Below are 57,671 nucleotides of genomic sequence, written 5' to 3'. Positions count from 1 at the left end.
AAAGATCTCTTTGCCTGTGCAAAAACGCAAGGAAACGAGCAAGATAAGGCTTCCAACAAATATCAGCAGGACTTGTTTTTCCCCAAATCCTGGCTGGCTGCCAATGCCAAGCCAATCAGCGACTAGAGAAGTAGCAATCATCACAATGCCAATCAATGCCAGTACAATTGGCAACACACCTGAAATCAACTTAAATTCGTTATTACGGGGCATATGTGCTTTCAACTATTGTTTTTCAAAACTTGCGGAAAACTGGTTTCACCATTTTCCCTTTAAGAAGTGACCTCAGATTCTTCGAATCTATCGCCCCCTTTAATATTGCGAATATTTTCTTATAGGCAGAGATAGTATCGTTTATATCTTTTTCCGTATGACTATAGGTTACCACATGATATCCACCACATAGAATACCCTGCTTAATAGCTTCTTGTTGCACTACGCTTTTCAGGAGCAAGCCGTCATAACCATCATTGACAAATGTCATAATGTTTCTTGCAGGATAACCCTGTAGACCAATATGGCTCTGTAATTCATATTCAGTAATAAGCTGAATAATCCCATCTATCAATATCTTGCCGCGCTTTTCTATTGTCTCTAAAACAGGTCTTTCTTCTATTGTCTTTAAGACATCTAAAGCGGCAGTTAAACCAACAACATCTCCTCCAAAGGTGAATGAAAAAAATATCTCATCAAAGATAGTCATAATATCTGCTCTTCCTACTATTGCAGATATCGGAAATCCATTACCCATTGCCTTTCCAAAACAGGCCATATCCGGTGACACACCAAAATAACCGTATGCCCCTTGTTTATGTAAGCGAAAACCTGTCCAGCATTCGTCAAATATCAATAACGCAGCATGAGCATGAACTAATTCTCTTACCTTATAAAGGTATTCTTTATCAGGGAAAATGACTCCTACAGGCTCCATAATCACAGCAGCCACCTTTCCCTTGTATTGCTTCAAAAACCTCTCTAAAGTATTAATGTCATTATATGGAAATGGGACAGTTAAATCGCGAACCGTTTTGGGAACCCCTGCAGAGCGAGTGGTGGTTCCAATATACCAATCCTGCCAGCCATGGTAACCGCAGCAAAGGATTACATCCTTTCCAGTATATGCTCTGGCTGCCCGTATAGCCCCTGCTGTTGCATCGGAGCCGTTTTTACCAAAACGTACCATCTCGGCATATGGGAACCATTGACATAATTTTTCAGCGAGATTCAACTCTTTCATGTGAGGAAGTGAAAAAGCTACTCCGTTATTTAGCTGTTCTTTCACTGCTTCAATAACTGTTGGATAATTATGCCCTAATATTATGGGGCCCAGGGCCATTGGCCAGTCGATGTATTCATTTCCATCTACGTCCCATACATGACCTTTATCTGCCCTGCTGACAAATATGGGAGAGACTCCAAATGGATATTGAGTCCATCCTTTGCTAAACGTCTGGGTACAAGATGGAATAATTTTTTTGGCCTGCTCAAAGAGACGCAATGACTCCGACACATTAAGTGACGTTTCCTCTCCATCTGACATTTTAATAATATCCTCTTCAAGAGACTTTAGATAGCCCTCGTTCCTCTTAGTACCTGAATTAATAGACTCCAACTCTGGATGTTTTTCCAGTAGTTTAAGAACGTCCCCCATGTAGAAGATGCTATCCTCTTTGTAAAGTTTAGTATATATTTCTCGGATGAATTGCAGGTCAGTCTCGTCATCTAATGTCCACCGTTTGTCAGAAAGATTCGGAGAATGGTTTATGTTGCCTATTCTGAACCTTCCCTTCTCGTTTTTCCATATAAAAGGTGTAACATGCTCTCTCTCAGAGGGCAGACGGGCATCTCGCCAGGCTGATTCAAGAGTCTGAAAGGAAAAGACTTCTGTGTCTAGTCCGTCAGGATATGAGGCTTCAGGGTAAGCCGTACTCACGTAGTCGTAACCCCCAACCAAATATTCCTTTATAGCCTGGTTTACTATTACCGGATCTAACATAGGACAATCAGCCGTAATTCTCACTATAGTTTTTATGCCGAAATGTTTTGCCGCTTGATAATATCGGTCGAGAACATCTTCCTCGCTTCCCCTGAAACATTTTATTCTATGCTCCATACAGAATTTTTCTATTATATCATCATCCGGCTTCTTTGAAGTAACAACGATAACGTCATTCACTGACTCTATATCCTTGGCACGGCGTACAACATGCCAGATCACAGGACGATCAACAACCTCAGCCATGACTTTGCCAGGCAGACGAGTAGATCTCATTCGAGCTTGGATCAGAGCAGCAATATGTTGTTTACTGTCATTCATACGCAAGATATAATTCTCTACGAAATAAGATTTAAGAAATAACCAATTATAATGATAATTGATGATCCTTCCAATTATCTCGTTTCTCCATTCAATAGTTTAGAATAGTAATCCATTTTTTGTTTGTTATTGGTCAGGTTTTTATCGTGTCTCCTGTACCTATAAAGAGAAAGATTTACATTGCCTATTGTATATCTTTCTTCAAATCTTCGTCTTAGTTCCACATCTTCCATTGCTTTAAATTTTGGGTCGTAAAGTCCAATGTCAAATAATTTGTCTTTTTTGAACATAATTCCGCAGGCTATTGGTTCTTCTCTGCTGCTTTTTGTTTCCAGAACATTACCTTCATCATCAATCAAGTCATAATCACAGCTTACTGCATCCCAATCCTTATATTGCTTCAAAAACAGGGATTCGATTAGTATGAGATGTTCTCCTATATAATCGTCAGCATCTACATGTACAACATATCTACCGACTGCTCTCTTTATCCCAATATTTCTAGCCGCGGAGAGTCCAGCATTTTCTATAAGGTGTATCGGCCTTATATATCCCATAAAGGAGTCCATAACTTCTTTTGTTTCATCAGTAGAGGCATCATTTATTACCAAAATTTCGTAATTATTCTTTGGGTAAGATTGGTTCATTGCACTTCTAATGGCTCTTCCTAAGTAGCGTGCATAATTATGACATGTAATTACAATGCTGATCTCCATAAAGAAACCTCAGGAAATATCAAACAAACTCTTCTTTTGATTTTAAATAATCCCATAAATTTCCAACGCTTACCCAAACAACACATTCCTCACACACCGGAGGGCAATCCCAAATTCCGTTTAGATGTGCTCTACGGATATTAATTAGAGGTTCCCCATTCCAGATTTCGTGAATGCTTTGGTTATGGATATTCCCAACAACACCAGAATAATTCCAATCTACATTACACATGCTTACTTTCCCATTGCTGTTTACGGCAAGCATATACCAAAGCAATGCACACGGAAATCTATTATCAGTCTGCTCATCTGTTACTTTAATATCAACAGCTCCACTCCAACTGTGAATACCTGTCACCTGTACTTCGTCAGCAATAACAGACCACTTCTCGACAAAAAGTTCAATTTCCTCTTTTTCTATATCATCAAATTCCATAATTTTAACTCGTATTTTAGTTTTACTACCAATATTTTCCCTATATTCAATAGCTCTTTTGATATTATCTTCCAGCTTATCCAGACCTTTTATCCCCTTAAACCGGCAATAGGTTTCTTCCCGAACTGCATCAAAACTGACTGTAATATCATCAATTTCCATCTCAATAATTCCGCGCCCGGTCTTTGAATTGAGCAATATGCCATTAGTATTAAGATGTATTACTTGAGCAGCATCCTTTTGTTTAACATACTCAACCATCTTCGGAAGATCATTATGTAACAAAGGTTCTCCATCTTTATGAAGATTCAACATAATAAGCTTATTGTCCTTAATTTGGTCAATCACTCTTATGTAATCATCCAAACTTAAATAATTAATCCCTTGGGTGTCAACGACTTTATCATGAGGACAATAATAACATTTAGCATTACAAGCATTGGTAGGTTCTATGTTTAAAACCAACGGGAAATCAGCCGTGATTTTCTCTTTGATTACTTCTGGTTTCAGGCATGTCAAACTTCCTTCAACATAATTTTCATTTAATACTTTATAATATTTTTTCGTTGGACCACGTCCCAAATTGGTACTCCTAATTATCTCTTTGTGTGATATTTATGCAGGCTGATTTGGGTAGACTCCAAGGACCACAAGCCTGTGCCACATGTGATTAACCAATGTCATTCTGTCAGCTATGCAATAGTTTCTTCTTTAACCTCCAGGACTTGTGTTTCCCAACTAAGCCGAGGCCGTAAGAACGAATTCCAATGAGCGCCATGTATATTTTGATAGCCTACAAATTGAATGTCAAAACCCAAAATTTTATTGATAATTAAATGCTCGACTTTTGGATTCTCTAACTGCACAGAAATATAGAATCGCTTTTCCCCAAAGGTGTTCGGAGGAATAGTACAGAACGACCTGTAGATACCAGGATTTTTCCAGTAGAGACTTTCTTCATCGGAGTCATCAATGTTCTGCGTAGTCAAGATGGCTCTATTTTCATCATCCACAATCTGTACGATAACTCGTAAGTCGTTGACTACAGTCAGACATTCATAAGTAACGGAAACTCTGAGCCCCTCATCTGAATGAAATGCATTACAGGGTATAGCCTTCTGATCCGTTATAGCAATTTCCTTGAACTGAATTGAAGGGTCATATTTCCGTATTACCCCCTCTACTTTTCCGTCGAGTTCTTTACAGGTGACAATAGCGCCCTCCGCCAGATTTTGATCCAGATATTTATTAATAACATATTCCGTGTGTCCGTCCAGAATTAATTTGCCATTATCAATTAATATAGTGCGGCTGCACAGGTTATGAATTGCTGTCATATTATGGCTTACAAACAACACTGTCCGCCCTTCTTCAGTAACGCTATGCATTTTCCCAATACACTTTTTTTGAAACTCTGCATCCCCGACAGCCAATACCTCATCTACTAAAAGAATTTCTGGTTCCAGATGGGCTGCTATTGAAAACGCCAGGCGTACCTGCATTCCACTGGAGAAATACTTTGTGGGTGTATCAATAAATCTTTCCATGCCTGAAAAATCAACAATCTCATCAAACTTACGTTCAATCTCTACCCTTTTCATCCCTAAAATTGCGCCGTTAAGGTAGATGTTTTCACGTCCGGTCAGTTCGGGATGAAAGCCTGTACCGACCTCTAATAACGATCCAACCCTGCCATATATTTGAGCATATCCCTCCGTTGGCTCTGTAATTCTTGAAAGAATCTTCAGAAGTGTGGTTTTCCCTGCACCATTGCGGCCGATAATACCGACAACCTCTCCGGGCTTTATTTCAAAGGAGACGTCTTTCAATGCCCAAATGGTGTCGTTACAGACGCCAGATGACCGAGGACGGACGACTGAGGAGGAATAACCGAGCGTTGAGCGGATGCGACGAATGGGCGCATACATGACGTGGGTCAGGGTGTCGCGCAGTGTTTTGTAGCTTTGTTGACGCGAACCAATCCTGTATAGCTTTGAAAGATTCTCTACTTTGAGGGCAAGGTCAGTCATGTTGATCGCTACTGGTTACTGGTTGCTGGTTGCTTGTTAGAGATTGGAGGAATTTGTTGATTTTCTTACCTAATTTATCAATGTTATCAAGCAATTTAACAGCATCGTTTGTAAGGTTTGGATGACAATCTTTTACATAGGTTAGCCATTCGGTTGCCTCATCGCATGATGCAATTGAATAAACTATAAATCTGATGAATTCTGCCTTATATTTGCGCCTTCCATATCCTTCGACTATATTGGCAGAAACAGACTTAGAAGCCCGCCTGAGTTGGCTGCCAGTTTCATAAAGTTCATACTGCGGCAGTTTAAGAGAAAAATCATGTATATGTATTCCCAATTCATGAGCCAACCTGTAAATTTCTAAATTTCTATATCCTCTGTTTTCCCCAATTATTGTCTTATCCATTCAATTTTCCATTCGGTAGTTTTTATTATTTTTACAAGTAAAACCAGCTGCAAGTTACCGGCAACAAGATGCTAAACAACATCCGCAAACGTTTTTTCCATTCTTTTGAAGTAATATACCCCGCTGATAAGTATAACAAGAGCTGCAAATGAAGATACCACAATAATAGGGCCAGGGGCTGTTTGCGTTCCAAGTAATGCCCATCTGAAACCTTCCACTACACCAGCCATAGGGTTGATCCCGTAAATTGTGCGCCATGGCTCGGAGAGAAGGCTGCTTGGATAGGCAATCGGCGTTGCAAACATCCAGAACTGCGTTATGAACGGAATTACATATCGGACGTCACGATATTTGACATTCAATGCAGAAAGCCACATGCCTACCCCCAGCGCTGTGACAAGGGCAAGCAGGAGCAGAGCTGGTAACCATAACATATTTATTGTGGGAAGTATGTTATAAAATAGCATCATTATAATGAGCACACCAAAGGCGATTAAAAAATCTATAACACCCGAAATAACGCTTGATAACGGCACAATAAGGCGAGGGAAATATACTTTGGTGATAAGGTTTGCACTATCTACAAGGCTGTTTGAGGATTGGCTCAATCCGTAGGCAAAGAAAGTCCATGGAACTAATGCCGAAAAGCTGAAAATCGGATAAGGGACCCCATCAGAAGGAATTCTCGCAAGCTTGCCAAAGAAAAGGCTGAAAACAATCATTGTAAAGAAAGGTTGTATGATTGCCCATGCTGCGCCAAGTACAGTCTGTTTGTAGCGTACCTTTATATCCCGCCAGGTGAGAAAATAGAGCAATTCGCGGTATTCCCACAAATCAAGTAACTTGAGAGAAACCCAGCCTTTTGATGGTGCGATTCGAATTACTGGTATGTCCTTAGCGTTCATTTTGACCTATTTATTGTTTACTTACCTCTTGAATATACCACTCAATTGTTCTTTTAAGACCATCCTCTAATGAAGTCTTTGCCTTAAACCCAAATTCCTTTTCTGCCCTTGATGTATCCAGCATCCTTCGTGGCTGACCATCAGGCTTCGAATTGTCCCAAATAATCTCACCTTTAAATTCTGTCAGCTTTGCAATCAAATCAACTATATCTTTTATTGAGATTTCGAAGCCTGCGCCGATATTTACCGGGTCGGGTTTATTGTATCTTTCTGTTGCAAGAATAATGGCTTCTGCAGCGTCCTCTACATACAGGAACTCCCGGGTTGCTTTGCCGGTGCCCCAAACCGTAATTGGTGAATGGTGAACGGTGAGAGGTGAATTGGTAGAGAACTTCTGTACCTCGATGCACTTGCGGATGAGGGCAGGAATCACATGAGAAGATTCGGGGTCAAAGTTGTCTCTGGGACCATAAAGATTAACTGGTAAAAGATAAATGGCATTAAAACCGTATTGTTCCCTATAGGCTTGAGATTGAACCAAAAGCATCTTCTTAGCCAAGCCATAGGGGGCGTTTGTTTCTTCCGGATAGCCGCTCCATAAGTCTTCTTCTTTAAATGGTATAGAGGTGAATTTGGGATAGGCACATACGGTTCCAACAGCGACAAATTTTTCTATGCCAACCTGTCTCCCCACCTCCATCATCTGAGTACCCATCATGAGGTTATCATAAAAAAACTTGCCTGGATTAGCACGATTGGCTCCAATTCCTCCTACCTTTGCAGCAAGATGGATGACAATTTCTGGCTTAGCATCTCTATAAACCTTTTTAACTGCTTCCATATCTACTAAATTGTAATCTCTGCTTCCTGGAACGAATATGTTTTTGCAACCTTTTTCCTTTAGTTTATCTATCACAAATGAGCCCAAAAAACCGGCGCCACCTGTTACCATAACTCTTTTGTTTGACCAAAAATCCATAATGATTACCGTCACCCGTCTTACGGTAACGAGGCCCGTTTCGTCGTTAGGTTACGTCGTTCGTATTTATCTCCTTCCGTTACCGTCTTACGTAACCGATACGGGCTTCCTTACCGTTGCACACTACCCTATCCAATTATCTTTCCGTCAGCTTATTATCTGTCCAGTGGATGTTTTTATTATTTAAGATTTTAATCCCTTCTCCTCTAGGGCTTAATCCTGCAAATTCCATATCATAATCTACCATTATTTTAACAAGGTCTTTGAAATTTATTTTTGGATTCCAGCAAAGCTTTTTTCTTGCTTTTGACGGGTCTGCAAGCAAGAATTCAACCTCTGTTGGTCTAAGGTATCTTGGATCTATCTCCACAAACTCGTGCCAATCTAAGTTTACATAGCCAAATGCCTCTTCTAAAAACTCCTTAATAGAATGAGCTTCTCCTGTGCCGATGACGTAATCATCCGGCTCTTCCTGCTGAAGGATAGTCCACATGGTCTCTATATACTCAGGGGCAAATCCCCAGTCCCTCTTAGCCTCCAAGTTGCCAAGATATATCTTCTTTTCCTTACCTGCCAGAATATGGGCAAGACCTCTGGTGATTTTTCTGGTAACAAATGTCTCTCCTCGTCTTGGGGATTCATGGTTAAAAAGAATCCCATTGCAGGCGGGCATACTGTAGCCCTCCCGGTAATTTACTACCATCCAGTAGGCGTAGACTTTAGCCGCTGCATAAGGGCTTTTCGGTCTGAAAGGTGTCTCCTCATTTTGTGGGGCAGGGGCATCCCCAAACATCTCACTGCTGCTTGCCTGATAAAATTTGGCTTTGGTGCCGCTTCTCCTTATCGCCTCAAGCAGCCTGGTTGTTCCCATGCCAGTCACATCTCCAGTGTATTCGGGCATATCGAAACTAACCCGGACATGACTTTGCGCGCCAAGGTGATATATCTCCTCTGGCTGAATATTGTAGATTAAGTTGGTTAGCTGTCCGGAATCAGAAAGATCTCCATAATAGAGAAAGAATCGAGAGCGTGGGGTATGAGGGTCCACATAGAGATGGTCAATTCGGCCGGTATTAAAAGTGCTGGCACGACGTATTAGTCCATGGACTTCATAGCCTTTTGACAACAGGAACTCTGCCAGATACGAACCATCCTGACCGGTAATGCCTGTAATAAGAGCACGTTTCATATTCTTCGCTCCTTTTAAATTAAAACCAAGCTGATAAGAAAATAGAAAAAGGGGTAGCTGGCATTCACCGTAACGAACAACTGCTCTTATTTTCCTTCTTTCACTTTATAAACGGAGGGATGCGCTTCTGTATCCTGGCGGTGGGCAGCAAGGTCGGAGGCAACGGCGTCGATTTTCTTGCCAAGTGTGTCACTAACGCCATCAATCTTCTGGTTTAGTTCATCACGAACACTATCAATCTTTTTGTCCAGCTTATTATGTACGTGATCGATCTTCTGATTCAGGGTTTCTACCTTGAAATCTACTAAATTGATTTTCTCGCATAATTCCTCACGGGTATCGCGTATTTCTTTACGAAGGGCATCGTGGCCCTCCAGAACCAGATCAAATTTCCCCCGAATGTCTTCCAGCAGTACTTCCATATGGTCCTTATCCATGTTTTACCTTCAAACATTTAAAAAAAGAATAAGTTAACAAGAATCCTCTAATCGTTTTAATCGTTTTTCAACGCTTTCATATCTGTTTTCTAAAAAAGCTATTCGGCGGTCAAGGTCTGTATAGGAAAATTTTATAGCTGCCATTATATCACTATGTGCCTCCTTATTTTCTTTTCTAAACTCAGCTATTTCTCTTTCAAATTTTCCATCAAGATTAATGACTCCTTCGGCTATAACTTTTATTTCATCTCTCAGGTTTTCTGCTACTATATCAAAATACCTTTTAATTTCATCCAGTTGCCCACCGTCCATCTAATTGCCTCCGCTTTTTTCTCCCTTTTCCTTTTGGTAATAGTAGCTGTAATAGTTGTAGTTATAGTAAGTGTCTTTTTTGATATTCACATCGTTTATGGTCACACCCAGAATTCTTGCTTTGACCCCTTCCAGTTGCTCTTTACATCGCTTGCCCAATTCTCTTGTAAGTCGTCCTGATTGCAAAATCAGAATCACCCCGTCAACCATGGATGCCAATACAGAGGCATCGGATACCACTAATACTGGAGGAGAATCTAAAATAATTGTATCAAATCTTAGGGCAAGGTGTTTTAAAAACTGCTGCATCGTTTCAGAACCCAGTAACCCCGAAGGGTTTGGAGGTAAGGAACCGCTTGTGATAACCTTTAAATTTTCTACTTCCGTCTCTTGGATAAACGAGGAAATCTGTTTATATATAAATGTATTTCTGGTTGTTTCATCAACTTCCTGAATGAGATGCTGATCAGAAAGAGACAAATCCCTGAATTCATTGGAGAATTCTATAGATTCTCGATTCTGAAAGTTAAATTGTCCCTTTTTCCAGTTCAGCAGATGTCTTAAAGTCTCGTCAATCTGAAGCTTCAATAGGCCTTTCAGGTCTTCAATATTAATAAAACCCATATTAAGCAGGATATATCCCAGTGGTTGGGATGCCTGTTTCTGTCTGAGCAGACCTTCTTTGAGCTGTCCCTCGGTAACTTTTCCACTCTTAATCAATAGAATCCCAAGCTTTTTATCCTCGGGTCTGGTTCCCCAATCAGCATTGACTATCCTGCCGGAATCAAAAGATACACTGATGGTATCGTCATCTGCATTTACCGTTAATACACCTGTTTTACCCTGAACCTCTATAAGCTTAAAGAGATCCTTTAAGCCATATTCTTCTAATTTCCCTTCTCCCAACTCAACATCATAAGTATCTACCAAACATCTGGTCAGCCCTGTAGAGTTATTCAAATTAAACAATTTGTGCAAAACCGGCTTTCTGAGATCGGTGTCCACTAAAAGCACCTTGTTCCCTGCCTGTGCCATTACTATTCCAAGATTGGCTACAGTCGTCGATTTACCTTCTCCAGTAACACTGCTGGTAACCAGGACTGTCTTTACAGGTCTCTCTATATTTGAAAACTTTATATTTGTATTAAGAGTGCGATATGCCTCTGTGACCGGGGAGCTAGTATCTTCCCGGGTTATCAGGGATGTTGGGTTAGCCATTACGTTGTTTCTCCCTTGGTTTCTACCTTGATACTGTTAAATCAGTCCGTCCTGAAAAATTTCCTTTTCCGCTTCCCAGAATAAATCATCTGACAAAAACATACTGAACATGATTACCTGTAGTTTTACTTATTCCCCTCGAATCCTTGACTCCTTGAATCCTCATGATTTCACCAACTTTTTTGGAGATGATCATACTTTTTTTACTTTTTCTTATAATGAGGGATAACGCCCAATGTTGGAAGGTTAAGATACTTCTCTACCTCCTCCGGGGTTTTAATAGTATTATCCAGATATTCGAAAAAGAACGCTAACCCTATTCCCAATGTAAGCCCGGTAATGACTGCAAGTAAAATGTTTAAAGTCTTTCTGGGTTTAACAGGTCTATCCGGGACTCTGGCTTGATCCACAATCATAATATTAGAGACCTTCAATTCTTCGGTTACACTCGTCTCTTTAGCCCTTGTAAGCAGACTCTGATACAGGGTACGGTTGGTCTCTACATCCCTGTTCAATACATTGTATTGTATCTCTTTTTGATTAAGCCTTAATGCTGTCTGTTTTTGATCCTCAAGCGCTCTTGCAATAGATTCTTCCTTTGCCTTTGACACCTTATATTCTACCTCGATACTTCCGGCAATATTTTTTATCTCCTGAGCGATCTTGTCCTTCACCTCAGATATCTCAGATTTCAATCTGACTATCCTGGGATGCTCAGAACCAAATTTTTGAGAGAGATCAGAGTACTCTCCCGTTAATTGTACGTATCGTGTCTTCAACTGTTGGATGAGATTATTGTTAACTACAGCAGGGAGGGATTCAATCTTTCGGGAATCTCCGGACAATCTCCTTAGCTCATTATACAGGTTTTCTATCTCTATCCTCTTGGTTTTAGCCGCAGTGAGAGCGCTGTTGAGATCATTGAGTTTCTGGATAATAATGTTATTTCTCTCCTCAAAGTTTATGGACACAAGGTTGTTCCCCTCCCTGTACCTTTGGAGAGCCCCTTCGGATCCTTCCAGATTGGTCTTCGTCTCTTTTATACGGTTATTAATCCAGCCCAAAGCCTCTCTGGAGGCATTGAGCTTTCTCTCCAGATTCTCCTCGATATAGAGTTTGCTATGGGTATTGACGATTCTGGTGATAAGCTCAGGGTCATGTCCCTCGAAACTTATATTTACCAGACGGCTGTTTCTTATAGGCGCTATCTCTAGTTTTCCCAAATAGCTATTTATCAAATCATTCACTTCCTTGTTTGTGGGCATACTGTTTTCAGAAGGCTTTTGAGAAGAGGCAGACAGAGACTTTTTCTTTTCAGGGTTGAATTCTATAGAATCCTTGAGATTCAGGGTCTCTATTACCCGCAATGCCAATGACTTGCTCTTTAAAATCTCATACTGGGTTTGGTAATAATCGGTATTAGAGGTATTAACCGCCAGAACCTCTTTAATATTCACTATATTAGGAGTCTCTGTCTCTATCAGTATCTGAGCGGTGGCCCTAAAAACCGGTTTCATCTTGAAAGAGCCAATAGTAACAGTACCAATCAGAACAACAAAAACAGTAAGTACAGTCGCCTTTCGCTTAAGGATAACCCTTATGTAGTCTCGAAGATGAATATCTTCTTTTGGTTTCATTGATTAACAAACCTCTCTAAAAGAAACTCTCTGGGACCATAATAACATCCTGGGCTGTTATAAGGTCAGTCATTTTCACCGGAATCTTTATCTTCTTGCCGTCCCCTTCCCGCAGCACCATTACCTTACCCTTCGCCGCTTTGTCGGTAAACCCTCCGGCTGTGGTGATTCCCTTAAGCACAGTGGTCCCCTTTTCCAACTTGTATCTGCCTTCTCTTTTTACCTCGCCAACTACAAAGAAATATTCGGCCTTAGAAAGATAGATAGTATCGCCATGCTTAAGAAGAATATTTTGCCTTTCATCTCCCTCAAGAAGCTTCCTCAGGTTCAGTGTAATTACCTCGCCCTCCCCTGCCTTCTCCAGAGGAATCGGGCTCCCTTTACTTCCTACGTTTCTAGGTCTTACTACAATTACATCGTCACCGGCATCCTGGGTAGGACCGCCTGCCTTAGAAAGAATCTCAACAAGCGTAGTCTCACCGGTCAGGGGATAGACCCCTGGACCCTGTCCCTTACTCTGGGGCCCCCCTACCTCTCCGAGGATATATATCCGTTTACTTTCGTAGCTATTGACTGAAATAGTAACCTGCGGATTAATGATGAATCTTCCCGAAAGCTTGGTCCGGATGTCCTTCTCCAATTCGGAAACAGTTACCCCATCTGCATGAACCCTGCCAATCAGGGGATAGGAAAACTCGCCTTCCCTCGACACCTTTACTGTCCTCGTTAAGTCATCATGATCCCAAACCTGCACTTGAAGAACATCCTCAGGACCAATCCTGTAGTCTTTGGGTTCATGAGATTTAAAGGAGGAGGCTATAATCTTGACTTTTTTCTCAAACACTTTAGCTATGGATTCCTCCTCCTTGCCTTTTGAGGGCTTGGCTTCCTCGACTTCCTTCATTCTGTTTACTTCAGGGATATCAGGATAACTTACACAGGATGTGATTGTAAAGATGGAAAACAGAAAACAGAAGAGGAAAAATAAATGACGGAAGGTCTTTCCTGCCAGACTTTTTGGATTCTCTGAGTTCATTGGGTTTCTTAGGTTCCTTTATGTCCCATGTTATATTTCATAAGTTTCCCTGCCGAACAAGGTAATCATTTATTTTGGATAAGCTTCCGCCCCTTAAGATACACTCTTTTTAACAACTAATATTGCTATTTTTGACCCTTCTATTCCTTCTCTAATTCATGCCAGTTTAAACTGACTTTATATTTTTGGTTCTCCTCCCATTTAGTTGGTGGAAAAGATTCTCGGATTCCCCTCGAACCCTTGAATCCTCATGATTTCACCAACTTTTTTGGAGATGATCCATATTTTAATGTCAAAAGACTATAGATATTTTTGCCATAGCCTTATTTTCTTTGTAGTCATTTGTATCAAAATTCGAGTCTTTTTTGTTATACTTGTATTCCAGGTCAAAACCTAACCATTTTTGAATCTTAAAATTCAGGGCTATCCCACTGCTAAAGAGTTCGTCCTTTCTCTTTTTACCCTCAGGGGTTCCTAAAGTGCCTTCCTCCAGGTAGTCATCATAAGTATAAGACACATTAATGACTGTCCCTATCTTTCTGGTGAACTTATGGTTGAAAGATAGAGAGCCTCCGGTAGAGACATATTCGGGGCCATAATCTGATTGTGCAAGAGTAACTGCAGTCTCAACAATACGGCGGAAGCCTGCTAACTTTATAGAGGTATACTCAGATTTATTGAAAGACAGGTCAATTAACATACCATAATCATACCTGTTCTCAAATGCAGCCTCTTCATAGTCCTTAGTTGTGTATCCACCCTTTATCGTTCCATTAAGCTTGGCAGTAGGATCCCATGAAACACCCAGCCAGACCTTCTGATTGTTGTTATCGGTAGAAGTTCCACCCTTGTCTTCGTTGTCCACGTGAGAAAAGCCATATTCCAGTAAGATTGATGTCTTAGGGAGGATTCGATAGGAAAAGGTTATATCCGCTTTATCTTCATCGAAGGTATCAGTCTCATCCGCTTCGTCCTCCATACGCTTTACTGTATGCCCGTATTTTACATCAATCTTATAACGATCAGCAGATTTATAGGATACCTCAGCAGAAGAGTCATTTTGATAATACTTTTTTCTTCTATCGCCATCGGAGGTAGGGGGATTGGATGTAGAAGAATAGTTATTTGCAAATTTTACAGATAATCCGCCCGGAAAGTTCAGATCCAGCATAGTATCGGCAAAATGCTCATTGGTATCATAGTTATCGTATTCAGAAAGATAAATAATATCCGCATGGTAGTCAACTTGAAAGAGGTGTTTCCCCATAGGCAGCTGGAGCATTAATCCCGGGGTCACAGTGGTGATATAATCATCTTTTTCATCGGAGTCTTCCTGAAAGAAATTGTCGGTATGTTCTTTTTTGACACTCAGGGCAGGTTTAAGCTTTAAAGGTCCCAACCGCAGTCCCTCCCGAGCACCTTCTTGAGCCTTTTCTTCCTGAGCTATTATATTAACAGGATAAAATATTATCAAAAGTATTAAGATAAGAGGGATAAAAAGATAACAGCCGATTTTGCAAACCCTTCTTGTCTGATTGTTCATCCTTTATCTCCTTTATGTATATGAATAAGCCAGAGGGACCATCGAAGAATCCTTCGATGGTCCCGGATGATTTTCACTTTACCAGTATCTAAGTTGCGGGGCTAGCCACCTCTTCTTCCGGTGGTGGTGGCGGCGGAACATACTCTTCTGGAGCAACCGGTGGCGTAGGAGGAGGAATATATGGCATTGGAGCCGTTTCCTGGGTCACAATTTTCTCTACTACAGCCAGTGCCCCTCTGGTCCGTGTTGCTGCTTCGGTCATTATATTACTTGTTTCTTTAGCTGTTTTGTTTACGGTGATGACCGCTTGCTGCAGTCCCTTCACGTCCCCTTTTTCCAATGCATTTGTTCCCTCTTTTAAGGCTTCAAAAGAAGACGCTGTACTTGCCTCTGCTTTAACTATAGCCTCAGCAGCTTTATCTGACCCTTCAACATCACCGAGAGCAGCCACTCTTGCCATGTCTTTAACAGACAGGGCTAACTCCGTAGTAGCCTTTAAAACTTCAGCAGCAGCCTTGCCAAGTTCTAAAGCGGCATTAACCATATTAGCGGCCTTTTCCTTAACAGCCTTTTCAGCTATAACAGCAATACTAACGGCTGCTTCTTGTGCCTTCTTTGCTGCATCCTCGGCTGAAGCAACTGCCTTTATTGCCCTGACAGCTTCATCCTTTTCCCCTGCAGACTGGGCAGCAGCCACAAATGCATTCGTAGCAACAACTGCCCCGGCAGAATCACTCGCAGTAGCAGCGCTCTTAGCAACAGTAGCAGCAACTACAGCAGAATTAACATCTGCAGCAGCTCTTGCCTGGTCTGCAGCCTTTCTGGCATTATTGGCTAATTCAGCTACAGTTTTTACGGCAGCAACAGCCTTATTTACGGCTTCCTGTGCCGCATTAGCAGCAGCTGTATCTCTGAGAGTTCTCGCTTCCACGACAGTCTCTGAGGCTGATACTACCCGGGCCTCAGCTTCAAATCTGGCGGCCTCTGCCTTAGCAGCCGAAGCCTGAGCCTCTGCTATAGCAGCGGCTTTCTTGTCAACAATCTTAGCCGCAACAGCCATGGCAGCATCAGCTTTCTCCGCAGCAGCCCTGGCAGCAACCTGCTTCACAATAGATTCAGCAACAGCTTTTTGGGGCAGTGAGTTGGCTGCAACAGGATTTCTGGGTGGCAGCTGCCTTGCTGGAACAGCAACGTTGGGGGGCACAAAGGTACTGGGTCTTGAAAAACTTCCCCTGGTTTCAGCAGACCCCTCCGTCAACCCCCATGCAGCCCTGCCGTCTGGTGCTACCTCGTTTACTCCCCTGGTTCCCCTTATGGCAGCAGTCATAGTAGGCGCAATAAATGTGGTCTCAGAATCCTTGGCTGGTCTAACATCGAACCACACCTTGCCAAGGACAATCTTTATATTTCGAACAAAGACAAGCTTCTTAAAGATGAGCCCCCTCTTTTCTTTTTTTTCAGATATCCTTATATTAGAGTCCAGATCCAACCTTAAGAGGCTTCCGTCAAGAAATTTAATCTCGGCTCTACCCTGTTTTGTGACTACTTTATCTCCCGGAAACAAAGGGTATGGAACTTTTTTGAGGGTATTCCATTCCATTCCGGTTCGTACCATAACTTCTCCTGTATATTTCGAAACCTCGGCTATCTTTTCTATTGCAGCTTCTGATTTTTGAACCAGAAAAGGATGGGTCAGAAATGCAGCAACAAACAGAATAACTAATATAATAAAAATTTTTTTAAACATTCCTCTCCTCCTTTCTTAAGAAGGCTAATAAAGTCAACTACCATCGGCTAAAGCCGCTGGCTTGAGGGTTCAAGGGGTCAAGCGATCAAGAGAGAATCTTTTCTTTATTATTCTCGAATCCTTGACCCCTCGAACCCTTGCGGCGCAAAAGATCGAACTGAAGTCTTTCCGCCTCAGGTGGAAGGGTTTTTCTCCCATTCCCCGAGTGGGACAATAATTACTTTGTAAGCATGGTACAAACCCCATCCCAATCTTCCTGGGGTGGGGTATCCCTTAATTCCATACAGCGTCTAATATATAGCCTTGACGGTAAATCGGCAGGAATAACCTCTAATACCTTCTGAAACTCCTCAATTCCAGTATCCCATTGTCTGTTCTTATAAGCATCCAGACCTTTCTCAAATAATGTTACTGCCATTACTACAGACTCTTCCAAATATGCATCCTTCTTTCCCATCAGTTCATATATCCTTATGGGCTCTTTTTTTCCCTTCACCCTTACCAGATCCAGCTCCCTTACTAAGAATAGATCCTTAACATGCTCAAGGGTATACTCACTGAGGATTATAGTTGTGCCGTATTCCTTGTTTATCCCCTCTAACCGTGATGCCAGATTGACATTGTCACCCATAACGGTATAATCAAATCTCTTTTCTGACCCCATGTTTCCAACAACCATAGGGCCGGAATTAATCCCTATTCCTATATCGATCCTTGGTACTCCCTCACTCTCCCATTTTTCTTGCAACTTTTTTAGACTCTCAATCATATCGAGAGCAGTAATGCATGCTCGCAGGTGATGATCTGTCTGCGGGACCGGTGCTCCATAAACTGCCATTATAGCATCACCCATATATTTATCCAAAAGCCCATCATGTGTCAACACAATATCTGTCATGACCGTAAGATATTCGTTCAGTAAGTGAACTAAAGCCTCCGGGCTCATATTTTCTGAGATGGATGTAAAGCCCCTGATATCTGAAAATAACACCGTTAAATCCCTCTTCTCCCCTCCCAGTTTCAGCATCTTTGGATCCTTTAATACCTCATTAACTACCGACGGGTTTAAATACTGCTGGAAGGCACCTCTTATCTTTTTCTTTTCCCTTTCCTCTGTCAAAAATCTAAATATAGTTACACCTGTATAGGTTAAAATGATAGTAAGTATTGGATAGATTATGTTCAGCCACATCTTATGTACCACAAACAGATACTGAACAATGGCTAAATATGAGACAGACACAAACAGAGCAAAGATGGCCCCCCGTAAAGCTGAATTTCTGTGTATAAAAATCCCAAGTACCAGACCGAACAGGACTATGAAAAACAGATCAAGGAAAATCATCCAGTTCGCTCTTGTAAGGATATCCTGATGCAGGATGTTGGCAATTATATTGGCATGTTTTTCAACACCATATAAACCGACAGAAAATGGTGTGACCCATAGATCCCCCAATCCAACGGCAGCATATCCTATCAGTACTATTTTATCATGGAATACAGAATCAGGGATGGTACCGTCTAATACATCCGAAAAAGAATAGAAAGGAAAAGTTCCATTTGGCCCATAGTAATTAATCAGCATCCTTCCCTGTTCATCAGTTGGGATATAAATTGACCCAAGCTCAATTCCTTCTCCAAAGTGTAATTTTAACCCTTCCGGTTCTAACCCCAGATACTCCCTAACCATTTGTATGTTCAATACAGGGTAGTAATCTCCGTTATACCCTATTACCAATGGTTCCCATCTTAGAGAACCATCCGCATCCAAACGGAAATTGACATGTCCTAATCTTTTGCAGGAGGAAGATAACAGAGAGATAGGAAGACTCACATCCTTTGCATTAAGGGGTGGGAAAGACTCAATATTATCCATGCCCATAAGGAATGTATAGTGGGATTTACTTAAGAAAGGTTTTGCTTCTATAATCTTTTCCCGGCTCTCTCCTTCTTTGTTGACCTTACCGTCTTCCAGGGTAAAAAACATTGGGAGAATAACATTGTTTGCCCTTTTAATCGATTCAGCAAAAACCCTATCATTATCTACATCTTTTTCGGCCTTTACCATCTCCTGGTAGAATAAGGAGCTGTTATTATTTACGTCTTTTAACCTTAAATCTGTGAAAACCCTTTTGAGGTTTTTTATCTTTCTCAATTCAGAGGGTATTTCTGGTTCACTGAAGATCAGGTCAAATCCAATTACCTTTGCTCCTCCTTTTGAAAGAATATTCACCAGTTGCGCTAATCTTTCACGAGGCCATGGCCATCTTCCCAATCTTCCAATGCTCTTGTCATCTATAGCAATAACCACTACTTCCGGACCAGGTTCAATCTGCCCCCTAAGTCTGAATCTAATGTCCAATGTCTTTAACTCAATATTATTCAACAGAGTCAATTTCGACTCGAAGAACATTAGAATTGAGACAAGAACAACGATAAGCAGACCTATTTTAACTCCGGAAGCCTTAATCACTTTTTTTCACTTTCTAACTTACTCAAAGGTGTTAGGTATAGAAAAAATCAATCAATAAGGTGCTGGTCGACATACTGGGCTAGGACATCTTGTGTCTTCAAAGGAAGAACAATTACAAAGTAGTTAGATATCACGTAATGGGCCATTTCGTGGGCTAACACTCCTTCCGAAACATCTTTAACGGATAGATATATACTTTTGGTCTCATGTTCATAATATGCTATGGAAGGGGCTCTCTTTCCATAAAGATAGTAGTACGCATTATCCAATTCTTTTCTGTCAGGGTAGGCATAGACATCTATATGTGGGTCACTGATATAAATATCCAGTAAAAGCTGAACCCTGGTTAGGATTGCATCCACCTTTACCTTAAGCCGAGGGTAGAGGAATTCCCGCCTCTTTCTATATAAAAAGTGACTAAAAAAACCCTGATACTTGCTGTCAATAAAGTTTACGTCCAACTTATAGTCCAACTTAAAAAGATCCTCTTCAGTTCGGTAAAAGATGGTACTATAACTGGTTTTGTATGTCTTCCATTCTTCAGCAAAAATCAATGCATTCAAAAACAAGAAAAGGATTAAAAAGGAGGAAATTACCCTGAAACACACTTATCCACCTGCTAAAGCCTTAACTTCAACTGTTAGAAAAACCGCACATACACTATTACTTGATCTTGAAATAGGCTATTGCATCATTCAGATCCTTTGTCTTAGTCTCAATATCAAGGATTACTTGATGCAACCTTTCATTCTTAATATCGGTTTCTTCTAACACATTCTTTAGTTGGATCTCCTTTTCTTGAATCTGAGTTCCATAATCGCATATCACCTCTATCCTCTGCCGAATATTAGCAGACATCTTATTTATACTTTCAACCATATCCTTTAGCTGATCTTTTTTGCGTATATTGAAATGAATGGTGAAATCCCCTTCTCCCATCTCCCCCAAGCTTTTTTCAAAACGATATAAAGGGCCTGCTATCTTATGGGAGATAAGGAGAACCACTATCGCACTTACTACGCCAATCAGTATAAACACTGTAACATTTGTATATATGATAGCAGGGAGCAGTATCTTTGAAGTATTGGCCAACGATAGATGTGATTTTTCAAAAGTTGCGGTAATTGTATCCTGCGATAGATAATACAAAAGTCCTACTGATATAATCGCTCCAATAAGCACCAGGGTAATAAAGGTTAAAATAAATCTGAGTTGAAAGTTCCGCTTTATCAGGTAATGCTTTCTTCCCAGCTTTGGCTTTTTATTCATGTGGGATTCCCCCCACGGTTTTTAATAGTTCATTATTCACAGATATATCTGCCGTTTTCTTGAGCTTTCCAATCCAGTCGTCCAATTCCTGTGCCTGTTTTTTTTGGAGAAGTTCCCCTTTAATATCTTCTCTTAATACATTTATCGGCGGCGTTCTCTTTGGCCTTTTGCCCATCAGTTTTATAAGGACATAACCCTTCTTTAACTGGATTATCTTAGATTCGCCTAGCATAAGGAAATGTAATTCCTTTGCCAGTAAAGGATCTAGCATGTTTAAACCAACATACCCACTCTCCTCATCCCAGTTTAATGCTTTACCTTGAAGTAAGTGATTCAGAAACTCTTTGGCCACTGGAAGGTTAGGACAATGCAACATCTTAAACTTAACCTCTTCTCCTTTCATTTTATAGTAATTTTGGATCTCTTCTTCTGAAATAATAGTCGTGTTGGCAATCTCCTGACTCTGGGCTCTTATTAGATTTCGAATAAGAGTTTGTTCCCAAAATTTTTCCACAGTACGAACAAAATCTTCCTCTTTACTTAGCTCTCTCTTAACTGCCTCTTGGATCAATAACTCCCTTTCAATGAGTATATCAAGATAATTTCTCTTGCTCTCTTCCGAGACTCGAAATGACTTATTATGTTGGGATTCATCGTGTAGACAACGGTTGAAGTCAGATAGTGTGATAGTTACATCATTGACTTTGACCAGTATCTTTTCCTTCTCTGTTTTATCTTTTGCCTGGCAGGAAATTAAGAGGAGTGCCATGTATAGGATGAGTAGTGCTCGATTTTTCATCTTTCCCACCCCTTTAAACATGGAGCATAAGACCCGTAGGCAGGGAAACAGGTTATTGTTAGTGATTTACCAGTTTCTAGGGTCGGCACTAGACGCCTTGGACGGAATAAAAAAAGTAAAATTTCACGTTTATTTGGGGGCTGTACTAACAGCTTCTTTCTTTTTTTGTTGCCCAGAAGCTTTCTTCCTGGGTCTTTGAACATTTTCTTCAGGAATTAATTCTATGATGGAAAGGGGAGCGTTATCTCCATGTCTTCTACCTACCTTAAAAATTCTCGTATATCCGCCATTTCTACCCTGATATCTAGGAGCAATTTGATCAAACAAATTCTTTGTTATCTTCTTATCACTAATAACTCTTAAAACCTGCCTCCTTGAATGTAAATCCCCTTTTTTTCCTAGGGTGACTATTTTTTCAGCAATCTTTCTTAATTCTTTTGCTTTGGCATCAGTAGTTTCTATCTTCTCATGTTCAAACAGGGAAGTAAGCATATTCCTAAACATAGCTTTACGATGACTGGAGGTACGCCCCAATTTTCTCCCAGCTTTTTGATGTCTCATTCTATCGATTCCTTCTCGTTTTCAGTCTTTTCATCTGGTGCGTGAAAATCCGGCAATTTCATCCCTAAAAACAATCCCATTTCTCCTAAAATATCTTTTATTTCATTTAAGGATTTTCTCCCAAAGTTTCTGGTCTTTAGCATTTCAGCCTCGGTTTTTTGAACCAACTCACCAATATATCTTATATTGGCATTTTTCAAACAGTTGGCTGAACGCACCGAAAGTTCTAATTCATCAACACCCCTGTATAAGTTCTCGTTGAATTTCACTTTATCTTTATCGTCTGTTGCTTGCTCTTTCTCTCTAGGTTCTTCAGATTCGTCAAAGTTGATAAAGACATTCAGTTGCTCTTTCAATATCTTCGCAGCATATGCAATTGCATCCTCTGGCAATACACTGCCATCGGTCCAGACTTCCATTGTAAGTTTATCATAATCAGCCCTCTGCCCTACCCTTGCATGACTTACTGAATAGTTAACCTTTTTAATAGGAGAAAAGATCGCATCGATAGGAATGGTACCTACAGGTTGGTTTTCTTCCTTGTTCTTTTCTGCAGGAACGTATCCCCTCCCTTTCCTAACAACCATTTCCATTCTGAGTCTGGCATCTTTTAATAATGTAGCAATATGCAAATCAGGATTTACAATATCCACATTGTTGTTTGTAATAATATCTCCGGCCCTGACCTCACCCTCTTTAGCAGTATCAATCCAGATTGTTTCCGGGCCGTTTGAATGAAGCTTAATAAGAACTTCTTTTAAATTGAGGATAATATCAGTTACATCCTCTCTAACACCGGGGATAGTCGAAAACTCATGTAGTACTCCATCGATTTTGACAGAGACAATGGCCGCACCTAAAATAGATGATAACAGAACTCGCCGCAGAGAATTACCAAGAGTAATGCCAAAACCTCGTTCAAAAGGTTCCCCAACAAACTTGCTGTAACACTTTGTAGCTGTTTCGGTATCAATCTCTAACCCTTTAGGACTTATTAATCTCTGCCAGTTATTGTACATCTTTACCCCGCGTTAAGTTAACTTAATCGTTTAAGAATTTTCTAACTATTTATTTTGAATATAGTTCTACAATTAGCTGTTCTTGAATTGGCATCGTTATATCCTCTCTGGAAGGCAAAGAAACTATCTTCCCCTTGACACTTTGTTTATCCAATTCTAGCCAATGGGGTACACCACGGCGCGCTACAGCCTCCAGAGATTCAACAATCCTGGGGATTTTTTTACTCTTTTCCCTCACTTCTAGAATTTCCCCCGGACTAACCAGGTAAGAAGGGATATTTACTTTTCTTCCATTAACCAAAAAGTGATTGTGTCTTATCAGTTGCCTTGCCTCACTACGGGAACTGGCAAATCCCAAACGAAAGACCATGTTATCCATTCTTCTTTCAAGAAAGAGCAACAGGTTCTCACCGGTTATACCCTTCATCTTATCAGCCTTCTCAAAATACCTTTGGAACTGACTTTCTAGAATACCGTAAATTCTTTTTACCTTCTGCTTCTCACGAAGCTGAATACCATAATCCGAATATTTGCTACGGCTCTGTCCATGCTGACCCGGAGGATAACTTTTCCTTTCAAAAGCACACTTATCTGAATAACACCTATCACCTTTTAAGTACAACTTCAAATTTTCTCTTCTGCACAACCTGCAAACCGATCCTGTGTACCGAGCCAAACCGTGCCTCCTTTATACCCTTCTTCTCTTGGGTGGACGACACCCGTTATGAGGAATAGGAGTAACATCCCTGATTAAACTGACATTAAATCCCTTAGCCTGGAGAGTTCTCAAAGCAGATTCCCGACCAGCTCCCGGTCCTTTAATATAAACCTCTATATTTTTAACTCCATGTTCCATAGCTTTTCTTGCAACATCTTCCGCGGCTAACTGGGCAGCAAATGGAGTACTCTTTCTTGAACCCTTATACCCCTGAGTTCCAGCGCTAGACCAGGCTAACACGTTTCCGGTCAAATCGGTAATAGTTATTATGGTATTATTAAACGTAGCTTGAATATGTGCTATACCATTTTGTATATTTTTCTTTTCCTTTTTCTTTTTGACACCCTTCCCCTGTTTTGCCATCGAACCTCCTACTTTCTCCTGCCTCCAATTGCTCTGCGGGGTCCTTTCCTCGTTCTAGCATTGGTGCTGGTTCTTTGACCCCGAACAGGCAAAGAACGCCTATGACGCAGCCCCCGATAACTACCTAGATCCATCAACCTCTTTATATTCATGGTGAGTTCCATCCGTAAGTCACCTTCTACTTTATACTCACGATCAATTATCTCTCTTATCTTGGCTACCTCGGACTCTGTAATTTGATCGGATTTTATATCGGAACCAATCCCGGCATTTTCAAGAATCTTTTTTGAAGTAGATCTGCCAATACCATAAATATAAGTTAATGCCACTTCCATCCTCTTGCCTCTAGGTAAATCAATTCCAGCAATTCTTGCCAATATATGTACCTCCCTAACTATCCTTGCTTCTGTTTATGCCTTGGATTTTCACAGATTATTCTAATCACACCCTTACGTCTCACTATCTTACATTTATCGCATCTTTTCTTTACCGAGGCCTTTACCTTCATCTTAACCACACCATCCTTTGTAAAAAAGATAAGCGCTCACCTATCAGCCTTCATCATATTTCTGACCGTTGAACCTTTACAGTTTATTTGGAACGGTAAGTAATCCTTCCCCTATTAAGATCATAAGGTGATAATTCAACTGTAACCCTATCCCCTGGAAGGATCTTAATATAGTGCATCCTCATCTTACCAGAGATATGAGCCAAAACCTTATGACCGTTTTCCAATTCTACCCTAAACATAGCGTTGGGCAGAGTTTCTAATACTGTCCCTTCTACCTCAATCGCTTCCTCTTTTGGCATAAAACCTCAACTTGGTGATTTATTCACGTTCAATAATATCTGTAATCCTTTTAAAAATTTCGTCTATTTTACCAATACCATTAATAGCCTTAGCTATATTCTTTTTCTGATAAAATTCAACTACAGGGGCAGTTTGTTCGTGATAAACCTTTAGCCTGCTCTTTATAGTATCCTCTTTATCGTCATCTCTCTGGTAGAGTTCCCCTTTACACTTATTGCAGACATCTTTATTTATAGGCGGATCAAAGATTATATGATATCCTTGCCCACATTTTTTACAGGTTCTCCTGCCCGTGAGTCTCTTTAACAGCTCTTTATCGTCTATCTCAATATTGATTAAGTGTTCGATCTTTAAACCCATCTTCTCTAAAATAGCGCCTAAAGCCTCAGCCTGAGCTACTGTTCGGGGAAAACCGTCCAAAATAAACCCCCCTTTACAGTCAGGTTTTTTTAACCTTTCTTCAATTATCCCTATAACAACCTCATCTGGAACCAGGGCACCTTTATCCATGAAACTCCTTGCCTGCTTCCCCAAGGGAGAACCCTCCTTAACCGCTTCCCTGAGTATGTCCCCGGTTGAAATTTGAGGAATATTGTACTTGTCAATTAACATCTTTGCTTGAGTGCCCTTTCCGGAACCAGGTGGACCTAACAGTATCAGATTCATAATCTAAACTCCTTCTTCTATCTTAACCCTTTCCGGACTAAGGAGAGGGTAGTTATTGGCAAACCGTTTACGTTGAAATGTAAACGATGAACAGTGGACTGCCTTATTAACGACGTCCTTTTATCCTCGCTTTTTTCAAAAAACCTTCATACTGTCTTGTAAGTAAGTGGGATTCAATCTGTGAAGCTGTATCCATGGCAACTCCAACCACAATCAGTAATGCCGTACCTCCAAAGTAAAAAGGCACGTTGAATTTACTGGTAAGGATTGTAGGCAACACGCATACAGCTGAAACATAAACAGCTCCCCCCAAAGTGATTCTTGTAAGAACTTTATCTATATATTCGGCAGTTTTTTTACCAGGCCTTATCCCTGGTATATAGCCGCCATATTTCTTCATATTATCGGCGACATCAACGGGGTTAAAGGTAACTGCCGTATAAAAGTAACAAAAGAATACAATAAAACCTACATATAGAATACTGTAAATAAGTTTACCAGGGCCTAAACTGGCAGTTATATTCTGAAGCCATGGATAGAGTTCTATCCAGGATTTAGGTAAAAAATTGGCAATGGTTAAAGGAAACATCAATATTGAAGAAGCGAATATCGGGGGAATAACCCCTGCTGTGTTTACTCTAAGAGGCAGATGAGTACTCTGCCCACCGTACATCTTTCTGCCCATCACCCTCTTCGGATACTGGACAGGAAGTCGCCTCTGTCCACGCTCCACAAAAACTATAACCCCAACTACAACGATCATCATAGCCACAATTACCAAAATTAAAAATATTGCCATTTCTCCTGTTTTTAAAAGGCGTATCGTATTAATGATTGCAGATGGCATTCGAGCAACAATACCAGCAAATATTATAAGAGAAATACCGTTTCCAATCCCCCGCTCAGTAATCTGCTCGCCAAGCCACATGATAAATGCCGTTCCAGATGTCAAAGTTATAACTGTCATTATCTTAAAGGATAAACCAGGGTTGAGGGCTATCATCTCTCCTGCGGGGCCTGTCATCCTCTCCAGACCGACACTTATACCAAAGCCTTGAATAATACTCAAAACGATCGTACCATATCTGGTATACTGAGTTATTTTTCTCCTTCCCGCTTCACCCTCTTTGGACAATCTCTCCAAATGGGGGCTAACTACGGTAAGCAGTTGCAGAATAATAGAGGCACTGATGTAAGGCATTATACCAAGAGCAAACACTGACAGATTCTCCAATGCCCCACCTGAAAACATATCAAATAAACCAAGTAGAGTACTTTTAGCCTGAGCAAAGAACGAAGCTAATGCTTCCCTATTAATTCCAGGGGTCGGCACATGGACACCAATTCGGTAGACAGTTAATAAGAGGAGCGTCATGAGAATACGCTTTTTTAACTCAGGAATCTTTGGTATATTCTGAAACCCGACTAGCAATTAAACCACCTCTATCTTCCCGCCAACAGCCTCAATCTTATCTTTGGCCGGTTTACTATACCTGTGAACTTTAACTGTAAGAGGATAACTAATTTCTCCATTTCCTAATACCTTTATGCCATCATAAGAACCTTTTATCAGTCCATATTCGATCAATGCCTTATCATCTACCACAGCCCCTTCTTCAAATATATTTAAGTCTCTTACATTTATCAAGACATATCTCTTTTTAAATATATTAGTAAACCCCCTCTTGGGAAGACGACGCTTAAGGGGCATTTGCCCCCCTTCAAAGCCAGGGGGAGTACTCCTTCCTGAGCGGGACCTCTGCCCCTTAGATCCTTTGCAGGCAGTCTGCCCATGCCCAGAACCCTGTCCCCGCCCAACCCTCTTTTTTCTCTTTTTAAACCTGGTAGAAGGCTTCAATTCATTAAGTCTCATGTTCAATAACCTCAACCAAATGTGATACTTTCTTAACCATTCCTCGACTTTCAGGAGTATCCTTTAAAGTAACTGTTTTATTAAGCTTAGTTAAGCCCAGTCCAGTTAATGTCTCTTTCTGTCTCCAAGGTCTACCAATACCACTCTTCTTCAGCCTTACCTTAAACTCCTTTGTGCCCATAAAATAGTTTCCCTTCAAACAATCTCGCTCAAATCTTTACCACGTTTTTTTGCCATCTCTTCAGGACTCATAAGCTGGCTTAAGGCATTAATCGTGGCTTTAACAGCATTATGAGGGTTATGTGACCCCAAACACTTCGTCAGAATATTTGCAATCCCTGTTGCTTCAACAACTGCTCTAACAGACCCTCCTGCGATAATGCCTGTCCCTTTAGACGCAGGCTTTAAAATAACACTGCCTGCACCATATCGGCCTATTACTTCATAAGGGATTGTATCATTTATAATTGGGACTCGAATAAGTTCCTTCTTTGCTCGCCCTATCCCTTTTCTAATAGCCTCTGGCACTTCATTCGCCTTCCCTAACCCACTTCCAACCACACCATTTCCATTACCAACTACAACAAGGGCACTGAAACTAAACCTTCTTCCACCTTTAACTACCTTTGCAACTCTGTTAATGCTAACAACCTTATCCATCAAATCCAACTCATTGGGATTAATAGTGGGCAATTACCTCCTCCTTTGCAATTCCTTCACAATCAGGTTAACTTTCAAAAACTAAAATTCTAGCCCCTTTTCTCTAGCCAAAAGAGCCAAAGCTTTAACCTTGCCATGATACAAATAGCCATTTCTATCAAACACCACTTTTTTTATATCCCTATCCAGGGAATTTTTAGCTATTAATTCCCCAACCTTTTTAGCCGCTTCTATATTCCCAGAGTCTTTCAACCCATCCCTAATCTCTTTACTCAAAGTAGAAGCTGACGTTATAGTTCTCCCAGTAGTATCATCGATTACCTGGGCATAGATATGTTTAGAGGATCGAAATACACAGAGTCTGGGTCTCTCACTGGTTCCTCTTATCTTTTTTCTGATCCGTTTTTTACGTTTTATTCTGGACAACTCTTTCAATTTTCTCAAAGCCATCTCTATTCCTACCTTTATTTAATTCCAGATTTCCCGATCTTTCGACGAATCCTCTCATCGGAGTACAGAATACCCTTGCCTTTATATGGTTCCGGCATTCTAAATGACCTAATCTTTGCGGCAATCTCTCCAACCAATTGCTTATCAATCCCCTCAACTGTAATCTTAACTTGCTTATCCACCTGAGCATTGACACCTTTGGGAAGCACAAACTCTATTGGATGTGAGTATCCTAAATTCAAACCCAGTATATCTCCTTTTAACTCAGCACGATAGCCTACTCCAACAATATTAAGGGTTTTTGCAAAACCCTTTGTCACTCCCTCCACCATATTGGCAATTAAACTTCTGGTTAATCCCTGGAGTGCCCTGGTCTTCTTATCATCATCTTTTCTATTAACTACTATTTTCTCACTATCAAATGTCAGACCAATTCTCCCGTCTATCTCTTGAGTCAGTTCTCCTTTTGTGCCCTTTACTCTTAAAGTAGCATCCTCAAAGATTACCTCCACGCCTTTTGGAACTGGAATTGGCAGTTTACCAATTCGTGACATCATTATTCTCCTTAAGAAAAAGTTCGAAACTAAAAACCTACCATACAGAACAGAGTAGCTCTCCACCAACGTTAGATTCTCTGGCCTTTTTATCTGTTAAAATCCCTTTCGGGGTTGACAAAATATTTATGCCCAAGCCAGTTAACACCCTTGGAATCTTGTCTTTTTTAACATAAACCCTGCGCCCTGGTTTACTAATCCTTTTTAGCCCGGTAATAACCGTGTTGTTTTCATCATCATATTTGAGATATATAGTCAAGACTCCCTGTTTACTATCTTTTATTACCTTATAGTTTTTAATATAACCTTCATCCTTTAATATCTTTGCTACACTAACCTTTAAATTAGAGGAAGGCATATCGACTTTCTTGAATTTTGCCTTGTTGGCATTTCTAATACGGGTAAGCATATCTGCAAAAGGATCAGTCATCACAGCTTTTCAACCCCTTTCTACAAAATTTTCTTTACCAGCTAGATTTGACGGTTCCTGGTATGTCACCTTTCAATGCATAATTACGAAGACATATGCGACACATATTAAACTTCCTATAGTACCCTCTAGCCCTCCCACAAATGGGACAACGATTGTATCCTCTAACTTTGAACTTCTTAGGTTTTTTAGCCTTTATAACCAAAGATTTTTTGGCCACAAAATTCCTCCATCAAAAAAGCTTACCCCAATTAAAGTCAAACATCCTTACCTTAATTAATGCACCTAATCCCTAAAAGGTACCCCTAATAAACTCAGCAGAGATTTAGCTTCTTCATCGGTCTTGGCTGTAGTAACAATAACCACATTCATACCTTTTATTTTGTCAATTTTATCATAATCAATCTCAGGAAATATAATATGTTCTTTTATTCCTAAAGAATAATTGCCTCTTCCGTCAAAAGATTTTCCACTTACACCTTTAAAATCCCTAACTCTAGGAAGGGCTATATTGACTAATCTATCGAAGAATTCATACATCCTTTCCCTTCTTAAAGTTACCATACAACCGATAGGAACACCTTCCCTCAGCTTAAATGAAGCAATAGACTTTTTAGCCCTGGTAATAATAGGCTTTTGACCGATTATTAAAGACAGCTCAGAAGTCGCAGAATCCAGCAATTTGATATTCTGAATAGCCTCCCCCAGCCCCATATTTATTACTATCTTTTCAAGTTTAGGGACCTCCATCGGGTTCCTGTAGTTAAACTCTTTCATTAAAGCTGGCATTATCTCTTTCATGTAAAAGTCTTTTAACCTTGCCATCGAAATTCCTTAACCCTATCCTTTTTTATTTTATTTACCAAGGATCTCCTCACACTTGACACAGACCCGTACTTTTTCCCCGTCATCTAGAACTTTTTTCCTGGTCCTAACTGGAGAATTACATTTTTTGCAAACTATCATGACATTAGAAATATGAATACTACCCTCTTTCTCAACAATCCCACCCTTACTGGTTTGGGATGCTCGAGCATGTCTCTTGATCAGATTAACCTTTTCAACTATTACGCGATTTTTTTCAGGTATAACCTTTAAAATCTTGCCTTTTCTCCCCTTTTCCTTACCGGCAATTACCTCTACTGGATCGTCCTTTTTAACATGGAATTTTGTCTGAGACATCAAAACCTCTCTATTAAATCACAGCACCTCTGGAGCTAATGATACAATCTTCATAAATTTTTTAGCCCTGAGTTCTCTAGCAACAGGACCGAAAATCCTAGTTCCAATTGGTTCATTTTGGGGATTAATAAGCACTGCTGAATTATCATCAAATTTTATATAGGAGCCGTCTTTTCTCCTTACCTCTTTAACAGTGCGAACAACTACAGCCCTGGATACATTACCTTTTTTAACCTTTGAGTTCGGAATAGCCTCCTTCACTGAAACCACAATAATATCACCAAGACTGGCATATCTCCTTCTGGTTCCACCCAACACTTTAATACAGAATAACTTTTTTGCCCCAGAATTATCTGCCACATTGAGCACTGTCTGCATCTGAATCATTGCTTGCCCCTCAAAACACAGTATTTAACCCCACTTATTACTTTAAACCGCTTTTTCTAATATCTTATAAACTCGCCACATCTTTTCTTTGCTCAAAGGTCTGCTTTCTATTATTAAAACCCTATCTCCCACATTACAATCATTTCTTTCATTATGTGCCTTATATTTATTCCTTCTACTAATATACTTTTTGTATATTGGATGTTTCAAAACCTTGTCTACTTGAACAACCACGGTTTTATCCATTTTGTTACTTACAACTACTCCAACCTGGGTCTTTCTACGCCCCCTCTCTCCCACTTTTGTCTCCCCTTATTCTATAGTTTCTTTTCCAGTAACTATTCAGCATTTATCTAAAACCCTGTATTTATAGACAGCCGATCCGCTTTGGCGGACTACCTCGCAGGTGGTTATACAACACAGTAGGACAGGCTTCTCGCCTTTCATGGCTGAATAGTTACCTTTTCCTTAAGGATGGTTTTGATCCTTGCTAAATCCTTTTTTACCTGAGGGACCCTCATGGTATTTTCAAGCTGCCCTGTTGCAAGCTGGAATTTCAAGTTAAACAATTCTTCTGATAGATGCTTCTCCTTTTGCCTAAGCTCTATATCACTTAACTCTCGAATTTCACTTGCCTTCATGGCCCCTCCCCCGCGAAGTAACCCTCGTGCGTATTGGCAATTTATAACTGGCTAACCTAAAAGCTTCACGGGCAGTATCTTCTTCTACACCTTCCATTTCATATAGTATTCTGCCTGGTTTTATTACAGCTACCCAATCCGCAGGAGGCCCTTTGCCTTTTCCCATTCTTGTTTCAGCAGGTTTAGCAGTGATTGGTTTATCAGGGAATATTCTGATCCAAATCTTTCCACCTCTCTTTACATGCCGTGTCATTGCTATTCGAGCCGCTTCAATTTGGCGCGCTGTTAACCAACCACATTCTTCGGCTTGAAGAGCAAAATCACCAAAATCGATGGTAGAACCTCTGGACGATATTCCCCTCCTTCTACCTCTCTGTTGTTTCCGGTATTTAACCTTTTTGGGTTGCAACATAGTAAATACTTCCCTATCTGATCAAATTCGTGAATTGTAAATCGTGAATCGGTTTTATTCTACTTACGACTCACGATTTCTCTGCCTCTCTCTTTTTTGAAAGGATCTCACCTTTAAATATCCAGACCTTTACACCAATAATTCCATAAGTGGTATGAGCCTCCGCAAATCCATAGTCAATGTCAGCCCTTAAGGTATGTAAAGGAACCCTGCCTTCCCGATACCACTCCCTCCTTGCCATTTCTGCGCCACCCAGTCTTCCGGCACAGGAGATTTTTATCCCTTGAGCACCCAATCTTAATGCCGTTGTCACACTCCTCTTCATAGCCCTTCGAAAAGCAACTCTTCTTTCCAGCTGTAATGCTGTATTTTCGGCAACTAACTGAGCATCAATCTCTGGTTTGCGAACTTCTTGAATATTTATATAAATCTCTTTTGAAGTTAACTTATTAAGTTCATTCTTCAACGCCTCAATCTCTATACCTTTTCTACCAATTACAATTCCTGGGCGAACGGTATATATATTGATCTTGGCTTTATTTGTAGCCCTTTCAATTTCAATCCTTGAGACACCAGCATGGTAAAGTTTGCTTTTAATAAACCTCCGAATCCTTACGTCTTCCTGAAGTAAGTTAGAAAAATCTTTTTCAGCAAACCATTTTGAATTCCACGTTCTGGTTACTCCCAGTCTGAATCCTATTGGATGGACCTTTTGTCCCAAAACCCCCTCCCTTCTAAAAATTTTATCTTTCTTTTAAGACTACGGTTATATGACTGGTTCTTTTCAGAATTCTACCTGCCCTTCCCATAGCCTTAGCCCTAAATCTCTTAAGTGTAGGCCCTTCGTTGACATAAATAGTATCAACGAACAGAGTATCCACATCAATGTTTCTACCATGAGAAGCATTTGCAACAGCAGATTTCAGAAGATTTTTAACTATCCTAGCCGATGCTTTTGGAGTAACAGAGAGGATGGTCAAAGCATCTTCTACCCTTTTACCACGAACTAGGTCAACCACTAATCTGGCTTTTCTGGGTGACACCCTGATATAATTAACAGATGCTTTCGCTTCCATAACTAATTTTTCACCTTTTACACCCTTTTATCTTTTTTGTTTCCTGCCTTCTATTTTACTCTTCCTGTCCCCTGAATGGCTGTGGAATGTTCTAGTAGGTGCAAATTCACCAAGCTTATGTCCTACCATATTCTCAGTAATAAAGACTGGAATAAATTTTTTACCATTGTGAACAGCAACGGTGTAACCAATCAGTTCGGGCACAATAGTTGATCTGCGAGACCAGGTTTTGATTATCTTTTTGCTTACCGTTTCATTGGCTATTTTAATTTTTTTCAATAGACTTTCATCAATAAATGGCCCTTTCTTTATTGATCGTGCCATATTCAGTCTCCTCTATAATTCTAACAGAGTAGGGGCGGGAATAACCCCGCCCGTACAAGGTATGTTATCCTCTGTTTTGTGCCTATGTGCCTTTGCAGCCTTGTGCCTGATCATCTATTTTTTCCTCTTTGAAAGTATATACTTATCCGTACTTTTGTTTTTCCTGGTTTTGTACCCTTTAGTCGGAACTCCCCACGGGGTTACTGGGTGTCTGCCTCCTGAGGATTTACCCTCACCTCCACCCAGAGGATGGTCAACTGGATTCATTGCAACACCTCGAACTCTGGGCCTTCTACCCAGCCATCGTTTTCTTCCAGCTTTCCCTATGGATATATTTTCATGATCTATATTGCCAGTCTGACCAATTGTAGCAACACACGTATTTAATACCAGGCGAACTTCATTGGACGGCAGTCTTATATGAACATATTTTCCTTCTTTAGCTATCAACTGACCAAAAGTTCCTGCACCTCTTATTAACTGGGCACCCTTCCCGGGTCTTAATTCCACATTATGTATAAATGTCCCAAAAGGTATACTTTTTAAAGGCAAAGCGTTACCTGGTTTAATATCAGCATTCTCACCTGAAATCACAGTGTCACCGACTTTAATTTTTAAAGGAGCAATTATATATCTTTTTTCACCATCAGCATAGTTCAAAAGAGCGATATAAGCTGATCTATTAGGATCATATTCAATGGCGGCTACTTTGGCCGGCACATTGATTTTGTCCCTTTTAAAATCAATAACCCGATATCTCCTCTTATGCCTTCCACCAATATGACGGGAAGTAACCCTACCATAAGCATTTCTGCCACCGGTCTTGTTGAGTGGTCTTATAAGAGACTTCTCAGGTTTGACACTGGTCAACTCCTCAAAGGTTAATACGCTTTGGAATCTCCTTCCAGGTGATGTTGGTTTATAAATCTTTATGCTCACTCAAAACTCCCTTTGAATGCAAAGTCAGAGACTACTAAGACAAGAGGATTTAAACACCCTCAAAAAAGTCTATATGATCTCCTGGTTTCAAAGTAACAACAGCCTTTTTCCAATCCTTCATCCTGCCAACATTTTTACCCACCCGTTTAGGTTTACCTCGAATATTTGAAGTATTCACATTTAAAACCTTTACCTTGAATAACCTCTCCACAGCCTTCTTTATTTCAATCTTGTTGGCATTTTTACTTACCTCAAAGGTAAGCTGATTGTACTTCTCTTTTTGAACATCACCCTTTTCAGTAATCATAGGGCTTTTTATAATCTTATATAAATCTTTCATAGTGACAACCTTGCCTCTATCTTCTCAACAGAAGGCATAACCAGGATTAGATTTTCATATTTTAGTATATCATAGACATTTAGACCCTCGGGGGGCAAGAGTTTGACATTTTGGATATTTCTTACTGACCTTTCCAGGTTGAAATTATCCTCATCAATTATCAGAACATTTTCTACTCCCATGTTCTGAAGTGTCTGTATAAGGGACTTGGTTTTAATTTCTTTTAACTCAAAACTATTTAAAATAGTTATCTTGTCTTCCTTTAACTTCAAAGTTAAGACAGATTTTAATGCCTCCCTTCTAATCTTCTTAGGAAGGGAATAGGAATAATCCTTGGGAGCTGGGCCAAATACAGTACCACCTCCTACCCAAAGAGGAGACCTTCGTGAGCCAACCCTAGCCCTGCCTGTACCTTTCTGACGCCAGGGTTTGACACCACCCCCTTGAACCATAGCCCGATTTTTGGTTGAGGCAGTCCCTCTTCTCCTATTTGTCTGCTGCATAATCACAACATCAGAAATTAAGTGTGGCTTTATCTCAACATTAAAAATTTCGTCATTGAGATTTATCTCTGAAATCTTTCTCTTTTCAATATCATAAACATCTAGAACCGGCATTTACTAACTCCTAAGTACCCTTGGGTCTACCATTAATCACTTCTCTTTTTTATACTACTCCTGATGATAACTATTCCATTTCGAGAGCCGGGAACAGCACCTTTTACTAGAATCAGATTTTCTTCGGGCATTACTTCAACAACCTGGATATTCTGGACAGTTACCGTATCTCCACCTAGACGACCAGGCATCTTCCTTCCTTTAAAAACTCTTGAAGGGTAAGCACTCGCGCCAATAGAACCAGGGGCCCTATGAAACATTGAACCATGAGCACCAGGCCCTCCCCTGAAGCCCCATCTCTTAACAACTCCTGTAAAACCTTTACCTTTACTAATCCCGGTTACATCAACAAAATCTCCAGCATTAAATACGTCAACAGTAATCTTCTCTCCTTCTTGATAGTCATCAATTTTTTCAATCTTAAATTCCTTCAGATAAGCATATGGACTTACCTTATGTTTCTTTAAATGACCCCCAAGGGGTTTGTTAATCTTGTTATTCTTTTTCTGAGAAAAACCCAATTGTAAAGCATCATATCCATCATTTTCTAAAGTCTTCTTTTGTACTACAGCACAAGGACCTGCTTCTATCACTGTTACCGGCAATACATCTCCTTCTTGGGAATAAACCTGGGTCATCCCTAACTTTCGTCCAATTATCCCTCTGGTCATGTCAATATTCTCCAGCTGCTACAGTTTAATTTCTACATCAACCCCTGCTGAGAGGTCTAACTTCATAAGGGCATCAATTGTCTGCTGAGTTGACTCCATTATATCTAAAAGTCTCTTATGGGTTCTTATTTCAAATTGTTCCCTGGATTTCTTGTCAACATGAGGGGAACGTAAAACACAATACTTATTAATCACTGTAGGAAGAGGTATAGGTCCAGCAACCTTTGCCCCAGTCCTTTTAGCAGTCTCAACGATCTCTTCGGCAGACTGATCTAAAAGTCTGTAATCGTAGGCCTTTAAACGAATTCTTATCTTTTTACTTTGTTCATTCATTGCTTAAAACCCCATCTCTTTCCTACATATTAATTGTTTTATTTTATTCAATAATATCACTTATCACACCAGCGCCTACAGTTCTACCACCTTCACGAATAGCAAACCTCAACTCCTTCTCCATCGCTATCGGAGTTACCAAATCTACACTCAACGATACATTGTCTCCAGGCATTACCATCTCTACCCCCTCCGGTAACGCCACTACCCCAGTAACATCTGTAGTCCTAAAATAAAACTGCGGCCTATAACCATTGAAAAACGGAGTGTGCCTACCCCCCTCCTCCTTCGCCAATATGTAAACCTCCGCCTTAAACCTCTTGTGTGGAGTTATACTGCCAGGCTTCGATACAACCTGCCCACGCTCTACCTCGTCCCGCTTCGTCCCCCGAAGTAATACCCCTATGTTGTCCCCAGCCTGACCCTGATCCAATATCTTCCTGAACATCTCAACCCCTGTACATACTGTCTTCAATGTCGGCCTTATCCCCACTATCTCAACCTCATCCCCTACCTTGATTACCCCACGCTCAGCCCTGCCTGTCACTACTGTACCCCTGCCAGATATGCTGAAAACATCCTCCACAGGTAATAAAAACGGCTTGTCTATGTCCCGAACAGGCTCAGGAATATACGCATCTACCGCATCCATTAACTCCAATATACTCCTACAATTATTACACTCTCTCTTGCCACAACCACACTCCAACGCCTTAAGCGCTGACCCAGATATAACAGGTATCTCATCCCCAGGAAAATCATAATCAGTCAAAAGCTCTCTAACCTCTAACTCCACTAACTCCATTAACTCCTGATCATCTACCATGTCCGCCTTGTTCAAATATACAACTATGTAAGGCACTCTAACCTGCCTGGCTAATAATATGTGCTCTCTCGTCTGAGGCATCGGACCATCCGCAGCACTAACCACTAAAACCGTACCATCCATCTGCGCCGCACCTGTAATCATGTTCTTTATGTAATCCGCATGCCCAGGACAATCTATATGCGCATAATGCCTCTTCCCCGTCTCATACTCCACATGCGCTATCGCTATCGTTAACCCACGCTCCTTCTCCTCCGGCGCATTGTCTATACTATCATAAGACCTAAACTCCGCAAAACCCTGATTACTCAATACCCTGGTTATCGCTGAAGTCAATGTCGTCTTACCATGATCAACATGACCTATCGTACCTATGTTAACATGCGGCTTAGTCCTCTCAAACCTCTTCTTTGACATGCCTGTATCCCCCCTTCCCAGGAATTTTTCCCTATCATACCTATCCCAAGATATTCTCAGCAATGGAAGCTGGAACCGGTTCATAATGGGAAAACTGCATAGTATAAGTAGCTCTACCCTGTGTAGCCGATCGCAAGTCGGTTGAATAACCAAACATATTAGCCAGTGGTACCCTACTTTCTATAATCTTCCAGCTTGTCCTAACATTCATATCTAAAACTTTCCCTCTTCTAGAAATAAGATTGCTGACTACCTCACCAATAAATTCCTCTGGAACCATCACTTGAACGGCCATAATAGGTTCCAATAAAATCGGCTGGGCTTTCTTTGCCCCTTCTCTAAAACCTATAGAGCCGGCAATCTTAAATGCCAATTCTGATGAATCAACCTCATGGTAAGAACCATCGTATAGCGTAACCCTCACATCTACTACAGGATATCCAGCTAAAACCCCCCTCCCCATAGCTTCCATCACACCTTTTTCTATCGCGGGAATATATTCTTTAGGGATACTCCCCCCTATAATTCTATTAACAAATTCGAAACCTGCCCCCCGTTCTTGAGGTTCTAATTCAAGCCATACATCTCCGTATTGACCACGCCCTCCTGACTGACGAACAAATCTACCCTCTGATTTAACCGATTTAGTAATAGTTTCTTTAAAAGCCACCTGTGGTTTGCCAACATTAGCAGCCACCTTAAATTCCCTAAGTAACCTGTCCACAATTATCTCTAAGTGCAACTCCCCCATCCCAGAAATAATAGTCTGATTTGTCTCTTCATCTATACGGACATTGAAAGACGGATCCTCTATAGTCAATCTGTTAAGTGACTCTGCCAGTTTTTCTTGATCAGCGCGCGTCTTAGGCTCAATTGCAACAGAGATAACCGGATCAGGAAACTCCATGGATTCTAAAATTACTGGATGGCTTTTATCACAAAGGGTATCACCTGTAATAGTATTTTTTAAACCAACGGCAACGGCAATATCACCTGCATAGACCTCTCTAACTTCCTCCCTTTTGTTCGAATGCACCTTTAAAAGCCTACCAATTCTCTCCTTCTTATCCTTAGTAGAATTGTATACATACAAACCCTTCTCAAGAAACCCAGAATAAACTCTAAGGAAGTACTGCTGGCCTACAAATGGATCATTCATAATTTTAAAGACCAAAGCTGAAAAAGGGGCATCATAGTCTGCCTCTCTTGTCACTTCTTCACCATCAGGGTTAACTCCTTTAACTGACGGAACATCTTTAGGAGAAGGAAGATAGTCAACAATACCATCTAATAAAGGTTGAATTCCTTTGTTCTTAAATGCTGCACCGCAGAACACGGGAATAAGCCTGTTAGCTATAGTCTCACTTCTAATTACTTGTTTAAGTTCTTCATTGGTGATAGTTTTTCCCTCCAGGTATCTACCCATTAATATCTCATCTTGCTCAGCCACAGACTCAATAAGCTTATCTCGATATTCCAAAGCTAAATCAGTTAAATCTGGGGGGATACCCTCTTCTTTAAATTTTGCCCCTAGAGTGCTCTCATCATAAACCATAGCCTTCATTTTAATCAGATCAATAACACCCCTGAAGTTTTCCTCCTTGCCAACAGGCAACTGCAGAACTATGGGATTAGCCTGCAGTTTGTTTTTCATCATATCGATCACATGGGAAAAATCAGCTCCTACTCTATCCATCTTATTGATAAAGGCAATCCTTGGAATATGATACTTATCCGCTTGCCTCCAAACAGTCTCTGATTGGGGTTCAACACCTCCTACCGAGCAAAATATAACCACAGCTCCATCTAAAATACGCAAAGATCTTTCAACCTCTATAGTAAAATCAACATGGCCAGGGGTGTCGATGATGTTAATCCTATTACTATTCCAGAAACAAGTTGTAGCCGCAGAGGTTATGGTAATACCTCTCTCTTGTTCTTGCTCCATCCAGTCCATTATGGCTGATCCATCGTTGACTTCACCCATCTTATAAGAAACACCCGTATAATATAGTATTCTTTCCGTAGTTGTAGTTTTACCTGCGTCTATATGTGCCATAATCCCTATATTTCTTGTCTTTTGTAACGGAACTAGTATTGCCAAATTTATGCCAACCTCGAAAACATAAAAAAAGACTCAAACTAAAGATTGAATATGCCAAAAACAAATAACACTCCTTCTATCAATAAGTCTAAGCCTAATCCTAAGATTAAAGACCCTTTAACCACACCAATTTGTGAAGCTGGGTAGTGTCTTTGATGGGAAGACCTATGGCATCTTTCTACCAACGGTAATGGGCAAAAGCCTTATTGGCTTCAGCCATCTTATGAGTATCTTCCTTCTTTTTGAAAGCTGCACCCCTGTTATTTGCGGCATCAAGAATTTCCGCAGCTAATTTTTCTGCCATTGTCTTTTCTTGTCTTTTCTTAGCAAAAGTAATTAACCAGCGTATCCCCAAAGCAACTCGTCGCTCAGATCTAACTTCCATAGGTACTTGGTATGTTGACCCACCAACACGGCGAGATTTAACTTCAATAACTGGCTTAACATTATCCAAAGCCTTTTGAAAAATCTTGATAGGATCAGACTTCGTTTTCTCCCTAATTATATCAAAAAAGCCGTAAGTTATGGATTCGGCTAAACTCTTTTTCCCTTTCAGCATAATTATATTGATAAACTTTGCTACGTTTATATCCTTATACTTAGGATCCGGCAAGATATTTCTTTTAGGTACTTCCCTTCTTCTAGGCATCTTTCTACCCCACAGGTTTTGAATAACTAAACATTTATTGCTAAAACTTACTTCGGTTTCTTTGCCCCGTATTTAGAACGGCCCCTCTTCCTGTCTATAACTCCTCCAGAATCCAGAGTCCCCCTAATAACATGATATCTAACGCCTGGCAAATCTTTAACCCTTCCCCCTCTAATTAAAATCACAGAGTGCTCTTGAAGGTTATGCCCTACTCCCGGTATATAAGAAGTAACCTCTATACCATTAGTCAGTCTAACTCTAGCTACTTTTCTCAATGCTGAATTGGGTTTTTTAGGCGTCGAGGTATAAACTCGAGTACAAACACCCCTTTTCTGTGGCGAGTTCCCTAAAGCAGGAGCATCCGTTTTCTTTTTGACCTTCTTACGCCCCTTTCTGACCAATTGGTTTATAGTAGGCACATTAACTCCCTTCTAAAATTGTTAACCATAAAATTAGGTATATTCTCAATAATCGCTTTATTTGTCAAGCTTTTTATTTGCCAACACTATTTTTCTTCCACACAAATTCCCTCTTTAGAATTCACAACTTCTGTCTTCAAATTCCTGTATCCTGGAAAACCCGTGCCAGCTGGAATTAATCTACCCATAATTACATTCTCTTTTAAACCCTTCAAACAGTCACATTTCCCATCAATGCTGGCTTGAGTTAACACTTTAGTTGTCTCTTGGAAAGAAGCTGCTGAAATAAAGCTATCAGTACTCAACGAAGCCTTGGTGATTCCAAGAAGCAGAGGCTCAGCAATAGCTGGTTTACCTCCTTTTGCCCTTATTTTTTCATTTTCCTCTTCAAACACATACCTCTCCACCTGTTCCCCGATTAGAAAATCTGTATCTCCGACTTCTTTTATCCTAACTCGACGAAGCATCTGTCTAACGATTACCTCAATATGCTTATCATTTATCTTCACGCCTTGGAGACGATAAACTTCTTGTACTTCGTCAACCAGATACCTTGCCAGCTCTTTCTCTCCAAGGATATACAGAATATCGTGAGGATTCGCTGGACCATCCATAAGAGGCTCCCCTGCCCTCACTCTATCCCCTTCATGAACACTTATATGTTTTCCTTTAGAGATCAGGTATTCTTTAGGTTCACCAACTTCTGGAGTAATTATAACCCTTCTCCTCCCTTTGATATCTTTACCAAAGGAAACAATACCATCGATTTCGGATATTACAGCATATTCCTTAGGTTTCCTCGCCTCAAACAACTCAGCAACCCTGGGTAATCCTCCAGTTATATCCTTCGTCTTGGTAGTCTCTCGAGGAATCTTGACAATAACATCTCCAGCATTTACTCTATCCCCTTCATTTACTATAATATTTGCTTTGACGGGGAGAAGGTATCTCGCAGGGGATTCGGATCCAGGCAACTTAGCAGTACGGCCACTTTCATTCTTGATAGAAATCCTTGGACGGGTATCAGGGTCCTTTGATTCAATAATCACCTTTCTCGAAAGACCAGTAACCTCATCTACTTGCTCCTGCATAGTAACACCTTCTATTATATCCCCAAATTTAACAGTCCCAGAAACCTCTGTTAAGATAGGAGTGGTATATGGATCCCATTCTGCAAGTAGTTGTCCTGGCTTGACAGCCTCTTTTTCTTCAATCCTAAGCTTTGCACCATAAATAAGAGAGTATCGCTCTCTTTCTCTTTCATCGCTGTCGAGTATCGCAATCATACCGTTACGATTCATTACTACTAAGTTGTTTTCTTTATTTCTAACAGCACTCAAATTTATAAACTTAACCTTTCCTTCAGTCCTCGACTCAAGGGTACTTTGCTCGGCACGCCTACTGGCTGTTCCGCCAATATGGAATGTCCTCATAGTCAATTGGGTTCCAGGTTCTCCTATGGATTGGGCGGCAATTACCCCCACAGCCTCACCCAGATTGACTTTTTTCCCACGGCCAAGATCCCTACCATAGCACTCCACACAGATTCCATTATTTAACCGACAGGTTAAAACGGAACGAATCTTTACCCTTTCAATACCAGCTTCTTCAATCTTTTTAGCAAGATTTTCATCAATCTCTTGATTGGCATCTACTATTATTTTCCCAGTAAAAGGATCTTTTATGTTGTCTAAAGCAACCCTACCTAATATTCGATCACCCATTCGCTCAATAATCTCTCCACCTTCCACCAAGGAAGAGACATATATCCCATCCAGAGTCCCACAATCAGCCTCAGTTATAATAGCATCCTGCGCCACATCTACCAACCTGCGGGTAAGATACCCTGAATTGGCAGTTTTTAAAGCTGTATCGGCAAGACCTTTACGAGCCCCATGAGTGGATATAAAGTATTGTAGAACAGTTAACCCTTCCCTAAAATTTGCCGTAATCGGTGTTTCGATGATTTCTCCAGATGGTTTTGCCATCAATCCCCTCATACCTGCTAACTGTCTAATTTGTTGCGCACTTCCTCTAGCACCAGAATCCGCCATCATAAATATAGGATTAAAACTAGGTATTTCCTTCTTTTTACCATCAGTTCCAATTATCTCTTCCGTACCCAGCTCATGTAACATATCATCAGCAATCTTCTCCGTAGCCTGTGCCCAGATATCGATTACCTTATTGTACCTCTCACCATCAGTTATAAGTCCTTCGGTATACTGGGTTTCAATTTCACGGACCTCGCTATGGGATTTCTCCAGAAATTCTAATTTATTCGGAGGAATAAGCATATCATCGATTGAAATAGAAATTCCAGCTTTTGTAGCAAATTGATATCCCAAATCCTTCAATCTATCAGCCAAAATAACAGTCTTCTTGTTACCACATAATCTATAGCATTGGTCGATTAAATTGGCCAGTTCCTTCTTGTTCATTACCCTATTAATGGAGCTAAAAGAAATCTCATCAGGGACTATTTCCTTTAAAAGAATTCTTCCTACTGTTGTTTCTACCAGTTCTCCATCCATTCTCACCACAATTTTTGCATGGAGGTCTATTTCCGAAGAATCATAGGCTATTCTTACTTCCTCTGGATTAGAAAACACCTTACCTGAACCTTTAACAAAGTCTTTGTCTCGAGTCATATAATAGATACCCAAAACAATATCCTGTGTAGGAACAATTATAGGTCTTCCGTTGGCAGGGGATAGGATATTGTTTGTGGACATCATCAAAGCCCTTGCTTCAATCCGTCCCTCGATGGATAGCGGGACATGAACAGCCATCTGATCCCCATCAAAATCAGCATTAAAAGCAGCGCATACCAATGGATGCAATTGAATGGCTTTACCTTCAATTAAAACCGGCTCAAATGCCTGAATTCCCAGCCTATGTAAAGTTGGTGCCCGGTTTAGAAGAATAGGGTACTCCTTAACTACCTCTTCTAGAATGTCCCATACCTCCGGCGTTTCTTTTTCAACCATCTTCTTTGCACTTTTAATAGTATTAACATATCCTTTTTCCTCTAATTTGTTATAAACAAACGGTTTAAAAAGCTCTAACGCCATCTTTTTGGGAAGTCCACATTGGTGTAACCTTAGTTCTGGGCCAATAACAATAACTGAACGGCCAGAGTAATCAACGCGTTTACCCAAGAGATTTTGTCTAAACCTTCCTTGTTTACCTTTAAGCATGTCACTCAGAGATTTTAATGGCCTTTTGTTCCTTCCGGTAATGGCCCTTCCTCTTCTTCCATTATCGAACAAAACATCTACGGCTTCCTGAAGCATTCTCTTCTCATTACTAATAATAATCTCAGGAGCATCCAGTTCCAAAAGCCTTTTCAACCTGTTATTTCTGTTAATAACTCTACGATAGAGATCATTAAGATCGGAGGTAGCAAATCGCCCACCGTCTAATGGAACCAATGGCCTCAAATCAGGTGGGATAACAGGTACAACCTTTAATATCATCCATTCAGGTTTATTCCCAGAATTTTTGAAAGATTCTACTACCCTCAATCTCTTCGCAATCTTCTTTCTCTTTGCCTCCGAAGTAGTACTTTTCATTTCCAAGCGTAACTCTTCAGAAAGCTTGTCTACCTCTATATTTTTCAATAGTTCTCTGACAGCTTCTGCACCCATACCAGCAGAAAAATTATCCCCATATTCCCTTTTAGCTTTTCGATATCCCTCTTCCGTTAATAATTCCCCTATTTTCAACGGGGCATCATTAGGATTTATAACCACATAGCATTCAAAATATAGGATTTTCTCTATCTCTCTCAGGGTCATGTCTAACAAAGCACCCATTCTACTGGGAAGACTCTTTAAAAACCAAATATGGGCAACTGGTGATGCTAGTTCTATATGTCCCAATCTTTCTCGACGAACCTTCGACTGAATAACTTCAACTCCGCACTTTTCACAGACAACACCCCGATGTTTTAACCTCTTGTACTTTCCACAATTACATTCATAGTCTTTAGTAGGGCCAAAAATCTTGGCACAGAATAAACCATCTCTTTCTGGCTTAAAAGTTCTATAATTAATGGTCTCAGGTTTCTTAACCTCTCCATGTGACCAACTCCTAATAGTTTCTGGCGAAGCCAGGGATATCTTTAGAGAGCTAAAACTCAATGGGCTCTGGGGGTTTTCAAAAATTCCAAAGGAGTCTTTCACACTCAACCCTCCTACATTTTAGAAGTTTTGGATATACAATGTATGTCTTTTATCCGCCTATGAAGGACTGACTAACAATTTTAATTAATCTTTTCCTCTTCAGAACTCTGGAAATCCTTATACAACCCTTCCTCCTCAATTAACTCCACATCCAGCGCTAAACTCTGAAGCTCTTTGACCAAGACATTGAACGATTCAGGCAATCCTGACTCCAGAACATTCCCGCCTTTGACTATGGTTTCATAGGTCTTAGTCCTTCCCCACACATCATCAGATTTTACTGTAAGAAACTCCTGTAAGCAGTACGCGGCTCCATAAGCCTCAAGAGCCCAAACCTCCATCTCTCCCAACCTCTGTCCACCGAATTGAGCCTTTCCTCCAAGCGGTTGTTGAGTGACTAGAGAGTATGGCCCAATAGATCGGGCATGAATCTTATCATCTACTAAGTGGTGTAGTTTCATCATATAGATCATTCCCACAGTCACCTTCTGATCGAAGGCTTCTCCTGTCCTTCCATCAAAAAGTATGGTCTTGCCGGAGACAGGTAACCCGGCTAATGCAAGGGATTTTTTAACCTCATCTTCCGAGGCTCCATCAAAAACAGGAGAGGACATATATACTCCATTTCTAAGCTTCTTTGCCAATTCAATTATCTCTTCATCAGAGCTTTCATCAATGATCTGATCGAATTCTTTGGATGAATATATCTCCTTGATTTTTGATTTTATTACCTCAACACCGTAGTTTTTCTCAAGATATTCATTTATACAGTTACCCAATCCTTTGGAAGCCCAGCCCAGATGAGTCTCTAAAATCTGTCCAACATTCATCCTTGAAGGAACCCCCAGGGGATTAAGTACTATATCAACTGGAGTCCCATCTTCTAAATAGGGCATGTCTTCTTCTGGCAAAACCCTAGAAAGCACTCCTTTATTCCCATGTCTACCTGCCATCTTGTCACCAACAGACAGCTTCCTTTTGGCAGCAACATTAACCTTTACCATCTTTATGACTCCAGGTGGTAACTCATCACCCTTCGTTATCCGGTTGATCTTCTGTTCAAATACCAATCTTACTAAATCAACCTGTTCATTAAGAACTTCAATGATTCTATCAATTTCAGACTCAATATCTTTACCGTCAACAATTGAGATATCCCTCAATTTAGCAAAAGGGATATTAGGAATATCCTCTTCTGTAATAACCTGCCCTTTCTTTAATAAAACAGTGCCTTCTTTATCAACTGTTAATTTCGTAGCAGAGGTTTTTCCAATCAAGAGCTTCTTGATCTTTTGAACAGCACAATCCTTTAGGATATTAATCTCATCTTCCTGATCAGTTAATAGTCTTGATACCTCAGAATTCTCAATATATTTTGTCCTTTCATCCTTTTCTACCCCTCGTCTTGAAAATACTTTTGCATTAATTATTGTCCCTTGAACCCCTGGCGGAACCCTTAAAGAAGTATCTTGTACATCTCTAGCCTTCTCACCAAAAATTGCCCTGAGTAATTTTTCTTCAGGTGAGAGTTGAGTCTCTCCTTTTGGTGTAATCTTCCCAACCAAAATGTCTCCGGGGCCTACTTCAGCACCAATACGAATAATTCCACTCTCATCAAGATCCTTTAAAGACTCCTCACCGAGATTAGGTATATCTCTGGTAATCTCCTCTTTTCCCAATTTTGTGTCTCTAGCAACTACCTCAAATTCCTCTATGTGAATTGAAGTAAAGCTATCATCCTTCAGGACTTTCTCACTTATCAGGATAGAATCTTCAAAGTTATAACCACCCCATGGCATAAAGGCTGCCAAAACATTATGCCCCAAAGCAAGCTCCCCCATATATGTTGCTGTGCCATCTGCAATAATTTCCCCTTTTTTTATTTCATCTCCAATATTCACCAAGGGCTTTTGATTAATACAGGTGTTTTGATTAGAACGCTGATATTTGACAAGATTATAGATATCAATACTACTATCTAACCATTTTTCTTCTTCTTTAATTCTTACTACAATGCGAGAGGAATCTACATTTTCAACTACACCATTTCTCTTCGCTATCACAGTTACCCCTGAATCTTTAGCAATAACACTCTCGATCCCTGTTCCTATCAAAGGAGCATCCGTACGCATTAGAGGCACTGCTTGTCGTTGCATATTAGAACCCATAAGCGCTCTGTTTGCATCATCATTCTCCAAAAAGGGAATCAATGAAGCTGCTACACTAACCAGTTGGTTAGGAGAGACATCCATAAAATCAACTTCCTCTGGTGAAATCATAATGAACTCCCCACCCTTACGAGCAGAAATTACCTCCCTAACAAATCTTCCGTTTTCATCCAGTAGAGCATTAGCCTGAGCGATAATATGATCCTCCTCATCTATTGCAGAGAGATATTTGATATTCCTCGTTACAACTCCATTAATCACTTCTCTATAAGGGGTTTCGATAAAGCCATATTCATTAACCCTGGCAAAGGTGCTTAAAGAGACAATTAGACCGATATTTGGCCCCTCAGGGGTTTCAACAGGACAGATTCTTCCATAATGGGTGGGATGTACATCTCTGACTTCAAATCCTGCCCGTTCTCTGGTCAAACCACCCGGACCCAATGCACTGAGACGCCGTTTATGAGTAACCTCTGACAAAGGATTCGTTTGATCCATAAATTGAGAAAGCTGACTACTGCCAAAGAATTCTTTAACCACGGCTAAAACAGGTTTAGCATTAATCAGATCATGAGGCATCAGCGTTTCAATCTCTTGCAAACTCATTCTTTCCTTAATGGCTCTCTCCATTCGCACTAAGCCAAGTCGGTACTGGTTTTCAACGAGTTCTCCAACTGACTTAACTCTTCTATTTCCTAGGTTATCAATATCATCTATTGATCCTTTTCCGTTCTTCAACTCCACAAGCACCCTAACAGCTTCTAGAATGTCTTCCCTTCTAAGTGTCCTATGCTTTAGAGGGATATTCAAACCCAACTTATAATTTAGTTTTAACCTCCCGACCTCCGATAGATCATAACGCTCAGGATTAAAAAAAAGATTACTAAAAAAGATGCTGGCAGTTTCCACAGTAGGTGGATCACTAGGACGTAACCTTCGGTAAATCTCAATTATTGCTTCTTCGGCACTAGATATTTTGTCAATAGCCAATGTATTCCGCAATGACAAGTCAATGTTCCCATCAGTGATATGAAGCAAGTCAAATTCCTTTATTCCCCTGGATTTTATCTCCTTAAATTTCTCAAGTGTAAGTTCATCGTTACATTTAAGGACAACTTCTTCTGAATTAGGGTCAATTACATCATGAGAACTGATACATCCCAATATATCTTCAACTCCAACAGAAATATGCTTTATTCCGGCATCTATCAGCTTGCGAACAACAGTCTGGGTTATTTTCCTACCCTTCTTAATAATTATTTCACCAGTTTCTGGGTACATGATATCGTTTGAAGTTTTAACCCCTACTAAAAGGTCAGGTTCCATACTTCTATATATCATATTGCCTTTAAGAATGATCCTTTCGGATTTATAATAATAATTTAACAGATCTTCAGTAGAATACCCTAATGCTTTAATCAAAATAGTTGCCGGAAATTTTCGTCGTCTGTCAATACGTACAAAAATTATATCTTTGGGGTCAAATTCTAAATCTATCCATGATCCCCGCTGAGGGATAATCCTTGCAGAATAAAGTAATTTACCACTAATATGGGTTTTACCTTTATCGTGATCAAAGAATATTCCTGGGGATCGATGCAATTGGCTGACTATTACTCTTTCTGTTCCATTGATGACAAAAGTTCCATTATCAGTCATCAATGGGATCTCTCCAAAATAGACCTCCTGTTCTTTAACGTCTCTAATGTTTCGGGGGCCTGTTTCATCATCAACATCCCAAACAACAAGCCGTACAGTAACTTTAAGGGGAAGGGCATAAGTCATTCCCCTTTGACGGCATTCATCCACCCCATACTTCGGTTCTCCCATATTATAACTCACGAAATCCAGGGAGGAAATCCCGTTGAAATCTCTTATTGGAAAAACACTCTTAAATACCCCTTGCAGCCCGATATCCTCACGCTTATCAGGGTCGTTATCCTTTTGTAAAAATCTTTCATAAGACCTCTTTTGGATATCTATAAGGTCAGGGATATCAATAATCTTTTGGATCCTTGCAAAATTTTTTCGTATCATACGGTTATTCAATGATACTGAACGACCCATATTAACTCCTCTCAAGTCGGTAATCGTCTCGGAATTTATACAACTCATTGAAGTTAAAGATACTTTTTTGTTTTGCCCACAAAAATGGAAATCGTGAATCGTATGTCGAATAAAAACAAAAGCTACCCCGTTTCCGATTCTCGGTTCCTGAACAATGCTCTATTCAACCTCTACAGTAGCTCCTACTTCTTCTAATTGTTTCTTAATATCTTCAATCTCTGCTTTAAGAACCCCTTCCTTAATAGCTTTAGGTGCACTCTCAACCAACTCCTTAGCTTCTTTTAACCCCAGTCCTGTAAGGGCTCTAACTACTTTAATAACTTGGATTTTTTTATCCCCCACTGCTTTCAGTATTATATTAAATTCTGTTTTTTCTTCAGCAACTGCTTCGGTCGGTGCCTGACCGGTGGGCGCAACAGCAACCGGGGCTAAGGCTGAAACACCAAATTTCTCTTGCAATTCTTTTATAAATCCCGAAAGCTCCAGAACTGTCATATTCTCTATAAAATCAATAACATCTTCTTTAGTAACTTTTGCCATATCTTAATCCCCCCTAGTTTAATTTAATTTAATTTAATTTCGACTGTTATTTCATTTTTTCTTTAATCGCTTCTAGTACACAAATAAATTTTGAGATTATACCATTTAAAACCTGTACCAGGCTCGTTTGACTCGAAGCAAATAGAGACAGCATATGTGCCAATAGCGCTTCTCTGCCTGGGGTCTCAGCAAGTAATTTAATATCATCGGTTGTTATAACTTTACCATCTAACACTCCAGATTTAATCTCTAACTTTGGATAATCTTTGCTAAATTTTATTAAAACCTTTGCCGGAGATAGAGGATCATCATAGCTAATAGCAATCGCAGTAGGACCATTAAAATAATCATCCAGTAACTCTAACTCCGTAGCCTTAGAGGCAAGTTTTACAATACTATTTTTAACAACTCTATATTCTACTGCTTCGCTTCGAAGCTCCCTTCTTAGCTTATTTATTTCCTCTACATTCAGACCACAATAGTCTGTAAGAATAGCAACTTTTGCTTTTCGAAATTTCCCGTTAAGCTCTGAAATAATTTGTTCTTTCAATTTTCTATTCAACGGTATCCAACCCTCCTTTTTGAGTAGGGATTAAAAACTTGTCCATCCTTTTTTAACAACTAAAAATAATTACAAAATAAAAACCTCTGGTAGATTCAGAGGCTATGGCGATTAAGGATATGGACTTTACTCCTCTAATCTTACTTTAATCTCCCTCTAACATGTAGAGGGTCGATCTTTACTCCGGGGCCCATGGTTGAAGCAAGGACTACACTACGCAAATACACTCCTTTACTTGAAGGTGGTTTTGCTTTAATTATAACATCGAGAAGTGACATAATATTATCCAATATCTTTTCTAAACTGAAAGAGACCTTTCCAACAGGCACATGAACTATGCCTGTCTTGTCAGCCTTAAAATCAACCTTCCCGGCTCTTAGCTCTTTAACCACACGGGCAACATCAAAAGTCACAGTACCAACCTTGGGATTTGGCATTAATCCCCGTGGTCCTAAAATTTTGCCTATTTTCCCAACAAGACTCATCATATCCGGAGTAGCAACAACCTTATCAAACCCCAGCCATCCTCCAGCAATTTTGTCGATCAAATCCTCAGATCCAACAAAATCAGCACCAGCTTCATTTGCTTCCTTCTCTTTTTCTCCCTTTGCAAAGACCAAAATTGTAACCTCTTTACCTGTTCCACTAGGTAAAACTACAGTCCCTCTTACCATTTGATCAGGCTTTCTAGGATCAATGCCAAGCTTAATGGAAACATCAATCGATTCATCGAATTTGGCATACGAACTGTCTTTTACAATTTTTATACCTTCCTCCAACTCATACTTTTTAGTTGTATCAACCTTTTTTACTGCCTCTAAATATTTTTTCCCTTTTTTTGCCACTTTCTTCTCCAAGTTACAACTTATCTCACCAAGTAGTTATTCGTGAGCCGTAATTAATGTTCACGACTCACCATTCACGATTTACGAATCTATTACTTCTATCCCCATACTTCTAGCTGTTCCCTCTATAGTCTTAATAGCACCAGGTAAATCAATTGCATTAAGATCCGGCTGTTTGGTCTTAGCAATCTCCTCTATTTGTTTGCGTGTAACTTTACCAACTTTATCTCTATTGGGTTCCCCAGAACCTTTCACAATTCCAGCTGCTTTTTTCAGTAAAACTGGCGCAGGAGGAGTTTTAGTAATGAAACTAAATGACCTATCGGCATATACGGTAATAACAACTGGGATTATCATACCTTCTTGCTTCTGAGTCTGAGCATTGAAGGACTTACAAAACTCCATTATATTAACCCCATGTTGCCCCAATGCCGGGCCTACCGGAGGGGAGGGAGTCGCTTTACCTGCTGTAACTTGAAGTTTTATAATCCCAATAATCCTTTTAGCCATTAATACCCTCCTAGATTAAATCTTTTGGACTTGAAGGAACTCCAGTTCTACCGGCGTAGATCTACCGAAGATACTCACAAAAACCTTTAACTTTCCTTTTTCAGGTTTAACTTCTGCAACAACACCATTAAAATTTGTAAAGGGGCCGTCAATCACTCTAACGGTATCTCCCTCCTCGTATAATACTTTGGGTTTTGGCTTAAGGGTCCCTTCACTCATCTGATTCAATATCTCTTTTATTTCTTCATCCGGAATAGCTACTGGATCGGTTCTTCCACCTATAAAACCTGTAACTTTAGGAGTATTCCTAACAATGTGCCAAGTTTCGTTATTTAATTCCATATTGATTAGTATATATCCTGGGAAAATCTTTCGGTCAGAAGTCTTTTTCTCGCCCTTAACAAGCTCAACAACCTTTTCTGACGGCACAAGAATTTCAGAAAAAAAATCTTCTTTTTTATGGGACTTTATTCGTTCTTCTATAGCCGCCTTAACCTGATTTTCACAGCCCGAATATGTATGAACCACATACCACTTTTTTGTCATTGTTTGAATTACAACTCACTAGATAAGATAAAATCTTAATCAACCTAAAATAATTCTGACCAGCCTCGATAACCCAATGTCAATAAGGCCCAAAAATATAGCTACGATAATTACAACAACCAAAACAACAGAAGTTGACCCAATAGTTTCTTTTCGAGAAGGCCAATTAACTTTTTTTAACTCAATTTTAACTTCCCTGAGAAACTTAATTATTTCATTAACCACTTGGAACTCTCTTATGGAGGTAAGTATCAGATGATGGCAGGCCAGGAGGGATTCGAACCCCCACCCCCCGGATTTGGAGTCCGGCGCTCTAGCCATTAGAGCTACTGGCCTACTTAGCCACCCAAAGTAAACTTAACACAACATTCTAAAACTTAAACAAACCCCTGGTTAAGGTTGCCATAAAGAGGCAGGACAAACAATAACAATAAGAACAAAAGCTTAAATAAAAATAGAACCACGCTCAGCATGGCATACCAAAAACACTCCAATAAATAGAAATGGTAGGTAACTTATTTGGTTTCCCTATGAATGGTATGATTACGGCAGAACCTACAATACTTCTTGAGTTCTAGTTTATTAGGTGTAGTTCTTTTGTTTTTTGTTGTTGTATAATTCCTCCTTTTACACTCACCACAAGCAAGGATAATAATCTCTCTCATATCTGAATCTTTTCATTTAATTATTTGACTTCAATTGTCTTAAATCAAAGCCATTATTTTATTCAATAATATCACTTATCACACCAGCGCCTACAGTTCTACCACCTTCACGAATAGCAAACCTCAACTCCTTCTCCATCGCTATCGGAGTTACCAAATCTACACTCAACGATACATTGTCTCCAGGCATTACCATCTCTACCCCCTCCGGTAACGCCACTACCCCAGTAACATCTGTAGTCCTAAAATAAAACTGCGGCCTATAACCATTGAAAAACGGAGTGTGCCTACCCCCCTCCTCCTTCGCCAATATGTAAACCTCCGCCTTAAACCTCTTGTGTGGAGTTATACTGCCAGGCTTCGATACAACCTGCCCACGCTCTACCTCGTCCCGCTTCGTCCCCCGAAGTAATACCCCTATGTTGTCCCCAGCCTGACCCTGATCCAATATCTTCCTGAACATCTCAACCCCTGTACATACTGTCTTCAATGTCGGCCTTATCCCCACTATCTCAACCTCATCCCCTACCTTGATTACCCCACGCTCAGCCCTGCCTGTCACTACTGTACCCCTGCCAGATATGCTGAAAACATCCTCCACAGGTAATAAAAACGGCTTGTCTATGTCCCGAACAGGCTCAGGAATATACGCATCTACCGCATCCATTAACTCCAATATACTCCTACAATTATTACACTCTCTCTTGCCACAACCACACTCCAACGCCTTAAGCGCTGACCCAGATATAACAGGTATCTCATCCCCAGGAAAATCATAATCAGTCAAAAGCTCTCTAACCTCTAACTCCACTAACTCCATTAACTCCTGATCATCTACCATGTCCGCCTTGTTCAAATATACAACTATGTAAGGCACTCTAACCTGCCTGGCTAATAATATGTGCTCTCTCGTCTGAGGCATCGGACCATCCGCAGCACTAACCACTAAAACCGTACCATCCATCTGCGCCGCACCTGTAATCATGTTCTTTATGTAATCCGCATGCCCAGGACAATCTATATGCGCATAATGCCTCTTCCCCGTCTCATACTCCACATGCGCTATCGCTATCGTTAACCCACGCTCCTTCTCCTCCGGCGCATTGTCTATACTATCATAAGACCTAAACTCCGCAAAACCCTGATTACTCAATACCCTGGTTATCGCTGAAGTCAATGTCGTCTTACCATGATCAACATGACCTATCGTACCTATGTTAACATGCGGCTTAGTCCTCTCAAACCTCTTCTTTGACATGCCTGTATCCCCCCTTCTCGTCCCTAACCACAAAAATGTAACTGGGACATATAAGTACGTCTGGAGCCCACGACCGGGATTGAACCGGTGACCTCTTCCTTACCAAGGAAGCGCTCCACCACTGAGCTACGCGGGCTTAGAAATGGAGCGGGAAACGGGATTCGAACCCGCGACCCTCAGCTTGGAAGGCTGATGCTCTAGCCAACTGAGCTACTCCCGCAAAAGACCTCAAAATGACACTTGTTAATGGTGGAGAGGGGAGGATTCGAACCTCCGAAGGCATCGCCGACAGATTTACAGTCTGTTCCCTTTGGCCACTTGGGAACCTCTCCCTAATTTACAGCCCTCAGTTATTTATTAAAGTCTTTTAGTTCTATTTAATAATTTATAATTCACTACTTATTGCCAAATATTGCTTTTATATGGAGCTGGCGATGGGACTTGAACCCGCAACCTGCTGATTACAAGTCAGCTGCTCTACCAATTGAGCTACGCCAGCATAAACAATTACTGTAACAATATTTGCTTATAAAATCAATATCAAATTTTTTAGGAAAAGCACTTCATTTATAGATAAAGACCAATTATTTTGTTTTTATTTGCTATTTTTATTAAATTAGCACCTTTTCCATTCCTTTACTGTGATACTCTTCTCTCATTAATAAAAATAAGTATTCAAAACCCCTACGAAATTTATCGACTGAAACCACATAATTAGGTTTTTTATATATATCATATATGAATATTCTGTCAAGAATTCTTTGTGAAAGGCCTAAAATAAGTCACTCCTTTAGGTGGAGAGATCCCTGATGCGTTAATCCATCATTATCACTCTAACTTAATCGACTACAGACTAATAATCGACAAATAACTTGCAAAGGTCTGGATAGATTACTGGGCGACTGTATAAACAGGAGCAAAAAGAAGATCGTTTGTATTGACAAAAACGTTTCATGGTGATATAATATAAAGATAAATAGGGGGATGTTTTTATATTGATGCCCCTATTTTTTTGCAAAATCTTTGATTGTTCTTTGAGAAAAAAAATTTGATATGCAAAAAATATTCATTTTTTGATTAGGATTAGGAGGGTTAATGGAAAAAACACTATCAATTATTAAACCCGATGGGGTAAAAAAAGGGATAATTGGAGAGGTTATCAAGAGATTTGAAAATAATGGGTTGAGAGTCGTCGCCATGAAGATGCTATGGATGGATAAAAAAGAGGCAGAAGGATTTTATGATGTACATAAGGGCAAAGATTTTTTTGATAGTCTGACTGATTTTATGTCTTCTGGCCCAGCAGTGATGATGGTTTTGGAAGGGGAAAATGCCATAGCGAAGAACCGTCAAATAATGGGTGCCACAAATCCAGAAAAGGCAGAGAAAGGAACTATTAGAAAAGAGTTTGCTTCTGGTATAGAAAGGAATATCGTTCACGGTTCGGATTCCCCCGAAACTGCCACCTCTGAAATTGCCTACTTCTTCAATGCCTTAGAAATATTCGATTATTAAGTTTTTCAGAGCAAATTTAAGTAAAGTATGCAAAATGAGTTAGATATTAAAAACTTAACAACGGATGATATAGAAAGCCTACTTCTGAATTTGGGTGAGGACAGATATAGAACCACTCAGATAGTCAGATGGGTTTATCAACGTGCTGCTACTTCATTTGATGAGATGACAAATCTTTCTAAAAAACTCAGGGAAAAGCTAAGTAAAGTATCTTATATAAGCGTATTGAATTTGATTAAAGAAGCTCATTCAAATGATGGAACCCGAAAGTATCTTTTTAAACTCGAAGATGGCAACCTAATCGAGAGCGTTCTCATACCTGAAACAGGTCGCCTGACCCTCTGTATTTCTACTCAGGTTGGTTGTGCTTTGGCGTGCAAGTTTTGTTTAACAGGGAAAGGGGGGTTTATAAGAAATCTGATGACAGCAGAAATAATCAATCAAATATGCTGTATCAAGGATTTTCTCCCAAAGAATGAAAGGATATCCAACCTTGTATTAATGGGGATGGGTGAACCACTGGCAAATTACAACAGTACTTTGAAGGCTCTACGTATAATTACTGATCCTAACGGGCTACAGTTCTCTCCCCGAAAGGTAACTCTATCCACTGCGGGTTTAGTGCCAGAGATAAAGAGGTTGGGAAAAGATATTAAGGTAAGCCTGGCTGTTTCCCTCAATGCTACAGAGGACACTACAAGGAATTATCTGATGCCCATTAACAGGAAATATCCACTGGAAATGCTGTTAAAGGCTTGCCATGAATTCCCTCTTCCCCCCAGGAAAAGAATTACTTTTGAATACATCCTGATCAAAGGGATAAACGATTCCCTCCATGATGCAAAACGGTTGATAAATATCCTCAAAGGAATAAGATGCAAAATTAACCTAATCCCTTTTAATGAGTACCCTGCTTCTGAGTACAAAAGACCTCATAATGACGTAATAAATAGGTTCCAACAGGTCTTGATAGATTCTAATTACACTTCCATCGTCAGAGCCAGCAGAGGCCTTGATATCCTTGCAGCCTGCGGACAACTCGGAAGCAGATGGCTAAATTCTTAATGCCTCTTTACCCGCCTTTATTATTTTTGACAACTCTACTGCCCTTCTGGCAAGAGCCCTGGCTCCATTCAATCCCCATTCATCCTTTAATATGCCAAGTTTATCTTTAGGATCATATTTCCCGGTAACCCCAAAGCTGGACACCCCACCTGCACCAAATAATACACCAGGGTGATGCACAGTAGCTGGTATCATTTCAAAGCCAAAGAAGAAGTAGTCAATGCTAAGCAGGGATGTTTCTACACCCCCGTGCCTCATCCATGCAACTGCTAAAGCTCCCCCTACTTTGTCTTTCAGCTTACCTTCATACACCTTACCAAAGGCAAATACCCTAAGTCTATCCAATACCTTGGCAAGGTGTCCAGAAATCCTAGAGATATACTCAGGAGTGGAAATGAGTAGCACATCGGCATCAAGGACTTTGGGAAAGATACCCACCATATCACTTCTATGGCACAAAACTTTCCAATCTCCTGTTTCCTCAAACACCAGTTGAAATGTACACAGTCCCTGATATCCTTATCCGCCAAGGCAACCGTTTCTGTCCTGACAGACTCTAGTCCCTCTACAGACTTCATTGCCTCTTTTAAGAAATGCTCTGTGTTCCCACCCTTAATCGGGCTCCCACAGATCCCCAATACTATTTATATCCATTCTATTTTCCTCCTTGGTTTTTTAGCAGCTTTGAAAAAGTTATTCTTGGGGGGAAGGTAAAAAAAATTTAGGTGATTGTAAAAGATTTGGCACCATAATATAATGGTGTCATGGACATAAAATCATTCGAACATACCGTAAAGACTGAGAATATAGCTTGGCGGTTTTTAGTAAAGTTGTGTTGGAAAAACTACC

67 protein-coding genes and 5 tRNA genes (1 of these 72 running past the window's edge) are annotated in these 57,671 nt (G+C 40.3%); 2 read left to right on the top strand and 70 right to left on the bottom strand.

Going from position 1 to position 57,671, the window contains the following annotated elements; genetic code table 11:
- The 69 genes from AB1401_04760 to AB1401_04420 all read right to left on the bottom strand — a co-directional run.
- A protein-coding gene (locus AB1401_04760; protein ID MEW6614756.1) for a hypothetical protein crosses the window boundary here: on the bottom strand, window positions 1-213 show its 5' end (the start). 1,527 nt of this gene lie to the left of the window's left edge; only the first 213 of its 1,740 coding nucleotides appear in the window; the start codon lies at window positions 211-213; the stop codon falls past the left edge of the window.
- Window positions 214-235: 22 nt separating this feature from the next.
- A complete protein-coding gene (locus AB1401_04755; protein MEW6614755.1) occupies window positions 236-2,317 on the bottom strand; it encodes an aminotransferase class III-fold pyridoxal phosphate-dependent enzyme in 2,082 nt (693 codons plus the stop codon).
- Between the two features lie 74 nt (window positions 2,318-2,391).
- Window positions 2,392-3,033: a glycosyltransferase gene (locus AB1401_04750; GenBank protein ID MEW6614754.1), complete on the bottom strand. Its 642-nt coding sequence runs from the start codon at window positions 3,031-3,033 to the stop codon at window positions 2,392-2,394.
- A gap of 19 nt (window positions 3,034-3,052) precedes the next feature.
- On the bottom strand, window positions 3,053-4,051 hold the full coding sequence (locus tag AB1401_04745; protein MEW6614753.1) for a radical SAM protein: 999 nt from the start codon (window positions 4,049-4,051) through the stop codon (window positions 3,053-3,055).
- A gap of 110 nt (window positions 4,052-4,161) precedes the next feature.
- A complete protein-coding gene (locus AB1401_04740) occupies window positions 4,162-5,499 on the bottom strand; it encodes a polysaccharide ABC transporter ATP-binding protein (protein MEW6614752.1) in 1,338 nt (445 codons plus the stop codon).
- Window positions 5,492-5,908 (bottom strand): four helix bundle protein, encoded by a 417-nt coding sequence (locus AB1401_04735; protein MEW6614751.1) that lies wholly within the window; start codon window positions 5,906-5,908, stop codon window positions 5,492-5,494. The genes AB1401_04740 and AB1401_04735 overlap by 8 nt, the downstream gene beginning before the upstream one ends.
- A 71-nt stretch (window positions 5,909-5,979) precedes the next feature.
- Window positions 5,980-6,813 carry an ABC transporter permease gene (locus AB1401_04730; GenBank protein MEW6614750.1) on the bottom strand — a complete coding sequence of 278 codons (834 nt, stop codon included), beginning with the start codon at window positions 6,811-6,813 and terminating at the stop codon, window positions 5,980-5,982.
- Window positions 6,814-6,823: 10 nt separating this feature from the next.
- Window positions 6,824-7,792, bottom strand: coding sequence for a GDP-L-fucose synthase (locus AB1401_04725; GenBank protein MEW6614749.1), 969 nt, complete (start codon window positions 7,790-7,792; stop codon window positions 6,824-6,826).
- 136 nt (window positions 7,793-7,928) lie between these two features.
- Window positions 7,929-8,981, bottom strand: coding sequence for a GDP-mannose 4,6-dehydratase (gmd, locus tag AB1401_04720; protein MEW6614748.1), 1,053 nt, complete (start codon window positions 8,979-8,981; stop codon window positions 7,929-7,931).
- An 86-nt stretch (window positions 8,982-9,067) separates the two neighbouring features.
- On the bottom strand, window positions 9,068-9,418 hold the full coding sequence (locus tag AB1401_04715; protein ID MEW6614747.1) for a hypothetical protein: 351 nt from the start codon (window positions 9,416-9,418) through the stop codon (window positions 9,068-9,070).
- Between the two features lie 33 nt (window positions 9,419-9,451).
- Window positions 9,452-9,730: a hypothetical protein gene (locus AB1401_04710; protein ID MEW6614746.1), complete on the bottom strand. Its 279-nt coding sequence runs from the start codon at window positions 9,728-9,730 to the stop codon at window positions 9,452-9,454.
- Complete coding sequence (locus AB1401_04705) at window positions 9,731-10,948, bottom strand: polysaccharide biosynthesis tyrosine autokinase (protein MEW6614745.1); 1,218 nt, start codon at window positions 10,946-10,948, stop codon at window positions 9,731-9,733. It lies immediately after the preceding gene.
- Window positions 10,949-11,151: 203 nt separating this feature from the next.
- Complete coding sequence (locus AB1401_04700) at window positions 11,152-12,585, bottom strand: GumC family protein (GenBank protein ID MEW6614744.1); 1,434 nt, start codon at window positions 12,583-12,585, stop codon at window positions 11,152-11,154.
- Between the two features lie 16 nt (window positions 12,586-12,601).
- A complete protein-coding gene (locus AB1401_04695) occupies window positions 12,602-13,621 on the bottom strand; it encodes a polysaccharide biosynthesis/export family protein (GenBank protein ID MEW6614743.1) in 1,020 nt (339 codons plus the stop codon).
- A gap of 292 nt (window positions 13,622-13,913) precedes the next feature.
- Complete coding sequence (locus tag AB1401_04690; GenBank protein MEW6614742.1) at window positions 13,914-15,164, bottom strand: outer membrane beta-barrel protein; 1,251 nt, start codon at window positions 15,162-15,164, stop codon at window positions 13,914-13,916.
- Window positions 15,165-15,252: 88 nt separating this feature from the next.
- Complete coding sequence (locus AB1401_04685; GenBank protein MEW6614741.1) at window positions 15,253-16,911, bottom strand: FecR domain-containing protein; 1,659 nt, start codon at window positions 16,909-16,911, stop codon at window positions 15,253-15,255.
- Between the two features lie 217 nt (window positions 16,912-17,128).
- Complete coding sequence (locus AB1401_04680) at window positions 17,129-19,384, bottom strand: CHASE2 domain-containing protein (GenBank protein ID MEW6614740.1); 2,256 nt, start codon at window positions 19,382-19,384, stop codon at window positions 17,129-17,131.
- Window positions 19,385-19,431: 47 nt separating this feature from the next.
- On the bottom strand, window positions 19,432-19,992 hold the full coding sequence (locus AB1401_04675) for a hypothetical protein (GenBank protein ID MEW6614739.1): 561 nt from the start codon (window positions 19,990-19,992) through the stop codon (window positions 19,432-19,434).
- Window positions 19,993-20,047: 55 nt separating this feature from the next.
- Complete coding sequence (locus tag AB1401_04670) at window positions 20,048-20,653, bottom strand: methyl-accepting chemotaxis protein (protein MEW6614738.1); 606 nt, start codon at window positions 20,651-20,653, stop codon at window positions 20,048-20,050.
- Entirely contained in the window at window positions 20,646-21,452 is an 807-nt protein-coding gene (locus AB1401_04665) for a hypothetical protein (GenBank protein MEW6614737.1), read from the bottom strand. Before AB1401_04665 ends, AB1401_04670 begins: the two co-directional genes overlap by 8 nt.
- Window positions 21,453-21,581: 129 nt before the next feature.
- Window positions 21,582-22,013 (bottom strand): 50S ribosomal protein L17, encoded by a 432-nt coding sequence (gene rplQ, locus AB1401_04660; protein MEW6614736.1) that lies wholly within the window; start codon window positions 22,011-22,013, stop codon window positions 21,582-21,584.
- Window positions 22,010-23,032 carry a DNA-directed RNA polymerase subunit alpha gene (locus AB1401_04655; GenBank protein ID MEW6614735.1) on the bottom strand — a complete coding sequence of 341 codons (1,023 nt, stop codon included), beginning with the start codon at window positions 23,030-23,032 and terminating at the stop codon, window positions 22,010-22,012. Before AB1401_04655 ends, rplQ begins: the two co-directional genes overlap by 4 nt.
- Window positions 23,033-23,081: 49 nt before the next feature.
- Window positions 23,082-23,708: a 30S ribosomal protein S4 gene (rpsD, locus tag AB1401_04650; GenBank protein ID MEW6614734.1), complete on the bottom strand. Its 627-nt coding sequence runs from the start codon at window positions 23,706-23,708 to the stop codon at window positions 23,082-23,084.
- A gap of 12 nt (window positions 23,709-23,720) precedes the next feature.
- Window positions 23,721-24,113, bottom strand: a complete 393-nt coding sequence (gene rpsK / locus AB1401_04645) for a 30S ribosomal protein S11 (GenBank protein MEW6614733.1) — start codon at window positions 24,111-24,113, stop codon at window positions 23,721-23,723.
- Between the two features lie 8 nt (window positions 24,114-24,121).
- Window positions 24,122-24,490, bottom strand: a complete 369-nt coding sequence (gene rpsM, locus AB1401_04640) for a 30S ribosomal protein S13 (protein MEW6614732.1) — start codon at window positions 24,488-24,490, stop codon at window positions 24,122-24,124.
- Between the two features lie 17 nt (window positions 24,491-24,507).
- Window positions 24,508-24,621, bottom strand: a complete 114-nt coding sequence (gene rpmJ / locus AB1401_04635; protein MEW6614731.1) for a 50S ribosomal protein L36 — start codon at window positions 24,619-24,621, stop codon at window positions 24,508-24,510.
- Window positions 24,622-24,704: 83 nt separating this feature from the next.
- Window positions 24,705-24,923: a translation initiation factor IF-1 gene (gene infA / locus AB1401_04630; protein MEW6614730.1), complete on the bottom strand. Its 219-nt coding sequence runs from the start codon at window positions 24,921-24,923 to the stop codon at window positions 24,705-24,707.
- A 19-nt stretch (window positions 24,924-24,942) separates the two neighbouring features.
- On the bottom strand, window positions 24,943-25,590 hold the full coding sequence (locus AB1401_04625) for an adenylate kinase (GenBank protein MEW6614729.1): 648 nt from the start codon (window positions 25,588-25,590) through the stop codon (window positions 24,943-24,945).
- A 106-nt stretch (window positions 25,591-25,696) separates the two neighbouring features.
- Window positions 25,697-27,022: a preprotein translocase subunit SecY gene (gene secY, locus AB1401_04620; protein MEW6614728.1), complete on the bottom strand. Its 1,326-nt coding sequence runs from the start codon at window positions 27,020-27,022 to the stop codon at window positions 25,697-25,699.
- Window positions 27,023-27,463: a 50S ribosomal protein L15 gene (rplO, locus tag AB1401_04615; GenBank protein ID MEW6614727.1), complete on the bottom strand. Its 441-nt coding sequence runs from the start codon at window positions 27,461-27,463 to the stop codon at window positions 27,023-27,025.
- Window positions 27,453-27,644: a 50S ribosomal protein L30 gene (rpmD, locus tag AB1401_04610; protein MEW6614726.1), complete on the bottom strand. Its 192-nt coding sequence runs from the start codon at window positions 27,642-27,644 to the stop codon at window positions 27,453-27,455. The genes rplO and rpmD overlap by 11 nt, the downstream gene beginning before the upstream one ends.
- 14 nt (window positions 27,645-27,658) lie before the next feature.
- Window positions 27,659-28,156 carry a 30S ribosomal protein S5 gene (gene rpsE, locus AB1401_04605; protein ID MEW6614725.1) on the bottom strand — a complete coding sequence of 166 codons (498 nt, stop codon included), beginning with the start codon at window positions 28,154-28,156 and terminating at the stop codon, window positions 27,659-27,661.
- Window positions 28,157-28,204: 48 nt separating this feature from the next.
- Window positions 28,205-28,573: a 50S ribosomal protein L18 gene (gene rplR, locus AB1401_04600; protein MEW6614724.1), complete on the bottom strand. Its 369-nt coding sequence runs from the start codon at window positions 28,571-28,573 to the stop codon at window positions 28,205-28,207.
- 14 nt (window positions 28,574-28,587) lie between these two features.
- Window positions 28,588-29,127, bottom strand: coding sequence for a 50S ribosomal protein L6 (gene rplF, locus AB1401_04595; protein ID MEW6614723.1), 540 nt, complete (start codon window positions 29,125-29,127; stop codon window positions 28,588-28,590).
- A 37-nt stretch (window positions 29,128-29,164) separates the two neighbouring features.
- A complete protein-coding gene (gene rpsH, locus AB1401_04590) occupies window positions 29,165-29,557 on the bottom strand; it encodes a 30S ribosomal protein S8 (GenBank protein ID MEW6614722.1) in 393 nt (130 codons plus the stop codon).
- A gap of 34 nt (window positions 29,558-29,591) precedes the next feature.
- Window positions 29,592-29,777 carry a type Z 30S ribosomal protein S14 gene (locus AB1401_04585; GenBank protein ID MEW6614721.1) on the bottom strand — a complete coding sequence of 62 codons (186 nt, stop codon included), beginning with the start codon at window positions 29,775-29,777 and terminating at the stop codon, window positions 29,592-29,594.
- A 65-nt stretch (window positions 29,778-29,842) separates the two neighbouring features.
- Entirely contained in the window at window positions 29,843-30,382 is a 540-nt protein-coding gene (gene rplE / locus AB1401_04580; protein ID MEW6614720.1) for a 50S ribosomal protein L5, read from the bottom strand.
- 30 nt (window positions 30,383-30,412) lie between these two features.
- Entirely contained in the window at window positions 30,413-30,739 is a 327-nt protein-coding gene (gene rplX / locus AB1401_04575; GenBank protein MEW6614719.1) for a 50S ribosomal protein L24, read from the bottom strand.
- Between the two features lie 18 nt (window positions 30,740-30,757).
- Window positions 30,758-31,126, bottom strand: a complete 369-nt coding sequence (gene rplN, locus AB1401_04570; protein MEW6614718.1) for a 50S ribosomal protein L14 — start codon at window positions 31,124-31,126, stop codon at window positions 30,758-30,760.
- Window positions 31,127-31,168: 42 nt separating this feature from the next.
- Window positions 31,169-31,426 (bottom strand): 30S ribosomal protein S17, encoded by a 258-nt coding sequence (gene rpsQ, locus AB1401_04565; GenBank protein MEW6614717.1) that lies wholly within the window; start codon window positions 31,424-31,426, stop codon window positions 31,169-31,171.
- Window positions 31,427-31,569: 143 nt separating this feature from the next.
- Window positions 31,570-31,767 carry a 50S ribosomal protein L29 gene (gene rpmC, locus AB1401_04560; GenBank protein ID MEW6614716.1) on the bottom strand — a complete coding sequence of 66 codons (198 nt, stop codon included), beginning with the start codon at window positions 31,765-31,767 and terminating at the stop codon, window positions 31,570-31,572.
- Entirely contained in the window at window positions 31,754-32,179 is a 426-nt protein-coding gene (gene rplP / locus AB1401_04555; protein ID MEW6614715.1) for a 50S ribosomal protein L16, read from the bottom strand. Before rplP ends, rpmC begins: the two co-directional genes overlap by 14 nt.
- A 70-nt stretch (window positions 32,180-32,249) precedes the next feature.
- Window positions 32,250-32,900, bottom strand: coding sequence for a 30S ribosomal protein S3 (rpsC, locus tag AB1401_04550; GenBank protein ID MEW6614714.1), 651 nt, complete (start codon window positions 32,898-32,900; stop codon window positions 32,250-32,252).
- Window positions 32,901-32,922: 22 nt separating this feature from the next.
- Window positions 32,923-33,255, bottom strand: coding sequence for a 50S ribosomal protein L22 (gene rplV / locus AB1401_04545; GenBank protein ID MEW6614713.1), 333 nt, complete (start codon window positions 33,253-33,255; stop codon window positions 32,923-32,925).
- Window positions 33,256-33,282: 27 nt separating this feature from the next.
- Window positions 33,283-33,579, bottom strand: coding sequence for a 30S ribosomal protein S19 (gene rpsS / locus AB1401_04540; GenBank protein ID MEW6614712.1), 297 nt, complete (start codon window positions 33,577-33,579; stop codon window positions 33,283-33,285).
- A 114-nt stretch (window positions 33,580-33,693) separates the two neighbouring features.
- Window positions 33,694-34,518: a 50S ribosomal protein L2 gene (rplB, locus tag AB1401_04535; GenBank protein ID MEW6614711.1), complete on the bottom strand. Its 825-nt coding sequence runs from the start codon at window positions 34,516-34,518 to the stop codon at window positions 33,694-33,696.
- 49 nt (window positions 34,519-34,567) lie between these two features.
- Entirely contained in the window at window positions 34,568-34,858 is a 291-nt protein-coding gene (locus tag AB1401_04530; protein ID MEW6614710.1) for a 50S ribosomal protein L23, read from the bottom strand.
- Window positions 34,855-35,475 (bottom strand): 50S ribosomal protein L4, encoded by a 621-nt coding sequence (gene rplD / locus AB1401_04525; protein ID MEW6614709.1) that lies wholly within the window; start codon window positions 35,473-35,475, stop codon window positions 34,855-34,857. The genes AB1401_04530 and rplD overlap by 4 nt, the downstream gene beginning before the upstream one ends.
- A gap of 32 nt (window positions 35,476-35,507) precedes the next feature.
- The gene (gene rplC / locus AB1401_04520) at window positions 35,508-36,146 is read right to left on the bottom strand and encodes a 50S ribosomal protein L3 (GenBank protein MEW6614708.1); all 639 of its coding nucleotides are present in this window, start codon (window positions 36,144-36,146) and stop codon (window positions 35,508-35,510) included.
- 18 nt (window positions 36,147-36,164) lie between these two features.
- The gene (gene rpsJ, locus AB1401_04515) at window positions 36,165-36,479 is read right to left on the bottom strand and encodes a 30S ribosomal protein S10 (GenBank protein ID MEW6614707.1); all 315 of its coding nucleotides are present in this window, start codon (window positions 36,477-36,479) and stop codon (window positions 36,165-36,167) included.
- Between the two features lie 43 nt (window positions 36,480-36,522).
- On the bottom strand, window positions 36,523-37,722 hold the full coding sequence (gene tuf / locus AB1401_04510) for an elongation factor Tu (GenBank protein MEW6614706.1): 1,200 nt from the start codon (window positions 37,720-37,722) through the stop codon (window positions 36,523-36,525).
- 40 nt (window positions 37,723-37,762) lie between these two features.
- A complete protein-coding gene (gene fusA, locus AB1401_04505) occupies window positions 37,763-39,826 on the bottom strand; it encodes an elongation factor G (protein MEW6614705.1) in 2,064 nt (687 codons plus the stop codon).
- 178 nt (window positions 39,827-40,004) lie between these two features.
- Window positions 40,005-40,475 carry a 30S ribosomal protein S7 gene (gene rpsG, locus AB1401_04500; protein ID MEW6614704.1) on the bottom strand — a complete coding sequence of 157 codons (471 nt, stop codon included), beginning with the start codon at window positions 40,473-40,475 and terminating at the stop codon, window positions 40,005-40,007.
- 47 nt (window positions 40,476-40,522) lie between these two features.
- Complete coding sequence (gene rpsL, locus AB1401_04495) at window positions 40,523-40,894, bottom strand: 30S ribosomal protein S12 (protein ID MEW6614703.1); 372 nt, start codon at window positions 40,892-40,894, stop codon at window positions 40,523-40,525.
- Between the two features lie 86 nt (window positions 40,895-40,980).
- A complete protein-coding gene (rpoC, locus tag AB1401_04490; protein ID MEW6614702.1) occupies window positions 40,981-45,081 on the bottom strand; it encodes a DNA-directed RNA polymerase subunit beta' in 4,101 nt (1,366 codons plus the stop codon).
- Between the two features lie 80 nt (window positions 45,082-45,161).
- Window positions 45,162-49,316, bottom strand: a complete 4,155-nt coding sequence (gene rpoB / locus AB1401_04485; protein ID MEW6614701.1) for a DNA-directed RNA polymerase subunit beta — start codon at window positions 49,314-49,316, stop codon at window positions 45,162-45,164.
- A 159-nt stretch (window positions 49,317-49,475) separates the two neighbouring features.
- Window positions 49,476-49,856: a 50S ribosomal protein L7/L12 gene (gene rplL, locus AB1401_04480; GenBank protein MEW6614700.1), complete on the bottom strand. Its 381-nt coding sequence runs from the start codon at window positions 49,854-49,856 to the stop codon at window positions 49,476-49,478.
- A 46-nt stretch (window positions 49,857-49,902) separates the two neighbouring features.
- Complete coding sequence (gene rplJ / locus AB1401_04475) at window positions 49,903-50,418, bottom strand: 50S ribosomal protein L10 (protein ID MEW6614699.1); 516 nt, start codon at window positions 50,416-50,418, stop codon at window positions 49,903-49,905.
- A 140-nt stretch (window positions 50,419-50,558) separates the two neighbouring features.
- Window positions 50,559-51,263: a 50S ribosomal protein L1 gene (gene rplA, locus AB1401_04470; protein ID MEW6614698.1), complete on the bottom strand. Its 705-nt coding sequence runs from the start codon at window positions 51,261-51,263 to the stop codon at window positions 50,559-50,561.
- Between the two features lie 81 nt (window positions 51,264-51,344).
- Window positions 51,345-51,773, bottom strand: a complete 429-nt coding sequence (gene rplK, locus AB1401_04465; protein ID MEW6614697.1) for a 50S ribosomal protein L11 — start codon at window positions 51,771-51,773, stop codon at window positions 51,345-51,347.
- A gap of 15 nt (window positions 51,774-51,788) precedes the next feature.
- Entirely contained in the window at window positions 51,789-52,319 is a 531-nt protein-coding gene (gene nusG / locus AB1401_04460; GenBank protein ID MEW6614696.1) for a transcription termination/antitermination protein NusG, read from the bottom strand.
- 39 nt (window positions 52,320-52,358) lie between these two features.
- Entirely contained in the window at window positions 52,359-52,544 is a 186-nt protein-coding gene (secE, locus tag AB1401_04455; protein ID MEW6614695.1) for a preprotein translocase subunit SecE, read from the bottom strand.
- 34 nt (window positions 52,545-52,578) lie between these two features.
- Window positions 52,579-52,655, bottom strand: a tRNA-Trp gene (locus AB1401_04450).
- A gap of 179 nt (window positions 52,656-52,834) precedes the next feature.
- Complete coding sequence (gene rpmG / locus AB1401_04445) at window positions 52,835-52,984, bottom strand: 50S ribosomal protein L33 (protein ID MEW6614694.1); 150 nt, start codon at window positions 52,982-52,984, stop codon at window positions 52,835-52,837.
- Window positions 52,985-53,042: 58 nt separating this feature from the next.
- Window positions 53,043-54,242: an elongation factor Tu gene (gene tuf / locus AB1401_04440; GenBank protein ID MEW6614693.1), complete on the bottom strand. Its 1,200-nt coding sequence runs from the start codon at window positions 54,240-54,242 to the stop codon at window positions 53,043-53,045.
- A gap of 61 nt (window positions 54,243-54,303) precedes the next feature.
- A tRNA-Thr gene (locus tag AB1401_04435) sits at window positions 54,304-54,378 on the bottom strand.
- A 7-nt stretch (window positions 54,379-54,385) separates the two neighbouring features.
- Window positions 54,386-54,462: transfer RNA gene (locus AB1401_04430), tRNA-Gly, on the bottom strand.
- 27 nt (window positions 54,463-54,489) lie between these two features.
- Window positions 54,490-54,574 (bottom strand) — tRNA-Tyr (locus AB1401_04425).
- 91 nt (window positions 54,575-54,665) lie between these two features.
- A tRNA-Thr gene (locus AB1401_04420) sits at window positions 54,666-54,741 on the bottom strand.
- 596 nt (window positions 54,742-55,337) lie between these two features.
- On the opposite strand from AB1401_04420, the gene ndk reads away from it, so the two are divergent.
- Together ndk and rlmN are read left to right on the top strand one after the other, a co-directional pair.
- On the top strand, window positions 55,338-55,757 hold the full coding sequence (gene ndk / locus AB1401_04415; protein MEW6614692.1) for a nucleoside-diphosphate kinase: 420 nt from the start codon (window positions 55,338-55,340) through the stop codon (window positions 55,755-55,757).
- 27 nt (window positions 55,758-55,784) lie between these two features.
- On the top strand, window positions 55,785-56,822 hold the full coding sequence (rlmN, locus tag AB1401_04410) for a 23S rRNA (adenine(2503)-C(2))-methyltransferase RlmN (protein MEW6614691.1): 1,038 nt from the start codon (window positions 55,785-55,787) through the stop codon (window positions 56,820-56,822).
- Here the strand turns inward: rlmN and AB1401_04405 are convergent.
- Window positions 56,811-57,281: an NAD(P)H-dependent oxidoreductase gene (locus AB1401_04405; protein MEW6614690.1), complete on the bottom strand. Its 471-nt coding sequence runs from the start codon at window positions 57,279-57,281 to the stop codon at window positions 56,811-56,813. The genes rlmN and AB1401_04405 overlap by 12 nt on opposite strands.
- Window positions 57,282-57,671: the final 390 nt, after the last annotated feature.

The sequence above is a fragment of the Thermodesulfobacteriota bacterium genome (assembly GCA_040757775.1).
Classification (GTDB): domain Bacteria; phylum Desulfobacterota; class UBA8473; order UBA8473; family UBA8473; genus UBA8473.
This window is presented reverse-complemented; position numbering and strand designations above follow the sequence as displayed.

Coding starts and splice junctions, on each gene's coding strand:
- tuf (MEW6614706.1), bottom strand. CDS start 37,722: ATGTCAAAGAAGAGGTTTGAGAGGACTAAGCCGCATGTTAACATAGGT.
- AB1401_04625 (MEW6614729.1), bottom strand. CDS start 25,590: ATGAATCTGATACTGTTAGGTCCACCTGGTTCCGGAAAGGGCACTCAA.
- AB1401_04730 (MEW6614750.1), bottom strand. CDS start 6,813: ATGAACGCTAAGGACATACCAGTAATTCGAATCGCACCATCAAAAGGC.
- AB1401_04750 (MEW6614754.1), bottom strand. CDS start 3,033: ATGGAGATCAGCATTGTAATTACATGTCATAATTATGCACGCTACTTA.
- rplK (MEW6614697.1), bottom strand. CDS start 51,773: ATGGCTAAAAGGATTATTGGGATTATAAAACTTCAAGTTACAGCAGGT.
- AB1401_04700 (MEW6614744.1), bottom strand. CDS start 12,585: ATGAAACCAAAAGAAGATATTCATCTTCGAGACTACATAAGGGTTATC.
- rplE (MEW6614720.1), bottom strand. CDS start 30,382: ATGGCAAGGTTAAAAGACTTTTACATGAAAGAGATAATGCCAGCTTTA.
- rplN (MEW6614718.1), bottom strand. CDS start 31,126: ATGATTCAGATGCAGACAGTGCTCAATGTGGCAGATAATTCTGGGGCA.
- rlmN (MEW6614691.1), top strand. CDS start 55,785: ATGCAAAATGAGTTAGATATTAAAAACTTAACAACGGATGATATAGAA.
- rpoB (MEW6614701.1), bottom strand. CDS start 49,316: ATGGGTCGTTCAGTATCATTGAATAACCGTATGATACGAAAAAATTTT.
- rplF (MEW6614723.1), bottom strand. CDS start 29,127: ATGTCACGAATTGGTAAACTGCCAATTCCAGTTCCAAAAGGCGTGGAG.
- gmd (MEW6614748.1), bottom strand. CDS start 8,981: ATGAAACGTGCTCTTATTACAGGCATTACCGGTCAGGATGGTTCGTAT.
- rplQ (MEW6614736.1), bottom strand. CDS start 22,013: ATGAGACATCAAAAAGCTGGGAGAAAATTGGGGCGTACCTCCAGTCAT.
- AB1401_04740 (MEW6614752.1), bottom strand. CDS start 5,499: ATGACTGACCTTGCCCTCAAAGTAGAGAATCTTTCAAAGCTATACAGG.
- infA (MEW6614730.1), bottom strand. CDS start 24,923: ATGCCAAAAGAGGAAGCGATTGAGGTAGAAGGGACAGTATTAGAAACT.
- rplO (MEW6614727.1), bottom strand. CDS start 27,463: ATGAGACTTAATGAATTGAAGCCTTCTACCAGGTTTAAAAAGAGAAAA.
- tuf (MEW6614693.1), bottom strand. CDS start 54,242: ATGTCAAAGAAGAGGTTTGAGAGGACTAAGCCGCATGTTAACATAGGT.
- AB1401_04685 (MEW6614741.1), bottom strand. CDS start 16,911: ATGTTTAAAAAAATTTTTATTATATTAGTTATTCTGTTTGTTGCTGCA.
- AB1401_04695 (MEW6614743.1), bottom strand. CDS start 13,621: ATGAACTCAGAGAATCCAAAAAGTCTGGCAGGAAAGACCTTCCGTCAT.
- AB1401_04735 (MEW6614751.1), bottom strand. CDS start 5,908: ATGGATAAGACAATAATTGGGGAAAACAGAGGATATAGAAATTTAGAA.
- AB1401_04725 (MEW6614749.1), bottom strand. CDS start 7,792: ATGGATTTTTGGTCAAACAAAAGAGTTATGGTAACAGGTGGCGCCGGT.
- rplR (MEW6614724.1), bottom strand. CDS start 28,573: ATGGCTTTGAGAAAATTGAAAGAGTTGTCCAGAATAAAACGTAAAAAA.
- rplL (MEW6614700.1), bottom strand. CDS start 49,856: ATGGCAAAAGTTACTAAAGAAGATGTTATTGATTTTATAGAGAATATG.
- rplC (MEW6614708.1), bottom strand. CDS start 36,146: ATGACCAGAGGGATAATTGGACGAAAGTTAGGGATGACCCAGGTTTAT.
- rpmG (MEW6614694.1), bottom strand. CDS start 52,984: ATGAGAGAGATTATTATCCTTGCTTGTGGTGAGTGTAAAAGGAGGAAT.
- rpmJ (MEW6614731.1), bottom strand. CDS start 24,621: ATGAAGGTAAAGGCCTCGGTAAAGAAAAGATGCGATAAATGTAAGATA.
- rplV (MEW6614713.1), bottom strand. CDS start 33,255: ATGGAAGCGAAAGCATCTGTTAATTATATCAGGGTGTCACCCAGAAAA.
- AB1401_04665 (MEW6614737.1), bottom strand. CDS start 21,452: ATGAAAAATCGAGCACTACTCATCCTATACATGGCACTCCTCTTAATT.
- rpsH (MEW6614722.1), bottom strand. CDS start 29,557: ATGACTGATCCTTTTGCAGATATGCTTACCCGTATTAGAAATGCCAAC.
- AB1401_04705 (MEW6614745.1), bottom strand. CDS start 10,948: ATGGCTAACCCAACATCCCTGATAACCCGGGAAGATACTAGCTCCCCG.
- rpsK (MEW6614733.1), bottom strand. CDS start 24,113: ATGGCAAAACAGGGGAAGGGTGTCAAAAAGAAAAAGGAAAAGAAAAAT.
- rpmD (MEW6614726.1), bottom strand. CDS start 27,644: ATGGGCACAAAGGAGTTTAAGGTAAGGCTGAAGAAGAGTGGTATTGGT.
- rplP (MEW6614715.1), bottom strand. CDS start 32,179: ATGTTGCAACCCAAAAAGGTTAAATACCGGAAACAACAGAGAGGTAGA.
- AB1401_04690 (MEW6614742.1), bottom strand. CDS start 15,164: ATGAACAATCAGACAAGAAGGGTTTGCAAAATCGGCTGTTATCTTTTT.
- nusG (MEW6614696.1), bottom strand. CDS start 52,319: ATGACAAAAAAGTGGTATGTGGTTCATACATATTCGGGCTGTGAAAAT.
- AB1401_04755 (MEW6614755.1), bottom strand. CDS start 2,317: ATGAATGACAGTAAACAACATATTGCTGCTCTGATCCAAGCTCGAATG.
- rplX (MEW6614719.1), bottom strand. CDS start 30,739: ATGTCTCAGACAAAATTCCATGTTAAAAAGGACGATCCAGTAGAGGTA.
- AB1401_04530 (MEW6614710.1), bottom strand. CDS start 34,858: ATGAAAGATTTATATAAGATTATAAAAAGCCCTATGATTACTGAAAAG.
- rpsJ (MEW6614707.1), bottom strand. CDS start 36,479: ATGAATGAACAAAGTAAAAAGATAAGAATTCGTTTAAAGGCCTACGAT.
- AB1401_04655 (MEW6614735.1), bottom strand. CDS start 23,032: ATGTACAATAACTGGCAGAGATTAATAAGTCCTAAAGGGTTAGAGATT.
- rpsS (MEW6614712.1), bottom strand. CDS start 33,579: ATGGCACGATCAATAAAGAAAGGGCCATTTATTGATGAAAGTCTATTG.
- AB1401_04715 (MEW6614747.1), bottom strand. CDS start 9,418: ATGGATAAGGACCATATGGAAGTACTGCTGGAAGACATTCGGGGGAAA.
- rpsG (MEW6614704.1), bottom strand. CDS start 40,475: ATGCCTAGAAGAAGGGAAGTACCTAAAAGAAATATCTTGCCGGATCCT.
- rpmC (MEW6614716.1), bottom strand. CDS start 31,767: ATGAAGGCAAGTGAAATTCGAGAGTTAAGTGATATAGAGCTTAGGCAA.
- rplD (MEW6614709.1), bottom strand. CDS start 35,475: ATGCCGGTTCTAGATGTTTATGATATTGAAAAGAGAAAGATTTCAGAG.
- AB1401_04670 (MEW6614738.1), bottom strand. CDS start 20,653: ATGAATAAAAAGCCAAAGCTGGGAAGAAAGCATTACCTGATAAAGCGG.
- ndk (MEW6614692.1), top strand. CDS start 55,338: ATGGAAAAAACACTATCAATTATTAAACCCGATGGGGTAAAAAAAGGG.
- AB1401_04710 (MEW6614746.1), bottom strand. CDS start 9,730: ATGGACGGTGGGCAACTGGATGAAATTAAAAGGTATTTTGATATAGTA.